The organism is Actinoplanes sp. NPDC051411 (assembly GCF_040682075.1).
GTDB lineage: Bacteria > Actinomycetota > Actinomycetes > Mycobacteriales > Micromonosporaceae > Actinoplanes.
The window spans coordinates 1-55,703 of record NZ_JBFBAD010000024.1 but is presented as its reverse complement, the minus strand read 5'-3'; the positions used below and the strand labels follow the sequence as shown (position 1 = coordinate 55,703).

Here is a 55,703-nt window from a genome sequence, read left to right as displayed (position 1 = left end):
ACCTCCCCGGTCCCCTCGACATCCAGACCCCAGCCGTACCAACCGCTCCCCTGCCGGACCGCCCGGCGGAACGCGGCCGCCGAGTGGCCGCCGACCACGATCGGCGGGTGCGGGCGCTGGACCGGCGACGGGTGCTGAACGACGCCGGAGAACGACACGAACCGGCCGGCGAACGAAGGCGCCCCGTCCCACAGCGCACGCATCGCCGCCAGGTATTCGTCGGTTCGGGCACCCCGTTCGGCGAGCGACACGCCCATCGCGTGCAACTCCGGCTCCACGTAGCCGGCCCCGACGGCGACGGTCAGCCGGCCACCGGACAGCACGTCGATCGAGGTGAGCTGTTTCGTCAGCAGCACCGGCTGGCGCTGCGGAAGCACGATCAGGCCGACCCCGAGGCGGACCCGGCTGGTCACGGCCGCGAGGTAGGTCAACGCGACCATGGCCTCCAAACGGGGCGGGTTGCCCTCCCCGGCGGGCAGAGCGATGTGGTCGCCGACCCAGAGTGACTCGAAGCCCGCCTCCTCGGCCAACCTGGCCCGCCGGACCAGGACACCGGGCTCGACGCTGCGGTCGCGGTGCAGCCCGTACAGCCCGAACTTCATCTGATCAGCCACCTCTGCGTCATGATCGAAGGCTCCGCACTCCGGCATCGTCGCACGTCACCGGGTGGATAATTCCGGTCGCCGTGTCCGCGACTCGTGCGCGATACTCTCCACCACACCGGAGTCGATGGACGGGGAGCTTGACGTTGAGCCGATTGCCCGCCAGCCGAGTAACGATGGCGACGATAGCCCGGGCAGCCGGAGTGTCCGTGCCGACGGTGTCCCGGGTGTTGAGCGGCGACGACCAGGTCGCGGCAGCGACGCGGGTGCGTGTTGAGCGCATGATCGACGAATACGGCTATCGAGCCCGGAAGACGCGACCGCCGGCATCGCCCGAATTGATCCACGTGATCTACCCTCGCCTCGACACCGCGTGGCAGGTGGAGCACATCCGCGGCATGGAGTCGGTGACACAGGAGGCCGGCGTCGGACTGATCGTTTCGGCCCTCGACCGCGGCCCGGCGGGAAAGAAAGACCTGCTGCGGCGTGCCCACACCGGGCAGGCCGCGGGCGCGATCCTCGCTGCCGCGAGTGGGGACACCTCGCTCGGCACCGTGCTGGGTCAGCTGAACGTCCCGGTGGTCACGCTCGACCCAGGTGCGAAGGCGGCCGCCAACCTACCGACGATCGGCGCCGCCAATTTTCTGGGGGCGCGCGCGGCGACCGAACATCTCGTCGCGCTCGGTCATCGGCGCATCGGGACGATCACGGGTTCTCAAGGCGGACTGCTGTGCAGCCGCGCCCGGCTCGACGGCTATCGGGCGGCCCTCGAGGCGGCGGGAATAGCCGAAGACCCCAGCCTGATCAGACACGGCGAATTCGAGTACCGGTCGGGCGTGGCCTCGGCCCGGCAACTCCTCGACCTCGTTGATCCCCCGACGGCGATCTTCGCCTTCAGCGACTACATCGCGCTGGGAGTCTATGAGGCCGCCCGGATGCGAGGGCTGTCGATACCCGGCCAGCTCAGCGTGGTCGGTTTCGATGACCTCCCCGCGGCGCGCTGGGCGTCGCCCCCTCTGACCACGGTGCGGCAGCCCTTGCAGGACATGGGCTCGCTGGCGGCCCGGACGGTCCTGAACCTGGCCCGCCGCAAGGCTCTCGAATCACCACGGATGGAACTGGACACGCGCCTGGTCGAGAGGGGAAGTTCAGCCTCTCCCCCTCGCTCGGACCGACGGGGCGGGGTCACCGCCTGAACGGCCGGGCGGTCCAGGTTTCCTTGCGGTTCTGCGGGCTGAGCGCGACGCTTGGGTTGAAGGTGTGCTCCTCGAGGAGGTGCGCATGGAAAAGACACGGATCGTCGTCGGTGCGAGCGGATCGCCCGCCTCGGTCGTCGCGGTGCGCTGGGCCGCAGCGGAGGCCCGGCTACGTGGCGCTCAGCTACGCGTGGTGGTGGCCTACCATCGCGGTCACGCCGGCCAGGCGGAGACTGCCGGTGTGCTCCACGACGCGGTGGTGCACGCCCGGGCAGGCGCGCCCGAAGTGGACATCTCCGGCATGGCGTTACCGGGCTACGCCGTGCCGGCTCTGCTGAAGGCCGCCGAGGGGGCCGCCCTGCTGGTGGTCGGTGAGAAGGGCGGCGGGGTGTTCGCGGGCGCGGTCGGCGGGCAGGTGGCGACCCGGGCCCGGTGCTCGGTCGTGGTGGTGCGGGGCCGGGCCGACCGGGGCAGCGGACCGGTCGTGGTCTGCGTCGACGACGACACGGCCACCGACGACCGGGCCACCGACTCGGTGCTCGGCCGGGCGTTCGAGGAGGCCGCCCTGCACGGCGCCGAGGTCCTGGCGGTCACCGCCGGCCGCGGCGGCACCGCCGAGGACCGCCGGCTCGATCCGTGGCGCCAGCGTTACCGGTCGGTCCCGGCCCAGCGCGAATACGTTCCCGGCAAGCCGGGCAAGGTCCTGGTCGAGACGTGCCGGCAGGCCCGCCTGGCCGTCGTGGGGCCCCGCCGGCACGGCTACGAGGGCGTGATGCTCGGCGCGGTGGGCAGCGGCCTCCTGCACGGCGCCGACTGCCCGGTGCTCATCGCCCGATAGGCCGCAAATAGGGGAAGGCCTCGTCGCGCAGGTCGGCCGCGACCGACGGGCGCAGGCCGGACGGCACCGCCATGCCCGTGACCAGCGACAACATCACTTCGGGGGCGTTGTCGGCCAGGTTGCGGCCGTTGAATCCGGCGAAGCCGTAGGTCGCGGGCGTGCCGACGACGTACGGAAGCATGTCCGGGAAGAGCCGGCGGGCGACCGCCTCGCCGTACCCCCGCGGGTCGGCGGCGGTCCCGCCGGCCGCGACCACCGCGGCGACCTGCCCGGCGAGGTGGTCGCCCTCGGCCGCGAAGTCCTCCGACGGGTGCCGGGTGTTGGCCGGATAGGTGAACCGGGTGTCGTCCGGCCAGAAGATCGGCCACATCATCGGGTGCCCGGCCCGGTTGATCGGATGCCAGCCGCCGGCGTCGGTGGCCAGCCGGGTGGCGCACCACACGCCGATCGGGGTGCCGGGCCGCAGCACCGGGTGCTCGTGCGAGATCTCGAGCACGATCGTCTCGACGGTCGTGCCGGCGAAGCTGTTGGTGGCCTCGGACGGCTGCCAGCCGGTGAGGTCGACCGCGGTGCCGTCCCGGACCGCCGAGTTGACCCTGGTCAGCAGCGACAGATCGATGTAGAACGCGTCGGTGACGCGGCCCGCCCACATCCGGGCGTGGCCGCCGGTCGCGGTCTCGCCGGTGCCGCCCTTGAGGAGCAGTTCCCCCGCCGCGGCCAGCTCGAAGGGCTGCCGCCCGTCGGGTCCGGCCTCCCCGAACGTCGCCCGGAAGGTCAGCGACTCCCGTTCCTCGCCGCCGACGTGCACGTGGAACTCGTAGCGGGCCTCCGGGTGGAAGCCGGGCTGGATGTCCGGCCCGGTGATCGTGGAGTTGACGTCCATGACGAGGACCGTGCCGCGGTCGCCCGGGAAGACGTAGAGGTCGTCGATGTAGAGGCGGCCGTTCTGGCGGGCCAGAGGCGTGTCGAGGTGGTGAGACATGGGCTCAGTCTGGGTGCCGCGAAGAGCCCGCGACGAGCGTCGGATGACGGCTTGACGGGCCTACGTCAGGTGACGTACGCACGTGTTATGTTCCCGGCGACGAGGGAGCGGGCATGCCGGACACTCTGATCGGGCGCGAGCGCGAGCTGCGGATGCTGGGCAGCCTGATCGACTGCGCGGCGGTCCGGGGGGCCGCCCTGGTGCTGGTCGGCGAGCCGGGAGCCGGCAAGTCCGTCCTGCTGGAGTGGACCGCGCGGGAGGCCGAGTCGCGGGGCACGCTCGTGCTGCGGGCGACCGGCACCGACGTCGGCGCGCCCCGGTTCTCCGGGTTGACGCGCGCGGTCGTACCCCTGATGGCGCACGCCGACCGTCTCACCGCGACCCACCGCCAGGCTCTCGAGGTGGCCCTCGGCCTGGCCGAGGGCCCGCCGCCCCAGTCGATGACGGTCGCGCAGGCCGTGCTCGCGCTGCTGCTGGCCGCGTCGGTGCGGGAGCCGGTCCTCATCGTCGTCGACGACGTCCAGCTGTTCGACCGCTACAGCGCCGAGGTGCTGGGGTTCCTGGCCACCCGGGTCGCGGGCCGGCGGATCGGGCTGCTGATCGCCTCCCGGGGTGGCCCCTGCCCGCTCGGCCGGGGCGGTCTCGCCCGGCGCGATCTCGCTCCGCTCGACGCGACGGCCTCGGAGACTCTGCTCCGGGCACGCTTTCCGGGGCTGGCGCCGGACGTACGCCGGAGGCTGCTCGACGAGGCGCACGGCAACCCGCTGGCGCTGCTCGAACTGCCGGCCGAGCTGGAGTCCGCCGGCGCGCGGCCGGAGGCCCGGGCCCCGTCGGACCAGGCGGACGCGCTGCCGGCCGTGCTGCCGCTGAGCGAACGGCTCCGGGCGGTGTTCGCGGCCGACGTCGACCGGCTGCCGGGGCCGACCCGTGAGGTGCTCCTGCTGGCCGCGCTCGACGCCACCGCCGATCTGCACGTGCTGCGGGCGGCCGCGGGCTCGCCCGTACTGGAGAAGCTTGCTCCCGCCGAGCGGGAGCGCATCGTCCTGATCGACGAGGAACGGCACCGGCTGGCCTTCCGGCACCCGCTCACCCGGTCGGCGGTGATCGAGATGTCGACCGCCGCGCACCGGCGCCTGGCCCACCGGGCGCTCGCGGCGGCCCTGACCGACCATCCCGGCGAGCGGGCCCGGCATCTCGCCGCCTCGGCCGACCAGCCGGACGAGGAGGTCAGCGCCCAGCTGCAGGAGTGCGCCGACCGTCTGATGCACCGGGGCGACGCGGCCGGCGCCGTCACCGCGCTGACCCGGGCCGGCGAGCTGAGCCCGGCGCCCGCCGACCGCGGCCGCCGGCTCGCCGAGGCGGCCCTGATCGCAGCCCGCGACACCTGGCAGCTCGAGCTGGCCAAGAGCCTGCTCGACCGGGTCCGCGACACCCCGCACGGTCCCTCGGCGGCGGTGCACGCCGCGACCGCGATCACGATGATCAACGGGGATCACGACATCGACGCCGTGCACCGGATGCTGGTGTCGGCGAGCGAGAGTGACTCCGTCATGGCCGAGTTGTGCCTGTTCGGCGGCCGGCCCGAGCTGTGGCGGCCGTTCGAGGCGGTGATGACGCGGCTCTCCCCCGGCCTGAGGCTGCAGGCCGCCACCCACTACGACCCGGCCCGGCGGGCGCTGCCGGTCCTCGGCGAGCTGGACGCGGCGATCGCGTCGCTGCACGAGTCGACCGACCCGGAAGACCTGCTGCGCATCCCGGCCGCCGCGATCTACGTCGACCGTCTGTCCGGCTGCCGGGAGATCCTGCGCCGCCAGATCGCCGGCCCGGCGGCCGGACGGGCCACGGTCGCGCGGATGACGCTGTGGCCGGACGCGTTCTGGTCCGGCCGCTGGGACGAGGCCGACGAGCTGGCCACCACGTCCCTGGCCGTCTGCACCTCGGCCGGCGCGGCGCTCTGGGCCCAGCTCGCGACCTATCAGGTCGCTCTGCTGGCGGCCGCCCGCGGCCGTCCCTGCGAGGCCGCCGCGACCGGCCTGATCGCCTGGGGCGGTTCGCGCGGCGCGCACCTGGTCGAGGTCTTCGGCCGGCACGTGCGCGCCCTGGCCGCGATCGGCCGGCAGGACTACGAGCAGGCCTATCGCGACGCGGCCGCCATCAGCCCGCCCGGCGAACTGGCGCCCTACGAGGCGACCGCGCTGCTCGTCTGCTTCGACCTCGTCAAGGCGGCCGTCCACACCGGACGCCACGAGGAGGCCCGGGCCCACGTCGCCGCCCTGCGTGGCCACGACCTGCCACTGATCTCGTCCCGGCTGGCCCTGCTCACCCACGGTGCGGCCGGCCTCGCGTTCGACGACGCCGGCCAGTTCGAGCAGGCCCTGGCCGTGCCGGGGGCCGAGCGGTGGCCCTTTGACCGGGCCCGGGTGCTGCTGGCGTACGGCACCGGGCGCTCCGTCGCCGAGGCCCTCGCTCTGTTCGAGTCGCTGGGGGCCCGCCCGTGGACGGCCCGGTTGCGCCCGGCCCCGACCGTCGAGGCGCTGACCCCGCAGGAACTTCAGATCGCCGAGCTGGCGGCCGCCGGCCTCACCAACAAGGAGATCGGCGCCAAGCTCAACCTGTCGCCGCGCACGGCCAGCACGCATCTCTACCGGCTGTTTCCCAAGCTCGGCGTGACCAGCCGGGCCGCCCTACGGGATGCGCTGACCGCACACTCGCAGAATGGTGGCGCTTGAATCGGTGACGAAGGCACGGACCTCGGCGAACCGGCCCGGGTCGGTGTCGGCACCGCGGTCGTACCACCAGTCGCGCGCCCAGGCGATGAGACCGGCCCACTCGGGGTCGGTCTCGATCGTGCGGTCGGCGGCCCGGCGCTTCGACAGCTGGCGGCCGTGAAGCAGGCGCTGCACCGCCCGGCACATGGTCAGCACCGAGTACGCCTGAGCGCCCGGCGCCGTCATCCGCTCGACCCAGGCCGGCCAGTCGCGCACGTGGTCGAGCAGCGCCGCCTCGACCAGCTCCGGGCCGACCGCCGGGAGCAACTCCCGGGCCGGCGGCCCGACCAGGGCGCGGCCGGTGTCGTGGACGCTCCCCCACGTCACCCGGCGATGCGTCGTGGCCGGCAGCAGGTGCAGGGTCTCGCCGGGGCTGATCCGGGCGATGAGGTGCCCGTCGGGGCCGTGCAGGGCGGCGGCCGGCACATATTCGACCTCGATGCGGCCGGCCCACTCCGGGTGCCGCCGGTCGAGGACGGCGTGCCGGTCGGCGAGCAGTTTCAGCAGTTCGGCGTCGGGTTCGGCGGTGAGCACGGCGAGCAGGTCGAGGTCGCTGCGCTCGGGCGCGAAGTCGCCGGCGACCAGCGAGCCGTGCACATAGAGGCCGAGCAGCCGGTCACCCAGAGCGGCCCGCCACGCGTCCCGGAGATCGTCGAGAACCTGCACGGCTGCCATCGTCGCCCGTCACGGGGGGCGAGTCGACAGGTTTCCCGAGACGGGCATCAGCATAAGTGCGGCAGCAAAGGCTGCCAGCGCGTCAATTCGGCGAGCGTGGCGGGTGACCGCGGCTCGGCGGCGCGAGCGCACCGCAGCAGAGCGCGGGTCATCTTGGACGCGCGGACGTCGGCCGGAGCGATCTTCCGCCAGTCGGAGGGCAGCCGGGCCGCCGCGTCGCGGTCCATCGGCAGCGCGGCAAGGCACTGTTCCGCGACGGTTTCCGGTTCCGGAACGCCTGGAAGATCACGGTGGCCGGCAGCGAATTCGGCGCGACGGTACGCCAATTCGTCGGCCGGCCAAGCCCTTCCGGCCGCCGCCTGGTCAAGGAGCCAGGCGTGAAAGGCGACCCCCTCGGCGGCGCGAGAAGCGTTTTCCCGCAGTACCACGTAGACCGTGCGCTCGGCGGTGCGTAACCAGCCGGGGTTCGGGCCACCCTGGTCGGTGAGCCAGTCCGCCCAGGTCGACCTGGGCCGGCCGATGGCGGCGTACACGGCACGGTGGACCGCGTTGAAGTCCGGCGTTCCGGTGGGGACCGGGGCGGCGTTGGTGGCCGAGATCTTGGCGATGTGACCCCAGCGGCGGGGCAGATCCCGGTCCCGGAAGACCACCGCGGAGGAGCCGGACTCCGCCACCTCGTAGTAGTCCGCGCGGAGCTTCGGCTCCTCCCGGCGGATCACCTCGTATCCGTGGCGGCGCAGTTCCGGACCGGGAACCGTCCACTTCAGTGGCTTGTTCATCCGCCACAGCTGGGCCGAGAAGAAGTCAGCTCGCCACGGCGCCTGCCGCGACGGGCGGGAGCAATGCACCTCGAGCAGGCCGAAGTAGCGGATGAGGGCGAGATCCGTATCGGGAGGAGCCCACTGCCCGGTAGGAGGCCCGAGAATCGCGTCCAGCTCGGCCGGATCGTGGTCGGGTTGCACGCCGCGGACGCGGCCGGTGGCCATCAGTTCCAGCGCGAGTGCGATGGCCGCCGCCCGGTCGCGCTCGCGATACGCCATCCGAGGAGCATAGAGGGCGCTCCGGTCAGGGTGCCGTTTCCGCCCAGCGCACTGCGGTGAGCTGCCAGTCGACCGTGCTGTGGTCGATGGTGTCGTGGACCGGCGAGCCGGCCATCTCGCCGGTGATGCCGGCCGCGCCGGCGCGGGCGTGCTCGAGGCTGTCGTAGGCGACGATGTCGACGATCGTGCCGTCGTCGCGGACGGCGATGCGGCGCCACCGGAAGCCCGGCCGGCGGCGGAGATAGTCGTTGATGTCGGCGTTCGCCGCGACGAAGTCGTCCGGGGTCAGCCCGGGGGCCGGCCGCAGCGTGGTGATTTCCAAGATCTCGCTCATCGAGCCGGGCGTAGTCGGCGCTGACCCCGGCCAGCGTCGCCACCTCCTCGCGGCGCAGCCCACGCACCCGCCGCGGCGTGACACCGCCGGGCAGACCCGCGTCGGCCGGCTCGACCCGGGCCCGGGCGGCCCGCAGGAACTGGCCCAACTCGTTGCTCACCCCACGGAGACCAACCGCGCGGCCGCAGCTCAACCTGGGTGCGGCGCACCCTGGTCGGCGGTACCGGCCCGCGCCCGGCAGGCCGCCGACGCCATCGCGTACGCCGTCGGGCAGCCGGCGGACGTCGACGTGAACGAGCTGATCGTGCGGCGGTGACGGGACGGCCGCTGTCCGGGGGCGGTGGTAGAAAGGCCGGATGACCGCCTTCTTCGATCTCGACGCGTACGTGCGGCTGCCCCGGGTGAGCGGGCTGTGGATGTCACCGGACGGGCGGCGGCTCGTCGTCGGGGTGGCGGCTCCCGATCCCGGCAACACGCGATACCGGACCGCCCTGTGGGAGGTCGACCCGGAGGGGGAACGGCCGGCCCGGCGGCTGACCCGCAGCGCCGAGAGCGAGGCGGCGGCCGCGTTCACGCCCGCCGGTGACCTGCTGTTCGTGTCGTCGCGGCCCCGGCCGGACGCCGACGAGGACGACGACGCGCCGGGCGCGCTGTGGCTCCAGCCGGCCGGCGGGGGCGACTCGCGGGTGATCGCCGCGCCGGCCGGCGGGATCGACGGGGTGGTCGTCGGCAAGGACGGCACCCTGGTCACCGCGTCGGGGATGCTGCCGTCGGCCGACGACCGCGACGCCGACCAGGAACTGCGCAAGCAGCGCAAGGAGGCCGGGGTCTCGGCGATGCTGCACGAGGGGTTCCCGGTGCGCTACTGGGATCACGACCTCGGGCCGGCCCGGCTCCGCCTGCTGAGCGGGCCCCTGGGCGACGACGACGAACTGGAGTTGCGGGACATCACCGGGCCGGTCGACGGCGCGCTGGGCGTCGAACCGGACTGGGACGTGGCGCCGGACGGGCGGACGGTGGTCGCCGCCTGGCGGGTCCCCGAGCGGGCCGGGTCGATGCGGACCACGCTGGTCGCGATCGACGTGGCGACCGGGACGCGGCGGGCGCTGGCCGACGACCCGGAGCACGACTACGGGTCGCCGCAGATCTCGCCCGACGGCACCCAGGTCGCGTGCGTCGCCTACCGGCGGTCCACGGCGGACGATCCGGGTGACAACCGGCTGGCCCTGGTGCCGATCGGGGGCGGACCGGTCCGGGAACTGGCCGAGGAATGGGACCGCTGGCCGGAGGGCCCGGCCCGGTGGACGCCGGACGGGTCGGCGCTGATCGTGCCGGCCGACGACCGGGGGCGCACACCACTCTGGCGGGTCGACGTCGCGACCGGCTCGGTGCGGCGGCTGACCGGCGACGACGGGGCGTACACCGACGTGTCGGTCTCGCCGGACGGGCGCTGGATCTACGCGCTGCGCGGAGCCGTCGACAGTCCACCGGCGCCGGTCCGGGTCGCGGCCGACGGGAGTGCGGAGGCCGAACGCCTGCGGGGGCCGGTGAGCTCCCCACCCGTACCCGGAAAGCTGGAGGAGATCTCGGCCGAAGCCGCCGACGGGAGCGTGATCCGCGCCTGGCTGGCGTTGCCGGCCGACGCCGACGGGCCGTCGCCGCTGCTGCTGTGGATCCACGGCGGTCCGCTGATGTCGTGGCAGTCCTGGTCGTGGCGGTGGAACCCGTGGATCGCGGTGGCGCACGGCTACGCCGTCCTGTTGCCCGATCCGGCGCTGTCGACCGGCTACGGCCGCGAGTTCGTGCGGCGGGGCTGGGGCGACTGGGGCGGCGCGCCCTACACCGACCTGATGACGATCACCGACGCGGCCGTCCGGCGACCCGACATCGACGCGTCGCGGACCGCCGCGATGGGCGGCTCGTTCGGCGGCTACATGTCGAACTGGATCGCCGGGCACACCGACCGGTTCCAGGCGATCGTGACCCACGAGTCGCTCTGGGCGCTCGACCAGTTCCTGGTGACGACCGACGCGCCGGACTACTGGACGCGCGAACTGACCGTTCAGCGGCTGGCCGACAACTCGCCGCAGCGCTCGGCCGACGCCATCACGACGCCGATGCTGGTCATCCACGGCGACAAGGACTACCGCGTGCCGATCGGCGAGGGGCTGCGGCTGTGGTGGGACCTGCTGTCCCGGTCGAAGGCGTCGAGCCCGCACAAGTTTCTCTACTTCCCGGACGAGAACCACTGGATCCTCAAGCCGGGCAACGCGCGCGTCTGGTACGAAACGGTGCTCGCGTTCCTCGCCCACCACGTGCGCGGGGAGGAGTGGCAGCGCCCACATCTGCTGGGCTGAAACGGGGAATGCGGCGGCTTCCCACACGGTTACCCGGGATGAAACTCGTTTCCATTAAGGGGTCACCGTGAAGAAGAACATTCACCCGGCGTACGGCAATGTCGTGTTCCGTGACCGCAGCGCGGGCTACCAGTTCCTGACGCGGTCGACCGCCGTGAGCTCGAAGACGATCGAGTGGGACGACGGGCAGATCTATCCGGTCGTCGACGTCGAGATCTCGGCCGGCAGCCACCCGTTCTGGACCGGCCGCAGCCGCCTCCTCGACACCGCCGGCCGGGTCGAGAAGTTCCGCGCCAAGTACGCCCGGGCCCGCGGCGAGCGCTGATTTCCGGGCCTGGTCGGGCTTTCCTCCGGGCCTGGTCGGGCTTTCCGTCCGGGCCTGGCCGGGCCTGCTCGGGCGTTGCGTCCGGGCCCGCTCGGGCCCTGCGTCCGGGCCTGCTCGGACCTCGCGTCCAGGCCTGCTTGGACCTTGCGTCCCCCGGCCGCCCCGGCCCTCCGTCCCCCGACCGTCCCGGCCTTCCGTCCCCCCGCCCGCCGCGGCTTTCCGTCCCGGGCCGCCTGGGCGGTCGGCCCGGACTTTCCCTCGGGCTTTCGGTCCGGGTATCCATTCCGGCGAACCGGCCGCGCGGGGGTTCCGCGCGGCCTACGCTCGGCGGGATCGGCCGGAGGGGGCGATGAGCGTGCGACAGATCGCACTGCTGATTCTGGGCCTGATGCTGTTGGCGATCGGGGCGCAGGGCGTGATCCGGCTGGTGATCAGCCAGGATCCCGGCGCCCTGCGACACCTGCCCGGCGGCTTCCTGGTGCAGCTGGTGGTCTATGGGGCGATCGCCCTGTTCGGGCTGTCGACGGTCCGGCGCAATCGCGTCAATCCCGATCCGGAGCACGACGCCCAGGCTCACCGTTATCGGTAACGGCTCCAGTCTTGGCCTGAGCGGACGTTATCGGTAACGTTCGCGGCGTGCCCTACGACGCCACCCCGCACTACTCGCCCGTCGACGGCTCGGTCGGGCGCGGCTGGGCCCCCGCCGTCGCCACCCTGCCGGCCACACTGCGCACGCTCGCGATCGACGGCCCAGCCGTCCTCGACTGGGACCGGGTCGCCTCCGAGCTCAGGTCACTGCTCACGAGCCGCCTCGCCTCCGACTCGGAGGCGCCGGTCACCGACCAGACCACCTCCGCGCCTCCGGCGTGGGGGCGGGTCGAGTTGATTGACATGCGCGAGGCCGCGCTCCCGTGGCCGGAGGTGCAGCGGTTGACCCGCTCCCCCGCGCTCGCCGACGACCCCGACTTCGAGACCTTGGCGGGCGGCACGCTCGCCGCGCTGCTCGACCGGAGCCGGCTACCCGCATTGCCACCGGAGCCCGGCAGCCTCCGCATCGTGTTTGGCCCTGGTGCCGCGGCGGTCGCCGGCCAGGCCGGACTGAGCCAAGACAGCTCCGCCGGCGCCGGCGACCCGGGCCGAGACGATGCCGCCGGCCCCGCCGGGCCGGGTCGAGACGCAGCCGCCGGCGATGAGCTTGGCCGAAACAGTGCGGCCGGCGTCGATGAGCCGGGCCGAGACGCCACCGCCGGCCCCGACGGGCTGGGCCGAGACGATGCCGCCGGCGTTGATGTTGATGTGCTGTGGTGGGCTGATCTGCCCAAGCGCTTCGCCGAGGCGGAAGTCGTCGCCGGGCGCGGTCGCAATCTGATGGCGCCGCCCGGGGAGACCGCCACCACCAAGCGCCTCTTCTACATCGACTGGCCCCTGCTCGACCGGCACCGCGACGAGCACGCCGCGTACATCGACCTCTGGCTGGACACCCAGGACCCGGACCGGCCCACCTGGCTGGCCGGGGAAAGCCTGCGGGCCACCTGCCGCGACCTCGCCCGCAGGCCGCACCGCACCCGCCCCACCTTCAACAGCACCACGTGGGGCGGTCAGTGGGCCCGTCACCAGCTCGGCCACCACCCCGGCGGCTCCAACACCGCGCTCGGCTATGAGCTGATCGCGCCCGAGAGCGGCGTCCTCGTCGGCGGCACCGACCGCGTCGAGGTGCCCTTTCAGCTGATTGTCGCCCTCTCCCCGGCCGAACTGCTCGGACCCGCGGTGCACCGGGATTTCGGCACGTCGTTTCCGATCCGGTTCGACTATCTCGACACCGTCGGCGGCGGGAACCTGTCCGTCCACTGTCACCCTCAGGCGGACTACATGCGGGAGGTTTTCGGCTGGCCTTACACGCAGCACGAGACCTACTACATGATGGTCGGCGGCGAGCGGAACCGGGTATTTCTCGGGCTGCGGGAGGGCGCCGACATCGAGAAGTTTCACGAGGTCGCGCACCGGGCCGACACCGAGGCGGTTCCGTTCGAGATGACCGACTTCGTGCAGACGTTTCCGGCCACCCCGCATCAGCTGTTCCTTATCCCGGCCGGCACCCCGCACGGCAGCGGCGAGGGCAACGTGGTGCTCGAGGTGAGCGCCACGCCGTACCTCTATTCGCTGCGGTTCTATGACTGGCTGCGGAAGGACCGGCGGGGCGGGCAGCGGCCGGTGCACGTCGGTCACGCGTTCCGCAATCTCGACCCGGGGCGGACCGGGGCCGCGGTCGCCGAGCGGCTCGTGCCCCGGCCGGTGGTGTTGGGCGGCGGCGAGGAGCTGATCGGCGCCCTGCCGGAGATGTTCTTCGAGGTGCGGCGCCTGACCGTGGAGCCCGGAAGGGAGCACCGGCAGGACACCGGCGGTCGTTTCCACGTGCTCACGCTGGTCGAGGGCGAGCGGGTCGACATCAGCGGGCATCCGCTCAACTACGCCGAGACCATCGCGATCCCGGCCGCCGTCGGGGCCTACACCATCACCTCCTCCGGTGGACGCGCCCGCCTGGTCAAGGCCCAGGTGACGCCGTGACCATGCGCGACATCGCGGCCCGGCTGGGTGTCAGCGCGATGACCGTCTCCCGGGCGATCCGCGGCGACGACGGCATCTCCGAGGACACCCGGCAGCGGGTGCTGGCGGCGGTCGCCGAGGCCGGCTACCGGCCCAACGACCTGGCCCGCCGGCTGCGCAGCGGCGAGCCGGACGAGCTGGCCGGCCTGATCGTGACCGGCCTGGCCAACCCCTTCTACGCCCAGCTCGCGGTCGGGGTGGAGGACGTCGCGACCGCCCGCGGCACCGGCCTGGTGGTGGCGAGCTCCAACGGCGACCCCGGGCGGGAGCGGGAGCTGGTGCGGAGCATGGCCGCCCGCCACCTGGCCGGGCTCGTGGTGGTGCCGGCCGGCAACGACCACCGGCACCTGACCGGGCTCCCGGTCGTCCTGGCCGCCACCCCGCCGCGCGGGATCGACGCCGACTGCGTGCTGGTCGACGACTTCGGCGGCACCTACGAGGCGTGCCGCACCCTGATCGGACGCGGACACGAGCGGATCGGCTTTCTCGGCCTGCCGCCCGCGCTCTGGACCGGCTCGGAGCGCTACCGGGGTTACGCCGCCGCGCTGGAGGACGCCGGGCTGACGCTCGACGAGCGCTGGGTGCGCCGGCACCGCGGCGATGTCCGGGCGGCCGAGAAGGCCGCCCGGGAGCTGCTCGCCCGGCCCGATGCGCCGACCGCGCTGATCACCGCGAACAACCGGAACACGATCGGCGCCCTGCGAGCGGCGCGCGACCATCCGGTGGCTCTGGCCGGCTTCGACGACATCGAGGTGGCCGACCTGCTCCAGCTGCCGCTCAGCGTGGTGGCCTACGACGCCGCCGAGGTCGGCCGGGCGGCGGCGAGGCTGCTCTTCGAGCGGTCCGGCACCCGGCAGCGCGTGGTCGTCCCGACCCGGATCGTGGACCACCCGTGATCCCGGTGCTGGAGATCGGCGGCTCGCACGTCACTGCCGCCCTGGCCGACGGGCCGGATCTGGTCCGCCGCGAAAGACGCCGGCTGCCGGCCGACGGGCCGGATCTGGTCCGGCGCGAAAGACGCCGGCTGCCGGCCGAGGAGACGCTGGCCGCCATCGCCGCCTGCGCCACCCGGCTGGGCGCACCCGCCGGCGCGACCTGGGGTGTCGCCCTCCCCGGCCCTTTCGACTACGCCGCGGGCATCGGCCGGTATCGCGACGTCGGCAAGTTCGACGCCCTCGACGGCGTCGACGTCGGCGCCGCCTTGCGCGCCCGCATCACGCCACCTCCGGCCGCCCTGCGGTTCCTCAACGACGCGATCGCTTTCGGACTCGGCGAGTGGGCCTTCGGCGCGGCCTCCGGCCACGACCGGGCGGCCGCGATCACCCTCGGCACCGGGGTCGGTTCCGCTTTCCTCGCGTACGGCGTACCGGTCACGTCCGGCCCCGAAGTCCCGCCGGAGGGCCGGGCCGACCTGCTCACGATCGACGGCCGTCCCCTCGAGCAGATAGCGTCGACCCGGGGCGTCCTCACCGCGTACGGAAAACCGGGAATCGACGTGGCGCAGGTCGCCGCACGGGCGGTGACCGGCGACGCGAGGGCGCGCCTGGTTCTGGATTGGGCCTTCCGCAAGCTCGGCGCGGCGCTCGCACCGTGGCTGCGGCGGTTCGGCGCGACCGTGCTGGTGGCCGGCGGCGGCATGACCGGCGCGTGGGAAGCGATCGGCGGGCCGCTGGAGGAAGGCCTCGGCGGCGGCCTGTCGCTGGTCGTGAGCGCCGACACCGAGAGGTCGGCGCTGCTCGGCGCGGCCCGGCCCGCGGTCTCGTAAGAGCCGGTGGCCGGGCCGGGCCGCGGGCTGGATCGGCGAGGCCACCGCGGTTCGGGCGGTCCGGAGGCCGCCTTCGCCAACCCCGAATACCGGTGACAGCGCTCCGGACCGGCTGTGCCAGGCTCGGCGCATGACAACAGTTCTCGTCGTCGGTGCGACCCGTGGGACGGGCCGCGAACTGGCCACCGAATACGCCCGCCGCGGCGCCGACGTCATCATCACCGGCCGGTCCAAGGACGACGCCGCGCGGGTGGCGGCCGAGATCGGCGGTTCGGTGACCGGTCTTGCGCTCGACCTGACCAAGCCGGCCGAGATCGAGGCCGCGCTGGAGGCGGTGCCGCGGGTCGACCGGGTCGCGCTGGTCGGCATGGTGCGCGACCAGAACACCGTCCACGAGTACGACATCGTCACCGCGACCGAACTGGCCACGACGAAGATCGTCGGCAACGCGGCCGTGGTGAGCGCCCTGCGCACCCGGCTGACCACGGACGCCTCGGTCCTGCTGTTCGGCGGCGCCGCCAAGGACTATCCGTACCCCGGCTCGACCACCCTGTCCGCGGTGAACGCCTCGGTCGTCGGCCTGGTCCGCACGCTGACGATCGAGCTGGCCCCGGTCCGCGTCAACTCGATCCACACGTGGGCGATCGAGGACAGCCCGTACTGGGCCGGCAACACCTCGATGCTCGACCCGGTCCGCCACGTCACCCTGGTCGGCCGGCTGGCCCGCATGCGGGACGTGGTCGACGCGTGCCTGTTCCTGCTCGAGAACCCGATGGCCAACGGCATCGACCTGCCACTCAACGGCGGCCGCGCCTGAGCGTGCCGGGCCGGCCGATCAGCAGCAGGTGCTGGTCGCGGCGACCGGTTCCGGTTCGCCGCAGCGGCACGGCCCGTCGGCGGCCTTGGCCAGCCGGTCGCCGTCGCCCTTCACGACATACACCTCCCACGGTTCCTCGCCGGGGCCGTGCACCCACACCTTGTCCTGCACCGCGTAGCAGCAGGAGGTGTCGTTCTCCTCGACGGTCAACAGGCCGGCCTGCTGCAGCCGGCCGGTTGCCGCGGCGACCTCGCCTTCGCTGAACACCTCGACGCCGAGGTGGTCCATCACGGTCGGCTGGCCGGGCTCGCCCTCGATCAGCACCAGCTTGAGCGGGGGCTGCTCGACGGCGAAGTTCGCGTATCCCGGCCGCAGTTTGGCCGGCTCGACGCCGAGCAGCTTCGAGTAGAAGACGATCGACGCTTCCAGGTCGGACACCCGGAGCGCGAGCTGAACACGGGACATCTCACACCTCGTCTCTCTGCTTAAAGAGGTCTTTAGGCAGATTGCGCTCCGCCGGAAGCCCTGTCAACCTAAAGAGGTGTTTAAACAAGAGCGGGTCCCGAGCCCGGGATGCTGCGAACCGATGGTCAATGAGGCGCTGACCTCCGAGGGCGCCGCCGATCTGGCCCGCACGTTCAAGGCGCTGGCCGACCCGGTCCGGCTGCGGGTGCTGTCGCTGATCGCCGCCCGCCGAGGCGATGACGTGTGCGTCTGCGAGATCACCGAAGCGTTCGACCTGACCGGCCCCGCGATCTCCTACCACCTGCGGCAGCTGCGCGAGGCCGACCTGGTCGGCTGCGAGCGCCGCGGCACCTGGGTCTACTACTGGACCAACCCGGAGAAACTCGCCGGGCTCTCCCAGTTCCTCGACCCCAGCGACGCTTCCGCGGCATCGACATGACTGCCCCGGTCCGGCTGCACCCGATGACCGACCGGCACGCCCGGCCGGTCCTCGACATCTACCGGCTCGGCATCGCCACCGGCAACGCGACGTTCGAGACCGAGCCACCCGACTGGGCCAGGTTCACCGCCGCCCGGCTGCCCGGGCATCGCTTCGTCGCGCTCGGCGAGGCCGGCCGGGTGCTCGGCTGGGTCGCCTGCGGCCCGGTCTCCGACCGCTGTGTCTACGCCGGGGTCGTCGAGCACTCCGTCTACGTCCACCCCGACGCGCACGGCCGGCGCATCGGCCAGATGCTGCTCGACGAGCTGATCAGATCGACCGAGGCGGCCGGGATCTGGACCATCCAATCCGGAATCTTCCCCGAGAACACGGCCAGCCTGGCTCTGCACACCGCCTGCGGCTTCCGCACCGTCGGCACCCGGCATCGCATCGGACGGCACCACGGCGTCTGGCGCGACGTGGTGCTCATCGAACGTCGCAGTCCCGCCATCACCTGAGGCACCGGATCCGTGACCGGGCCGGGCCGCGCTGAGGGGTGCGCGGCCCGGCCGCGTGGGCGGCCGGTCAGTAGGCGCCGATTTCGGCCACCGCCATCTGGCCGCCGGTCTGGCCACCGTCGTTCGGGCGGTCGGCGACCACCCGGAGATAGCGGGCGGAGACCGGCCTGTCGAGCTGGACCGGGGTCAGGCCGCCGCCCGCGTCGAGGCGGCGGGCGACCGTGGTGAAGGACGAGCCGTCCAGGGACGCGTCGATGTGGAACGCGGTGGCGAACTTGTCGTCCGGCTGAAGCAGGGTGATCAGGTTGACGGAGGCCGGGCGGCCCAGGTCGACCTGGGAGATCCAGCGGAAGCGGCCGGTCGCCTGGGCCCACGTGCCCGGGTCGCCGTCGGTCGCCGAGGCGGGCAGCGAGTTCGGCTGCATGTCGGCCTGCGTGCCGTCGATGAACAGAGCCTGCGCCGGCTTGCGCTCGGCGGCATTCTTCAGGTTCGAGGCGTACGCGGCGACGCCGCTGATCGCCATCTGATCGCCGCGCTGCCCCCAGTCGTCCGGCTTGTCGGCGACGATCCGCAGATAGCGCGCGCTGACCGGGGTCGTGAAGGAGAGCGGCACGGTCCCCCAGCCGCTGTCGTGCACGGTGCCCACGGTCGTCCACGACGTGGCGTCAAGGGAAGCGTCGACGTGGAAGTCGGTCGCGAAGTGCGGCTGCGGGAAGCTGACGGTCATCGAGCCCAGCGATTGAGCGCGCTGGAGGTCGACCACCAGCTGCCAGCGGAACTGGCCGCTCGCCTGCACCCAGGTGTCCAAAGAGGAGTCGGTGGCGGCCGACACGACCGTGCCGGGCTGCAGCTGGGCCGGCGTGCCGTCGAGGAACTGGGCCTGCGCCGGCTTGCCCGCCGCGAGGTTGACCGGCAGCGCGCAGCCGGCCGGGGCGGCGCTCAGGGCGGCGAACGCGGGGGTGAGCCCGGCGGACGCCAGCAGCGCGGCCGGTACGCCCGAACCGTCATGCCCGACCTGGGTGTTGCTGATGGTCGCGTTGTCCGGATCGCCGCAGGGCCAGTCGGGGACCGGGTTCTCGACGTAGTTGCCGGTGTAGCTGAAGTCGCCGTACGGGGTGCCGTCCGTCTCCCGGCAGCCGCCCATCGAGAACACGCCGTTGGCGAACATCGCGTTGCCGGTCATCGTGATGTGCTGGCTGCCGCCGTCGGTGTAGATGGCGTGGCCGCCGCCCGCGCTGTTGCCGTCGCGCACCACGTTGCCGCTGATCGTCAGGCCGTCGGCGAGCGACGTGCCTTCCTGGCCGAGCACGTAGATGCCGCCGCCGTCGGAGTGCTGCTGCATGTGGTCGAAGACGAGGTTGTTCAGGATCTTGTCGCCGGACGACACCGTGGGCGTGCGGCCCCAGCCCCAGTTCGAGCTGATCCCGCTGTACGGCACGTCGTTGACCTGGTTGTGGGCGATCGTGTCGTCCGTGGCGTAGCTCTGGAAGATGCCGACGCCACCGCCGTAGTCGACCGCGACGTGATGCACCCAGTTGTCGTCGATCGTGTTGCCGGAGGGCAGCGAAACCCCGGTGCCGTCACCGATCTCGATGCCGTTGCCCGACGTGTCGGTGACGACATTGCCCCGCACGACGGAGTCGCTCGCCGCGGAGAGCTGGAGGCCGGCCGCGCCGAGATGCTCGAAGGTGTTGCCCAGCAACTGCAGTCCGGAGGCACCGGAGAAGACCACGTTGCCCGGCGTCATCGTCCAGTTGCCGTACGGGCAGGTGCCGGGGGAAGTCTTGGAGAACCGGTCGCACGAGCCCTGCTTCTCCCACGCGTCCGGCCCGGTGAGCCGCATGTTCGCCTGCACCTCGGAGAACCCGTCCGGGCCGTCCGGCTCGGTCCAGCCGGCGTACTCGAAGGAGAGGCCCTGAACGGTGATGCCGGCGCCCGTACCGGAAAGCAGGGTCTGCAGGACCGGGAGTTCGACGTCGGCCGTGCGCAGATCCTGGCCCGGCCGGGGAATGTAGTAGAGCGTGTGCGCGGGCCGGTCGAGGTAGAACTCGCCCGGCCGGTCCAGCAGTTCGCGCGCGTTCTCGACCCGGTCGGGGCGGTCGGCGTTGACCCCGTACTGCTTGCGGGTCGAGTTGTCGAAGCAGGGCTGGTCCATGGTGACCGTGGTGCCCGAGACCGCGGCGACGCCGCAGCGCATCTGGGTCCAGCCGACGTTGTAGACGAACTCGATGTCGGTGGGGTTCTTCCAGCCGGCCAGCGTGGTGTCCGATGTGGTGTATCCGGTCGCGGTGCGGGTGAAGCCGGTCGGGTCCGGCCCCTCGGCGCGGTTGGCGCGCACGCCGTCGACGTACAGCTGGCGGGTCTCCGTGCCGGAAGGCACGCTCGCCGCCCAGACACCGCCGGTTGTCGCGTGCCAGCCGGTGACCGGCCGGCCGCCGTTGAGCACCGGACGGGCGCCCGGCGCGGCCTGGTAGGTGACCGGTCCGGAGACGGCCAGCGTCTTCGTGAGACGGTAGGTGCCACCGGTCAGGACGACCCGGCCTCCCGCCTGAACCGAGGAGCGGGCGGTCTCGAGGGAGCAGGGCGCGGCGGCGGAGCAGGCCGAGCCCGTGCCGTCGGGCGAGACGGTGAGAGAGGAAGACGCGGCCAGGGCCGCGGTTCCGGGGCCGAGGACGGTCGCGGTGGCTGCCAGGGCAGCCAGCAGCAGGCGTACGCGGTGCATCGTTACTCCTTGGTCGAGCCGGCGAGCATGCCGGAGACGAGGGCCCGTTGGGAGAACAGGAAGAGCACCAGTACGGGCAGGACCGCGATGAGGATCGCCAGCGCCAGTTCGGGGCTGGTGATGTCGAGGCCCTTGCCCGCCACCGGGTTGAACGACGGGGTGGAGGAGAGCAGCTGGTTGAGCCCGACCTGGATCGGGAACTGACTGCTGCTCGGCAGCACGAGGTAGGGCAGGAAGAAGTTGTTCCAGTTGCCGACGAAGCTGAAGAACGCGACCAGTCCGACGACCGGCCTGGCCAGTGGCAGCGCGACCCGGGAGAAGACCTGCCACTCCGAGCAGCCGTCGATGCGGGCGGCGGCCAGGATGTCGCGGGGCAGGCTGGTCGCGAAGTAGATGTAGACCAGGTAGACGCCGAACGGGTAGAACGAGAACGGCAGCACGATCGACCAGACCGTGCCGATCAGGTGAAACAGGTTGAGCTCGAGGAAGATCGGCAGGACCAGGGCCGCGCTCGGCATGATCATGACGACGAGCGTGACCGACAGCAGCAGCTTGCGGCCCTGGAACCGGGTCAGGGCCAGCCCGTAACCGGCCGGCACCGCGGTCGCCAGGGTCAGCACGAGCGCACCGACCGAATAGACCGCCGAGTTGCGCAGCCACTGCCAGATCACGCCGTCCTGGAAGGCCGTGAGGTGCCGCCAGGCGGTGGCCACCTGATGGAACGACCCGAAGCTGAGCGGGTTGTGGTGCTGCAGGTCGAACGCCGTCTTGGTCGGCGCCAGCAGCAGCCAGAGCACCGGCAGGACGAAGAAGACGGTGAGAATCGCGAGCACCAGGCTCTTGCCGAGACCCCGGACCATCAGTCCTCCACTTTGAACAGACCCGAGCGGGTCACCAGCAGGGCGGCGGCGATCAGGCCGAGCACGAGCAGGAACACCGAAACCGCGGCGGCCCCGTTGAAGTCGCCGTGCTGGAACGCCAGGACGTAGGCCAACTGGTTGGGCGACCAGGTCGGGCTGATCCGCTGGAGGCTCGCCGTCTGCAACAGCTGGGGTTCGACGAACAACTGGGTGCCGCCCGCGAACGCCAGGATCGCCATGTACACGATCCATTTGCGGATCATCGGCAGCTGGATGTTCCAGGCCGTACGCCAGCCGCCGGCCCCGTCGACCCGGGCCGCCTCCAGCACGTCGTCCGGGATGTTGTTGAGGGCGCCGTACATCACCACGATCCAGCCGCCGGCCCCGGTCCAGAAGGCGATCAGCACCAGGATGACCGGCAGGTGGCCGGGCGCCAGCACCTGTTCGAAGCTGCCCTGCCCGAGCGCGGACAGCAGCGACGAGGCCGGGCTGACGCTGGGGTCGAGCATGAACAGCCAGACCAGCACGCTCGCCACCCCGGCCAGCGCCCCGGGCAGATAGAACAGGAACCGCAGCAGCGCCGAGACGCTCCGGCGGGCCAGGCCGCGCAGCAGGATCGCCACCGCCACGGTCAGCACGATCACCAGCACCAGCCACATCACGAGGTAGACCGCGATGTGCGCGAACGCCGGCCCGAACCGGAAGTCGCCGGCCACCCGGGAGAACTGGCCGAGGCCGACGAACTGGCCGTGGTCGTTGGTGAAGGCGAGGTAGACGGCATATCCGGTCGGGACGACACCGAACGCCAGCAGCAGGACCGTGTAGCCGGCGACGAAGAGGTAACCGGCCCGCCCGGTTTTGACGGGCCGGACTTCCGTCGAGGTCATTTGTTGCTGACCGCATAACCGACCGACTCGGCCTGGTGGGTGATCGCGGTCTGCCAGGCCGGAAGCGTGTCGGAGAGCGACTTCCCGGCGGTCAGCGCGGGCAGCACCGTGGTCGACCACGGGGTGGCGTCGCTGAACTTCGTGTTCGACCAGCCGGTCCAGACCTCACCGGCGGCGGCCAGGAAGGCCGGCGAGACGTCGGCGGCGAAGTAGTTCCTGTTGACCGGGTTGGCCAGCCACGCCTTCGCCCCGGGAACGAACGCCGGATAGGTCGGCGCGCCGGCCAGGTTGTCGTCCGATGTGGTCAGCCAGGTCGTGAGGTCCTCGGCCGCCTTCAGGGCGGTGCTGTGCGACGAGATCATCCAGATGCCGCCGCCCACGTTGCCGGTGGCCGGAGTCGGGTCGGCGTCCCAGGTCAGCGGCGGCGCGGCGGCGATCCGGCCGGCCGGCACCTTGAACGCGGCGTTGAACAGGTACTGCCCGTACCAGGACGGCCCGACCGCCATCAGCACCTTGCCGCCGTCGAAGCCCTGGGTGAAGAAGCCCTGCCTGCTGACCGCCTTGGCGGCGAGCAGCGGGTCGAGCAGCTTCGCCATCCGGGTGCACTCGGGTGCGGTCAGGTCGACCCGGAGCTGGTTGTCGCCGACCAGCTGCTGGGCCGGGCACTTGCTCGACCAGAAGTAGGACTCCTGCGAGTTGGTGTCGCCGACCGCCCCGATCACGTAACCCGGGTGGTCCCGGGCCACCTTCAGGCCCAGCGCCTGGTACTGCTCCCAGGTCGTGGGCACCTGATAGCCCCACTTGTCCATCAAGGACTTGTCGTACCAGAGCACCACCTGGGCGATGTCGTTGCGCAGGCAGTAGGTGTGCCCGGCGGCCTGGCAGGGGCTCAGCGAGCCGGGCGCGAAGCCGTCGAGGACGGACTTGCCGACGAGTTGGTCCACGGGCGCGGCGAACGCCTTCGCCGACGGACCGGTCGGCCGCGCCGCCCAGGTCACATCGGTCGGGGAGGCGAAGACGACGTCGGGCCAGCCGTTTCCCGTACGGTCGAACAGCTGCACCTTCGTCTGCAGGTAGGTCGACCCGTCGGCGCTGCCGTCATAGGTGACGATGTTGAGCTTGGCGGCGGGGTGGGACTTCTGATATTTCTGCACCGCCGGCAGGCGCGTCGCGTCGGTCCAGACCGTGACGGTCGCGGCCGGATCCTGCTTCGCCGGCTCGAACGCGGGAGCGGACGAGGCGGACGTGGCGGCCGGGGTGGCGCTGGCACAGCCGGCCACCATGAGTGCGGCTCCGGCGGCGGCCATGAGAGACAGCTTCAGCTTCATATCTGGGCCTTCCGTTGAACATACGGCTGGAGTGCGGAGGGGTAGTCGAGGCCGGCCGGCAGGGCGATGCCCGGGTCGGACGGCGCGTGCACGAGCCCGTTCGCGTCGACCGCCGGCTCGCGCACCGCGCGGACCGAGGTGACCAGCGACTCGTAGTAGGTGGTGTTGGCAATCGCCATGCACAGGTGCTGATTCGGGAGGTCGGAGCCGTGCACCTCGGCCCGCAGGCGGTAGGCGTCGGCCAGGTGGGCGGTGCGCATCGCGCCGGTGATGCCGCCGCGCAGCGTGGTGCTCGCCCGCACGCCGAAGGTGGCGGCCCCGGCGGCGATGAAGTCGGCCGAGTTCATGTGGGCGCCGTCCGAGGTCTCGGCGACCAGGAGCGGCACGCCGACGGCGTGCGCGAGGCGGGCGTACGCGGTGACGCTGAACTCGCGCATCGGCTCCTCGTACCAGAGGTAGCCGGCGTCGGTGAGCGCGTGACCGAGATACAGCGCGTCGGGCAGGTCGAAGCCGGCCGACCCGTCGTACATCAGCGGAAGGCCGGGGCCGACGTGGTCGCGTACGGCCTGAGCGAGCGCCGCATCGCGGCGGACGTCCCCCCAGGCGTGCAGTTTGATCGCGCGGTAGCCGAGGGCGAGCACCTGGTCGGCGACGTCCAGGAACTCCTCGGTCGAGGCGAAGGTCGAGGTCGAGGCGTACGCCGGAATCTCGGTGCGGAAGCCACCGAGCACCCGCCAGGTAGGCAACTGCTGGAGCCGCCCGGCCAGATCCCAGAGCGCCACGTCGATCAGGCCGAGGGTGGGCAGCGGCAGCTCGTGGATGCGGTCGAGTTCCCACACCCGGTGCCAGAGCCATTCGCGCTGCAGCGGGTCGGCGCCGATCAGCTCGGGCCGGAACACCCTCTCGACCAGGTCGTCGAGCAGAACCGCGGCGCCGGGCCGGGAGAAGAACGCGACGCCCTCGACGCCCTCGTCGGTGCCGATCCGGAGCACGCCGCCCTCGGCCGCCGGGGCGCTGCCGGCCAGGCCGTGGCGCCACCGGAACGGCGGCTCGGCGGCGGGCACGGGGACCCGGAACGACTCGACATGCGTGATCTTCATGCGGCTCCTTTTGGGCAGGGGGCAGCTTTGGGGCACGGGGCAGCTTTGGGGCAGGGGGCAGCTTTTGGGCAGCGGCAGCTTTTGGGCAGGGAGCAGTGCGGCGGGACCCGTCGTGGGTCCGCCGTCTCGTCAGCGGAAGATCAGGGGTGGGGGTTGAACAGGCGGTTGCGGATGCGCCGCTCGAACTGCCGCTGCGTCGTGGCGACGTGCTCGGCCATCAGGTCGGTCGCCCGATCGGGGTCGCCGTCGGCGATCGCGGCCGCGATCGCCACGTGCTGCCGGCCGGCCGCCTCGAGCGAGCCCGGGGCGTCGCCGTGGAAGAGCAGCACGTCGCTCTGGGCGGCGAACCGCCGGACGGTCGCCACCGCCGACTGCAAGAAGAGGTTGTGCGCGGCGATCGCGACCGCGTGGTGGAACTGCTCGTCGGCCCGGCCGAACGCGTGGACGTCGCCGAGGGCCCCGGCCCGGGCCGATTCGTCGGCCGTCTCGCGGATCGCGCGGAGCTCGATCGGGGTCGCGGTCGTGGCGGCCTTGCACGCCGTCTCGGACTCCACGACCCGCCGGTAGTCGAGGAGCATCAGCACATGCTCCATGTCGGTGGGCTGGTAGTGCGCCAGCTCGTCGTCGGCGCGGGTGGTGCCGGCCGCGGCGACGAAGATGCCGGCGCCGCGGCGGACGGTGAGACGGCCGATCGCGGCGAGCACCTTGACCGCCTCGCGGGTGACGTTGCGGGTGGTGCCGAGGATCTCGGCCAGGCCCTGCTCGGTGGGCAGGCGGTCGCCGGGGCGCAGGTTCTGCTCGGCGATGTGCATCAACAGCTTCTCGGCGGCGAGCTCGTAGCCCGGGCGGTATCGATGGTCGTCGGGCTCAGGGACTGCCGCTTCGAGCGCCACGATCGGTCCTCCGGGGGTGAGACGCGCCGTCGTGGCACGAGTATGTCATCCCCGCAAATGAATGCAACTAATCTGTGAATTCTTTTGATCGTCTCGGGGCATATCAGCCGTAAGATCCCGATCTATGGTTCGCGGGCCGCCGATTAATCTGGTTAATCGGCGGCCGATGAGACCGGCTCATAGCCGGCAGGCGGCCGATCGGCATCGACGGCACGGTCCCCGGAGCGCGGGCAGCCACCCGGACGCAGCCACGGCCGGCTCAGGTCTCGTCCGCCTCTTCGGTGCGCGGGCGGCCGGGGCGGCGCATCTTCTTGGCCTCGGCGGGCAGCCGGCCGTCGCCCTGGAGGGCCTTGCGCAGCAGATATTCGATCTGCGCGTTGGTGCTCCGCAGTTCGTCGGCCGCCCACCGGGCCAGCGCGTCGTGCACGGCCGGGTCGAGGCGCAGCAGAATGCTTTTACGTTCCGCCATGGGCCGGTCAGTGGTAGAGGGTGCCCGTGTTGACGACGGGCTGGGTATCGCGATCGGCGCAGAGCACGACCAGCAGGTTGGAGACCATGGCCGCCTTGCGCTCCTCGTCGAGGTCCACGATGGACTGTTCGGAGAGCCGGGTCAGTGCCAGATCGACCATGCCGACCGCGCCCTCGACGATCCGCTGGCGGGCGGCCACCACGGCATTGGCCTGCTGGCGCCGCAGCATCGCCTGGGCGATCTCGGGCGCGTAGGCGAGGTGCGACAGGCGGGCCTCGACGACGGTGACGCCGGCCGGAGCGACCCGGGCGCCGATCTCCTCGGCCAGTTTCCGGGTGATCTCGTCGGTGCTGTCGCGCAGCGAGACCTGGGTGTCCTCGTGGGCGTCGTAGGGATAGCTGTTCGCGATGTGCCGCACCGCGGTCTCGGCCTGGATCGCCACGAAATATTCGAACGAGTCGACCTCGAAGACCGCCTTGGCGGTGTCGCTCACCTGCCAGACCACGACCGCGGCGATCTCGATCGGGTTGCCGTCGGAGTCGTTGACCTTGGTGACTTCGGTCTGGTGGTTGCGGATGCGGGTCGAGACCGGCCGCCGGGTGGTGAACGGGTTGACGAACCGCAGCCCGGTCTGCCGGATGCTGCCGGTGTAACGGCCGAGAAGCTGGACGACCCGCGCCTGGCCGGGGGCGACCTGGGTCAGCCCGCGCAACCCGAGAACGGCCACGATCAGCAGCAGGATGCCGAGCGCGACAGTGACCGGGTTGGCCATGATGAGCAGCACTGTGCCGACGATGATCCCGGCGATGGCGCCGAGCAGGATCGGTATGCCGGCTGCCCCGTCGGTGCGGCGCTCGCTGTACGCGGTCTCGGTGATCATCGCTGCCACTCCCCTCGTGCGGGGTTGCCCCGCTTCTATCATAGTGATATCACATTTCCAACGGAGCGAAACGGGGTGGGACACCAAATGACGACTCGCCAGTTGGAGATCGACCGGGTCAGCAAGCGGTACGGCCACACCGTGGCCCTCGACGACATCACCTTCGAGGTCCACGCCGGCGAGATCTTCGGTCTGGTCGGCAGCAACGGCGCCGGCAAGACCACCGCGATGCGGATCGTCCTCGGCGTGCTCGAGGCCGACGCGGGCTCGGTGCGGTGGGACGGCCAGGCGCTCAACCTCGACACCCGCCGCCGCATCGGCTACATGCCGGAGGAACGCGGGCTCTACCCCCGCATGCGGTGCGGCGAACAGCTGGCCTACCTGGCCCGCCTCCACGGGCTCACCGCGGCCGAGGCGCGCAAGGCCTCGGACGCGTGGACCGAGCGGCTCGGCATCGCGAGCCGCCGCAACGACGACGTGATCAAGCTGTCGCTCGGCAACCAGCAGCGGGTCCAGCTCGGGGCGGCGCTGGTGCACGAGCCCGACATCCTGGTGCTCGACGAGCCGTTCTCCGGGCTCGACCCGGTCGCGGTCGACGTGATGAGCGCGGTGCTGCGGGAACGGGCCGACGCGGGCGTGCCGGTGATGTTCTCGAGCCACCAGCTCGACCTGGTCGAGCGGCTGTGCGACCGGGTCGGCATCGTGCGGCAGGGGCGGATGGCCGCGGCGGGCACGGTCGACGAGTTGCGGGCCGGCGGGCGGGACGAGTTGGTCGTACGCGCGCCGGGTGCCCCACCGGGGTGGGCATCCTCCCTGCCCGGGGTGACCGTTCTCGGTTCCTCCGGGGATGCGACCCGGCTCGCCCTCGATCCCAGCGCCGACGACCAGGTCGTGCTCCGGGCCGCGCTGGCCACCGGGCCGGTGCACGAGTTCGCCCACGTCCGCCCGTCGCTGACCGACCTCTTCCGCCACCTCGTCGCCGCATTGGATGGTGAGACAGCATGAGTGTCATCCGCCTGATCGCCGGCCGCGAGATCGTCACGCGGCTGCGGTCGAAGGTCTTCCGCATCGCGACCCTCATCAGCGTGGTCATCCTGGTCGGCATCGCGCTGATCTCGAAGGTCGCCGGCAACGGACCGGACTATCAGGACGTCGGCGTCACCCCCGGCGCGGGTCCGCTGGCCGGCGTGGTCACCACGACCGCCGAGTCGATCCAGTTCAACGTCCGCATCCACGCGGTCGACGAGGCGGCCGGCCGCCAGCAGGTACGCGACGGCAAGCTCGACGCACTTCTCACCGGCAGCGGCGCCCCGGTGCAGGTGGTGGTCAAGAGCGAGCTCGACGAGGGCCTGCGGTCGGTGCTCCAGCTGGTGGCCCAGCGCGCCACCCTCGACCAGCAGGTCACGTCGCTCGGCGGCGACCCGGCCAAGGTCGCGGCGGCGGTCGGGACCGCGAGCGTGGCGGTCTCGGCGCTCGAACCGCCCAAGAAGGCCGACAGCCAGCAGTTGCTGATCGGCATCCTGACCAGCGTCCTGATCTACATGGCGCTCCTGCTGAACGGGCAGGCGGTCGCCCAGGGCGTGGTCGAGGAGAAGACGAGCCGCGTGGTCGAGATCCTGCTCGCCACGGTGCGGCCCTGGCAGCTGATGATCGGCAAGGTGGTCGGCCTCGGCACGGTCGGGCTGATCCAGGTCGCGATCATCGCGGCCTCCGGGGTGGTGGCCGGCACCGCGACCGGGGCGCTGCACCTGCACCTCACCGCGGCGGTCAGCACCATCGTCTGGCTGGTCGTGTGGTTCCTGCTCGGATACACGGCCTACGCGTTCGCCTTCGCCGCGGTGGCCTCGCTGGTCTCCCGGCAGGAGGAGGTGGCGTCCGCGGTCACCCCGGTGCTGATGCTGCTGATCATCGGTTACGTCATCGGCATCTCGATCCTGCCCTCGAACCCGGGGTCGGGGCTGGTGGCGATGCTGTCGCTGATACCGGTGTTCGCGCCGACGCTGATGCCGGTGCGGCTGGCCCTGGGGGTGGTGCCGGCGTGGCAGGCGGTCGTGTCGGTGGCCGGCATGGTCGTGATCATTCCGCTACTGCTGTGGCTTTCCGCGCGCATCTACCGCAACGCCGTCCTGCGCAGCGGCGCCCGGGTCAAGCTGCGGGACGCCTGGCGCGTCCGCTGACCGGTCGGGCAGCAGAAGAAGGATCGACAGCACGAGGACGCCGCCCAGGCTGATCGCATTACCGATCTTGTCGAACGTGGGGAACATCCCGAGGTGCAGCATGTGCCACAGGAAGTGCTCGGCGTTGAAGATCAGCCAGGCGGCGCCCGTCGTCCGCACCGCCTGCACGGTCGGGCGGCGCCAGGCATAGAGGCTGAGCACCAGCAGGGCGAGATAGAGGCCGCCGACGTCGCGGACCAGATGCTCGTTGTACGGCCCGAGCGTCGAGACCCAGTAGCGCCCGGGGGACGGGAAATCGGTGTAGAACGACATCGGGAACGCCGCCGCCCACACGCCGACCACGGCGGCGGAGATCGCCAGCACCAGGACGACGACACGCTTTGCTTGAAGGCTCATGCGTACCGGACGAGCCGGCCTCGCCCGGCGTGACATGTGACCCGGACCACACCGTGTCACATCGACGGCCGCCCAGGTGTCCTGTGCACATGAAGCCGCGAAGGACAGGACGCCGGCTGGCGGTCGGCGTCGACGAGCGTTACCAGGTCGCGACGCCCCTGCGGGGCATCCTCAACAAGGTCTTCCCCGACCACTGGTCGTTCCTGCTCGGCGAGCTGGCGCTGTTCTCGTTCATCGTCCTGCTGATCACCGGCGTCTTCCTGACGCTCTTCTTCGACCCGTCGATGAAAGAAGTCACCTACAACGGTGCCTACCCCGCGCTCCGCGGGGTCCCCGTCTCCCGGGCGTACGCTTCGACGCTCCAACTGTCGTTCGAGGTCCGCGGCGGCCTCTTCGTGCGGCAGATGCACCACTGGGCGGCCCTGCTGTTCATGGCGTCGATCGTCATCCACATGGCCCGCACGTTCTTCACCGGCGCCTTCCGCAAGCCCCGCGAGGCCAACTGGATCATCGGCGTGAGCCTGTTCCTGCTCGGCTTCCTCGAGGGCTTCACCGGCTATTCGCTGCCCGACGACGGCCTGTCCGGCACCGGCCTGCGCATCGCCTCCGGCATCATCCTGTCGATCCCGGTCATCGGCACGTGGGCGTCGGCGGCCCTGTTCGGCGGCGAGTTCCCCGGCCACGAGATCATCGGCCGGTTCTTCATCCTGCACGTGCTGCTGGTGCCCGCGCTCCTGCTCGCCCTGATCGTCGTCCACGTCGGCCTGGTGTTCACCCAGAAACACACCCAGTGGCCGGGCCCGGGCCGCACCGAGCGCAACGTGGTCGGCGAACGCTTCTTCCCCCGCTACGTCTTCAAGCAGGCCGGCCTGTTCATGACCGTGTTCGGGGTGGTCGCGATGATGGCCGGCCTGTTCCAGATCAACCCGATCTGGCTCTTCGGCCCCTACCGCGCATCCGAGGTCTCATCAGCCAGCCAGCCCGACTGGTATGTGATGTTTCTCGACGGCCTGGTGCGCCTCATGCCGGCCTGGCAGATCACGATCCCGATCGGCGACGGCTACTCGATACCGCCGATCTTCTGGCCGGGCGTGGTCGCACTCGGCGCCATGCTGACCGCGGCCGGGGCGTACCCGTTCATCGAGCGCCGCTGGAAACACGACTACGCCCGGCACAACCTGCTGCAAAGACCACGCGACGTGCCGCAGCGCACCGGGGTCGGCGTCATGGCGTTCACGTTCTTCCTGATCGCCACCCTCTCCGGCGGCAACGACGTCATCGCCGACAAGTTCCACCTCAGCCTCAACGCGATGACCTGGGCCGGCCGCTTCGGCCTGCTGCTCGGGCCGCCCCTCGCCTACTGGCTCACCGTCCGCCTGTGCCTCGGCCTCCAGCAGCACGACCGCGAGGTGCTGGCCCACGGCGTCGAAACCGGCATCATCCGCCGCCTCCCCTCAGGCGGCTTCGCCGAAATCCACCAGCCCCTGAACGGGGCCGACCCTCTGCCGTACGCCGGCTGGGCCGTCCCGAAGAAAATGAACCGCATCGGCGCCCTCGGCCCAGCCATCAAGGGCTTCTTCGTGCCGATCGAGCAGCCGGCGTCGCCCTCCCCAGCCCCGGCCCAACCAGTCAGCGCACCGACCGCGGAGCCGGCGACGTCGCCTGCACAGCGGCCGACGTCAGTAGCCGTGCTGACCAGGTCGGCCGCCGAACCGAGCGCGAAGACCGCCGAGCATGGGTCGGACGCGGCGGACCCGGACGCGGGGTGAGCCAGGCCAGGCACGAGACCAGCCAGACCGAGCGCGCGACCAGCCCAGTTGGGCGATCGCCCAGCTGGGCGAGCACGCGATCAGCCAAGCCGGGCGCGCGATGAGCCAGGCCGAGCACGGGACCAGCCAAGCTGGGCGCCCGATCAGGTGGGCGAGCACGCGATCAGCCGGCTAGGGCGCGCGGAATCGGCCGGCCCGAGCGCTCACGATCAGCCGGGCCGGGCACACGATCAGCCGGGCTGGGCACGCGGAATCGACCAGGCCGGCGCAGGATCAGCCGGACCGAGCACGCACGATCAGCCAAGTCGAGCAGGCGATCAGCTGGGCCAGCACGCGATCAGCCAAGCTGGGCGCACGGAACCGGCCGCCGGACCAGCGCACACGATCAGCCAAGCCGGGGCACGCAATCAGCCGGGCTGGGGCACGCGGAATCGACCAGACCGGCGCAGCAGGATCAACCGGACCCAGCGCGCGCTTTCAGCCAAGCCGTGCAGGCGATCGGCCAAGCTGGGCGCGATCAGGTGGGCCCAGCGCGCACGATCAGCCAAGCCGGGGCACGCAATCAGCCGGGCTGGGGCACGCGGAATCGACCAGACCGGCGCAGCAGGATCAACCGGGCCGAGCACGCGCGATCAGAAGTCGAGCGCGCGGGACCAGCCGGGCCGAGCACGCGGGACCAGCCGGGCCGAGTACCCGCGAGCGCCTGGGCAGGGCACACGCGATCAGGCAAGCCAGGCGCGCGGGACCAGCCCACCAGCGCGCGGGATCGGCCAAGCCGAGCACGCGAGACCAGCCAAGCCTGGCCCGCGGGACCAGCGCGCCCACGCGCGCGATCAGCCGGGACGGGGCACGCGAGACCAGCCGGGCTGGGGCACGGATCGGCCGGGGCACGGGATCGGCGGAGGCACGGGATCGGCCGGGACACGGGATCGGCCGGGGCACGCGATCGGCCACGGAAGAAGAGATTGCCGCTGGGTGGGAATGAGATTGTTGGCCGGTGGTGTCAGTCGACCTGCATTTGGAGTTCGACCGGTCGGCCGGGTTTCCGGGCCGCGCGCTGGAGGGCGCCCTGCGGGAGAGTATCCGCACCGGGCGGCTGTCCGCCGGCTCGCGCCTGCCCGGGAGCCGCAGCCTGGCCGCCGATCTCGGATTGGCGCGGGGCACGGTCGTCCAGGCTTATGCGCAACTGGTCGCCGAGGGCTGGCTGGTCGCCACGGCCGGCTCGGCCACCCGCGTGGCCGAACTGTCGCACGGCCTTGATCGCTGGGGACCCGAGGCACCTCATGCTCCGAGGCGGCAACGCGCCGCGCCACGTGGTCCTGGGCGGCCGGGGTCGGCGGCGCTCGGCGTAGGTCGGCAAGGCGCACGCGCTCCACAGAACTCCGGACAGCAAACGCCGGCACTGCCGCTCGACCCAGGGCGCCCAGCCACGCGACGGCGAGACGCACGCGAGCAGAACGCAGACGCTCCAGGCGGCCCCGGCCACCAACGGCCAGCGGCGGCACGCGACCCGGGGCCTCCGCAGGCGGATGGGCCGCATCGTCCGGGGCAGCACAGGACGGCGGCGCCACCCGATCCCGAGCCGCAAACGGCCGGACTGCGGCGTTCGGCGGGGCCGCGCGGCCCCGAGCAGCAACGCCCGGCGGTGGCGGACGGCCTGGGAGGGCGGCCGGATGCCGAAGGGGCGCACGGCTCCGGGCGGCTGGCCACAGCGGATGGTCTGCGCCGGGAGGCCGGGACGAGGACCGGGGCCGGGACCGGGACCGGGGCGGCGATCGAGTTGCGGCCGGGGATTCCGGATCTCGGCTCGTTTCCGCGTACGGTCTGGGCCACCGCCCTGCGTCGCGCGCTCGCCACGGCACCCAACAGCGCGTTCGACTACCCCGAGCCGGCCGGCCTGCCGGTGCTGCGGGAGGCCGTGGCGGGCTACGTGGCGCGTACGCGTGGGGTGCGCGCCGACGCCGAGGCCGTCGTGATCACGGCGGGGTTTACCGCCGGGCTTGCGCTGCTCGGGCGGGTGTTGCGGCGGCGCGGCGCGCGGATGGTCGCGGCCGAAGATCCGGGGCTGGTTCGGCACCGGGAGGTGCTGCGGGCGGCCGGGTTGACCGTGGCCCCGCTCGCGGTGGGGCCGCACGGGGCCGAACCGGATGGCGCCACCGGGCAGGCCGTCCTGCTCACGCCCGCTCACCAGCATCCGACCGGGGTGGTGCTGGCGCCTCAGCAGCGTTACCGGTTCATCGACTGGGCTCGCCGGAACGGCGCCTACCTGATCGAGGACGACTACGACGGCGAGTTCCGGTATGACCAGCGGCCGGTCGGCGCGATGCAGGCGCTCGCCCCGGAGCGGGTCGTCTATGCGGGGAGTACGAGCAAGTCGCTGGCCCCGGGCGTACGTCTGGGGTGGATGATCGTGCCGGCGCCGTTGCGCCGGGATCTCGCCGCGGTGATCTTTGAGGCCGGGGCGGCGGCGGTGTCCGTTCTGGATCAGCTCGCGATGGCTGATTTGATCGTGCGCGGGGATTACGACCGGCACGTGCGGCGGCAGCGGCTGGCCTACCGGCGGCGCCGGTCTCAGCTGGCGGCGGCGATCAACGAGCCGCTGCGGGGCGTCGCGGCCGGGATGCACGCGCTGCTGCCGCTGGAGTCGGCGGCCGACGAGCGGCGACTGGTTGACGAGGCCCGGCAGCGCGGGCTGGTTCTGACCGGTCTCCACCACAACGGCTACTGGCATGAGCCGGCGGGCAAGGCGGCCGCGCTGATTCTTGGCTATGCGGCGCCACCAGCGCATTTGTGGCCGGAGGCCCTGAAGTTGCTCGCCCAACTGGTCCAGTGATGCCAGGCCTGACTGGACCAAAAATCTGGTCCGGTCGGGACTACGGTCGAACTATGAAGATCGGGAACAACGAGATCGTGCTTCTGGGCACGGCCAACCCGCCCTCGTTGCCGGCGGGATCGCACGTCATGACCGCGATGATCGAGCTGCCGCCGGGTGACCCGGGCTCGCCGCCGCACCGCCATTCGGGGCCGGTGTTCGGCTACCTGCTCGAGGGCGAGATGGCCTTCGAGCTGGAGGGTGAGGCGCCGCGCGTGATCAAGGCCGGCGAGGCGTTCTGGGAGCCCGGCGGCGACGTCATCCACTACCAGGCGGCCAACAATCTGGCCGGGCACACCAGTAGGTTCGTGGTTGTCATGGTGTGCGCGCCCGGCCAGGAGATGCTCACCCTGGTCAGCGCGGCCGAGTTGGAAGAACGCAAGGACCGGAGGTGGCGGTGATGCGCATCCTGCTGGCCGGCTCGACCGGCGTGATCGGTCGCCGCCTCGGGCCGTTGCTGACCGATTCAGGTCATGAGGTGGTCGGGCTGGCCCGGTCCGGCGCCGACCGGGTGGTCGACGTGCTCGACCGGGACGCGGTGGCCGCCGCGGTCGGCGAGATCCACCCCGACGTGGTCATTCATCAGCTGACCAGCCTCAGCGGCCGCGACCTCGCCGCCAACGCGTGGCTCCGCCGCGAGGGAACACGCAATCTGGTCGATGCGGCGCTCGCTTCCGGTGTACGCCGCCTCATCGCGCAAAGCATCTCCTGGGCCTATGAGCCGGGCCGCGAACCGGCGACCGAGGACACGCCGCTCGACGTCGACGCCCCCGAGCCCCGGCACACGAGCGTGGCCGGCGTGGCCGCCCTCGAGGAGGCGGTCCGCGACGTGCCGGAGTGGGTCGTCCTGCGCTACGGCACCCTCTACGGCCCCGGCACCTGGTATGCCCGGGACGGCGCCCTGGCCGGCATGGTCGCCGCCGACGCCGACGTGAGCAGCCTCCTGCACGTCGACGACGCCGCGGCCGCGGCGGTCGCCGCCCTGTCCTGGCCGTCCGGTGCCGTCAACGTCTGCGACGACGACCCGGCCCCGGCCGCGGCGTGGGTGCCGGCCCTCCGCCGGGCCGTCGGGCTCCCCTCCCCCGCCATCGTCGAGGGCGACCGGCGCGGATGGGCCCGCGGTGCCAGCAACCAGCGCGCCCGCAAGGAGCTGGGCTGGAACCCGCGATATCCGTCCTGGCGGGAAGGCTTCGCCACCCTCTGAGCCGACCGCTCGGCCGCCCGGCCCGGGCGCGAAGCGACCTATCCTTCGCCCGTGGGACTGCGGTTCACGACGCACGGCTCGGACTCGCCGTGGGTCGACACCGCGTGGACTGCCTGAGCGAGCAGGTCACCGCCATGACGTCCGTCGCCGGGGTGCGCTGGGGCCTGGTGTTACGCGGGCGTCACCGGTCCCGAGGCCCGGACCGGCACGGCCCCGGTGCCGGAGGACGCGACCTTCACCGTCGTATCGGCGAGCGCGAGCGCCGGGTAGTCCGACGCGTGCTCGCGCAGCATCTTCCTGGCCACGGAGGGCGGCGGCCGGCTGACCGCGAACGTCCTCGACGCCACCGGCGGGTGCTATCGAGGTCCCAACGGCTAGCGCAGCAGCGGAATGACGCGGGCGAACGCCGCCATGTCGGGTTCCAACACCCCGTAGTAGGTGATGCCGAACTCGGACCGGTAGTGCCGCAACCGGTCCGCGAGGTCGCGCTCCGGGCCGCACAGCACGCTCGGCAGCCCGAGCAGCTCGTCGTCGGGCAGGCCGGTCGCGGCCCGGGCGATGGTCAGGTCGAGCTCGGCCCGGTCGCGGCCGACCGCGCCGACGATCATGTTGAGTTCCAGGTCTTCGAAACGGTCGCCGGCCGCGGCCCGGACGAGGGCGATGCGGTCGGCGAGGGCGCGCTCCGGCCGTACGCCCGGCTCGACCGCCGCATGGATGGAGAAGCCGACGATGTCGGCCTCGCGACCGGCCAGCTCGAGGAGGCGGCGTCCGGCACCGGCCAGCAGGAGCGGCGGGTCCGGCCGGTCCGGCTCGGCGGCCAGGCGCTCGCGCACCTCGCGCACCGTCTCGGCCAGGTGGCGCAGCCGCGTGGCGCCGGAGCCGAACGGCACGCCGGCCGCGGCGAACTCGTGCTGGAGGTAGCCGGTGCCCAGGCCGAGCTCGAAGCGGCCGCCGGTGAGCCGGTGCGTGTCGGCGACGTCGCGGGCCAGCACCCAGGGGTGGTAGAGCGCGGCGTTGAGCACGAACGTGCCGACCCGCATCGTGGTGCCGGCCTCGGCCGCGGCCATCAGGGCCGGGAAGGGCGCGGCCAGTCCCATGTGGTCGGGCACCTGCAGAACGTCGTAACCGAGGTCGGCCGCTGTCCGGACCTTGTCGAGCCACGCGACGCGGGACCCGACGGCACCCAGCGCCACACCGAAACGAAACGTACGGTCGGGCATGGCTCGATTATGCGGGAGCGGAAAGCTCAGATCGACCCTCACCCAGCCGATGCGTGGAGCCATGGCCGATGAACCCAAGCTGGATCCCGCCGGCCGCGAGGCCGTGCTCGCGGCGACCCTGGCGCAGCACCCCGGCACCTTCATCGCGGCGGTCGCGCCGACCGGCCTGTTCACCGACCTGCCGGACGAGCTGGCCGTGACCGGGCACCGGCCGATCGAGGGGCCGCGCTCGGCGCTCGGCCTGGTGACGCCGGACGACCAGCGGATCGTCATCGACGCGTGGCACCGGGCCCTCAACGAGGGGGTCGCCAACTGCCTCGTCCACCCGGTCGCGGCGCCGGACCGCCAGGTGCGCCTGCACATCATCGACCTCACCCACCGGCTCGGCGTCTTCGTCGCGCTGCTCACCGGCATGGAGGAGCATGAGGCGGCGCTGATCCCGCACCAGGAGGTGCGGCCGCGCCTGGTCACCATGCACAAGGATCAAACGGCGGTGATCAACGCCGCCGGGCCCGAGGTCGGGCCGCTTCTGGGGTACGCGCCGAGCGAGCTCGTCGGCACCCGGAGCCTCGATCTGGTGCACCCGGACGACCACGAGCGCGCGATCGCCAGTTGGATGGATCTGCTCTCGACCCCGGACGGCTCGGCCCGCCGGGTTCGGCTGCGGCACCTGCACCGGGACGGGCACGCGGTCTGGTTCGAGATCACCAACCACAATCACCTCGCCGACCCGTCGAATCCGGGCGTGGTGGCCGAGATGCTCGACATCTCCGACGAGATGGCGGCCCAGGAGGCGGTCCGCGCGGCCGAGCAGCTGATGCGGCGGCTCACCGAGACGCTGCCGATGGGCATCCTGCAGATCGGGGCCGACCGGCGGGTCAGCTTCGTCAACGACCGGGCCACCGGGCACGTCGGCGCCCGGGTCGGCGATCTGCTCGGCGACGCCCAGCCGGCCGAGATCGTGGCCGCGGTGGCCGAGGTGCTCGCCTCGGGGCAGGATGTCGATCTGGAGTACGGCGGTGTGCGCCGGATCCGGGCCAATCTGCGCGCGCTCACCGACGACGGCGGCGCGGTGACCGGTGCGATCATCTGCCTGGCCGACGTCACCGAGGACGTGCGCCTGCGCGAGGAACTGCGCCACCGCGCCACCTACGACCCGCTGACCGGCTGCCACAACCGCGCCGCGACGCTGGCCGTCCTGGCCGCCGGCGACCTGGACGGGCACGCCGGAACCGCGGCCGTCTTCTGCGACCTCAACGGCTTCAAGCAGGTCAACGACCGGTACGGCCACGCCGCCGGCGACCGGCTGCTCACCCACGTGGCGTCCCGCCTGAGACTGGCCGTCGGCGCGTCCGGTGTGGTCGGCCGCATCGGTGGTGACGAGTTCCTGGTGATCTGCCGCGACGTCGCCGGCACCGACCAGGCCCGGCAGATCGGCGCCGACCTGCTCGCCGCGCTCGACGGCAGCCCGGTCGAGGTCGACGGCCACGTCCTGTTGCCCCAGGTCAGCGTCGGTGTCGCCTGGTCGCCCCCGGGCGGCGCCGGCCCCGACGACCTGGTCGCCCGGGCCGATGCCGCGATGTACGAGGCGAAGAAGACCCGCACCGGGCCCCTCGCGCTGGTCCTCGCGCGCTGACCGGCCCCGATATCGTGAGGCTCCGAACGAGCCTCGGGGGCATTGATGGCGCTGGTGAACGGCCTGGTCGCGGTCCTGTTCTGGGTGGTTTCGGTGCTGGTGCTGGCCGGGCTGGCCCGGCGCGTTCTCGGCGTGCCGGTCGGCTGGTGGCGGTCGGTCGTGTTCGGACTGCTGCTGGTCGCGGTCAGCCCGTCGGTCCTGGGGTTCGTCGGCGACCGCTCGGGCCTGCTCGCCGGCGACCGCCTGGTCGGTGACTCGGCCGCCGCGGTCCTGCTCGTCGTCCTCACAATCGCCTGGATCTTCACCCTCGGCCTGGCCGCGCTGGTCGTCCTCGAGGCGATCCTGCCCACCGGCACCGTCCCCGGCCTGGTCACGCTGGTGCGCAACTGGCGCGGGCAGCGGCGGCGCACCCGGCGCTACACGGTGATCGTCGGGATCGCGGTCCGGCACGGGCTGGGCCGGTTCCTGCGCCCGGGTCGGCAGCCGGCCGACCCCGGCCTGGGGCGGACCGCGGTCGCGCTGCGCCGGGCCCTGGAGGACGGCGGGGTCGCGTTCGTCAAGCTCGGCCAGACCCTCTCCACCCGGCGCGATCTGCTGCCACCGGCGCTGGTCGGCGAGCTGAGCAAGTTGCAGAGCCAGGCCGAACCGGCGCCCTGGGCGCAGATCGAGAAGGCCATCGCCGACGGTCTCGGCCGCCCGGTCGGCGAGGTCTTCGCCTCGATCGAGCCGGTTCCGCTGGCCGCGGCGTCGGTCGGCCAGGTGCATTCGGCCCGCTTGCTGGACGGTACGGACGTGGTCGTGAAGGTGCAGCGCCCGGCCGCCCGCCGCCAGATCGCCGCCGATCTCGACATCATCGTGCGCCTGGGTTCGCGGCTCGACCGGACGACGGGGTGGGGCCGTTCGCTGGGCGTGCACCGGCTGGCCGAGGGGTTCGCGGCGTCGCTGCGCGAGGAGCTCGACTACACGGTCGAGCTGGAGAACACCCAGGCGGTGGCGGCCGGTCTCCGCCCGTCCGACCGGATCGTCGTGCCGCGCACCTTTCCCGAGCTGTCGTCGCCGACCGTTCTGGTGATGTCCCGTCTCCCGTCGGCTCCCGGCGGCTTCACCGGTCTCGCCGCCGAGGACCGGCGTCGTCTGGCGGCCGACCTGCTCGGCTCGGTGCTCCACCAGATCGTCGTCACCGGGGTGTTCCACGCCGACCTGCATCCCGGCAACGTGCTGATCGGTCCGGACGGGACGGTCGGCCTGCTCGACTTCGGCTCGGTCGGCCGCCTCGACCGGACCGCCCGCTCGGCGCTCGGCCTCCTGCTGTACGCGATCGAACGCGACGACCCGATCGCCGCCGCCTCGTCCCTGGTCGAGCTGCTGGGCCGCCCGGACGAGCTCGACCAGCGGGCCCTGGAACGCGACGTCGGCGAGCTGATGGTCCGCTACCGGGCCGGCGCGGCGGGCGCGGCGGGCGTTTTCACCGCCCTGTTCCGCCTGGTCGTGCTGCACCGGTTCGCGGTGCCGGCCCAGGTCGCGGCCGCGTTCCGGGCCATGGGCTCGTTGGAGGGCACCCTCACGCTGCTCAGCCCCGGCTTCGACATGCTCGCCGCGGCCCAGGAGGCGGGCGGCGACCTGATGCGCGACGCCTTCGAACCGGCCGCCGTCCGCCAGACCCTCGAAGGCCAGTTGGCGAGCCTGCTGCCGATCCTGCAGCGCCTGCCGCAGCGCCTCAACAAGATCGTCGAGGACGCGGAGCAGGGCCGGTTCACCGTTCAGGTGCGGGCCCTGGCCGACCGCCGCGACCGCCAGTTCATCACCGGCCTGGCCCAGCAGCTGATGCTGACCATCCTGGCCGCGGCGGCCACGCTGGGCGCCATCCTCCTGCTGACCAGCACGGCCGGCCCGCGACTGACGCCGACGCTCCCGCTGTACGCCTTCCTCGGCTACGTCCTGCTGTTCGTCGCGTTCGTGCTGGGCCTGCGCGTCCTGGTCCGCGTCTTCTTCCGCGGGACCCGCGACTAGCCCGCGCTTTCAACCGAGCGGTTGACGCCGTCCCGGACGCGGGCTACGGTGCTGTTCAACCGAGAGGTTGAAAGGGTGGGTGGCGATGGCGGCAGACGCGCTGTCCCGGGTGTTCTCGGCGCTCGCCGATCCGACCCGGCGCGACATGGTGAGCCGCCTCGCGGCCGGTGACGCGACCGTCAACCAGCTCGCCGAGCCCTACCCGATGTCGCTCCAGGCGGTCTACAAACACCTCAAGGTGCTCGAGGAGGCCGGGGTGGTCAGCCGGCCGCCGGGGCCGCAGCCCCGCCCGGTGCGGCTGGACGCCGAGATCTTCGACCTGATGGACAGCTGGATCGAGCGCTACCGGCGCCAGGCCGAGGAGCGCCACCGCCGCCTCGACGCCATCCTGGCCGAGATGAACGAGCAGCAGGAGGGAAGTGCGGCGTGAGCACCACGGCCGAAACCACGATCGAAGCCGATCCGGCGGTGCCGATCATCCGCCTGACCCGCGACTTCGCGGCCACGCCCGGGCAGCTGCTCCGGGCGCACACCGACCCGGCGCTGTTCGTGCGGTGGAACGGGCCGAACTCGCTGGAGACGCGCATCGACCAGTGGGACGCCCGCTCCGGCGGCAGCTTCCGGTACGTGTCCTCGCGCGAGGGTGCGGAGTTCGCGTTCCGCGGCTGCTTCCACGAGATCCGGCCGGACCGCATCGTGCGGACGTTCACCTACGAGGGCGACCCGGACGGCGTGGCCCTGGAGACACTGTGGTTCGAAGACCTCGGCGCCGGCCGCACCCGGCTGCGCACCCAGTCGCTGGTCGACAGCTTCGAGACCCGCGACGGGTGGCTGCGGAGCGGCATGGAGGTCGGGGTCAACGAGGGCCACGCCAAACTGGAGGAGCTGATCACCCATGGCACTGTCTGACCTTCCCGCCGAACGGCACCGGCAGATCGGCCGGGACTTCACCGACCGCGTCCAGGGCACCCGGTCGTGGGACGTGCCGTCCCCGGTCGCGGCGTGGACCGCCCGCGACGTGGTGCGCCACCTCGTGGAGTGGTTCCCGCCGTTCCTGCGGGCCGGCTCCGGCGTCGAGCTGCCGGCCGGCCCGCCGGTCGACGACGACCCGGCCGGAGCGTGGCAGGCGCACTGCGACGCCGTGCAGGCGCTGCTCGACGACCCGGCCACCGCCGGCCGGCGGCTCACCAACCCGCACATCGGCGAGCTGCCGCTGGACCGGGCGATCGACCAGTTCTATACCGCCGACGTGTTCATGCACACCTGGGACCTGGCCCGGGCCACCGGCCAGGACGACCGCCTCGACCCGGACTTCTGCGCCCGGATGCTGGCCGGGATGGAGCCGATGGAGGAGCTCATCCGGTCCTCCGGGCAGTACGGCCCGAGGGTCACGGTGAAGGACGACGCGGACGCGCAGACCCGGCTGCTGGGCTTCATCGGCCGCGATCCGGAGTGGACTCCCTAGTAGGGCTTTGTCATGGTCCTCTTCCGGCTCGTTGAAGGTGTTGCGGGAAGTGGGTGTGGCAGGTCGGGCAGATGCCGATGAGGCGGGCCAGAACGGCTTGCAGGCGTCGGAGTACGGCGTAGAGGGACATTGCGGCGCACGGGTTTTTGGGTCCAGGCGTTGCAGGGTGAGGAAGCCGTGCGCGGCCGAGACCAGGGTGGTGTGGTGGTGCCAGCCTTGCCATATCAGCCAGCGGATCGGCAGGTCACCGAACCCGGCGGCGCGGCGGTGTGTCCAACTGGCCGGGCGCACCCGCAGGAACACGAACGTGCCGTGCAACACCTGGATCCGGCCCGCGCGGCGGCGTGAACCGGGCCGCCATCGGATCCGGCGGGCCGCGCCGCGCCCGGCGGCCAGGACAGGGTTTTCAGGCTGGGTGCGGCCTGACGATAGATCAGCGCCGGCCGGCCGGCACCCTTATAAGGCGGCGCCGTGCGCTTGGTGTCGATCGTGAACGCGGTGTGGGCGCTGTTCACCCCGACCACGTAGGTCATCGTCCGATCCCCGAGTGCTTGCCGGAACTCGGCCGCGTCGCCGTATCCGGCGTCCGCGACGATCAACGGCGGGGTCAGCCCTCACGACACCGTCTCGTCGATCATGTCCAGCGCGAGTCGCCATTTCTCGTGATGCACCGCATCCTCAGGCATCGCCGCCCGGCGTCGGCGTCCAGTCACGTCCGGGCCGCCAGCCGCCGCCGCACCCCGGCGGCATCCCACGGGCTGTTCGTGACGAAATGGTTCAACGCCTGCTCGTTCGGCCCGGCAAGCCGGGCCGCCATCGGCTGGATCGACTTACGCTGCCCATCCAACATCAACCCACGCAGATGATCGGTGGCCCGACCCTGCCACCCAGACCTGGTCAAAGACGCGAACACATCTCCGACGAACTCGTCCAGGCCATCGGCCAGCTGCTGCACCTCGGCGACGTCCATCAACCCACGACACCAACATCAACCAACCCCTGTCACCATCGACCACCCGAACGTGACAAAGCCCTACTAGGACCCGCCTGCGGGGCCGGAGGAGCCGCGGCGGAGCGGGCGGCCGGGGTCAGCCGAGGTTGAGGGCGAGCAGCTGGCGGCCGGCCGCGGTGAGCCGGTGGGTCGCTCCGCCGCGGCCCCGGTCGGTGACGACCAGGCGGGCGGCGCGCAGCACCGCCAGGTGTTCGGAGGCGGTGGCCGGGCTGATCCGGATCTCGGCGGCCAGGGCCATCGTGCCGGGGGCCCGGTCGCCGGCCAGCGCGGCCATCAGGCGCGCCCGGGTCTCGCCCAGCAACCGGCCCAGCGACGACGGGCCGGCGGGCGGATGACGCGTGACCAGCGGGACCAGCGCCGGGTAGGCGAGGACCGTCGGCTGGTCGTCGGCCCACTGCACGCGCACCTCGTCGCGCAGCCACGGTGACGGGACGAAGGTCAGGCCGTGGCCGCCCGACCGGACCGTGTGGTCGAAGGGGCGGTCGAGCTCCAGCGTCATGCCGCGCAGGCGGAGGGACGGGTGCAGGCCGTTGATCGCGGCGGCGAGGCCCTGCGTGGCGCTCTGCTGGGAGCGGGACGCCACGTCGGCGTCGCGCACCAGCTCGACCTGGGGCCGGTAGGGCTCGATCGCCACCGCGTGCAGCGACCGCATGCCGGCGCTGACCTCCTCCAGGGCGGCCGGGCGGCCGTCGGCGACGCCTCGGACCTGGGCCGGCATCGGCCCGGACTCGACGAAATGCCCGGCGTACGAGGCGAGGTCGGCTCGGGGCCGGCTCAGGATCCACTCCATGGCGTCGTCGAGGGTGTGCGCGGGTGGCACCTCGAAGTCGAACGCCGGGCCGGTCGGCGGCAGGAGCGCCAGGACGATGCCGCTGGAGGCGGGCAGCCGGGGCACCACCGCCCGGTGCCAGTCGGCGAGCCAGGGAATGCGCCGGCTGCGCAGCGCCCGCCCGGCGGCCATGATGTCGTCCATCGGACCGGGCCGGGTCTCGAAGCGGGCGGTCAAAAGATCTTGCGGCTGCAGTTCGAGACGCCACATGCCCTGCTCCCCACCTCGCGTGCGCAGCCTATCGAGAGGTGTCAAGCAATTCGGCCTCAACCGAAGCGCCTTCCGGGGCCCCGCGACGCTCCCTACCGTTCAGGGCGTGTCCTGCCGGTCACGGGGAGCGAGGTCACGTCCGGGTGTGGCCGGGCGGGCCGGAACTCCCACGACCGGCAGGACGCGCCTGCGGGCGTACGGGGGATGGCCGGTCGGTTCGGAGGCCGACCGGCCATGTGGGGTCTTGCGTCTTGCGATATATCGCATATCGTATGCGGCATGCCGGTCCCCTCGCCCAGCGCTCCCCCAAACCGCACCCTGCTGCGGGAGCACGCCTTCCACGCCCTGCGCGCCGCGATCGTCGACGGCACGCTCACGCCCGGCGAGAAGCTGGTCGACACCGAGCTGTGCGCCTGGCTCGGCGTCAGCCGCACGCCGGTGCGCGAGGCCCTGGCCCACTTGGAGAAGACCGGCCTGGTGCAGATCCAGCCCGGCCTGCGCACGGTCGTCGCCCCGCTCGACGCCCGCGCGGCCGTCGAGGCGCAGGCGGTCGCGGCGAGCATGCACGAGCTGGCGGCCCGCGCGGCGGTGCCGCTGCTGACCGAGGAGCACGCGGCCGCGATGGACCGGGCCAACGCGAGCTTCCAGGACGCGCTCGGCCGCGGGGACGTCGACGCCGCGATCGCGGCCGACGACGCGTTCCACCGGGTGTTCGTCGAGCTGGCCGGCAACCGCATGGCCGCCGCGATCCTCGACGACGTGACGCCGCTGCTGCGGCGCATGGAGCGGGCCCGGTTCGGCGCGCTCGCCGGGCGGTCCTCGGTCGCCCAGCATCGTTCGATCGTGGAACTGGCCCGGGCCGGCGACACCGAAGGCGCGGCCGCCGTCGTCCGTGCCAACTGGCTCACGCTGCGACCCGTACTGGAATGAGGACCACATGTCGCTCGACGATTTCGACCGCTATCCGCTGCTGTTCGGGCCCAGCCCGGTGCACCGGCTCGACCGGCTGACCGCGCACCTCGGCGGCGCCCGGATCTGGGCCAAACGGGAGGACTGCAACTCCGGGCTGGCGTACGGCGGTAACAAGACCCGCAAGCTCGAATACATCGTGCCGGACATCCTGGCCAGCGGCGCCGACACGCTGGTGTCGATCGGCGGCTACCAGTCCAACCACACCCGGCAGGTCGCGGCCGTGGCGGCCAGGCTCGGCCTGAAGGCCCGGCTCGTGCAGGAGAAGTGGGTCGACTGGCCGGACGTGGTCAACGACAAGGTCGGCAACATCCTGCTGTCGCGGATCATGGGCGCGGACGTACGCCTCGACCCGTCCGGCTTCGACATCGGCCTGCGCGACTCGTGGGAGCAGGCGATGGAGGACGTGCGGGCGGCCGGTGGCACGCCGTACGGAATCCCGGCCGGCGCCTCCGAGCACCGCCTGGGTGGCCTGGGGTTTGCGCAGTGGGCCCGCGAGGTCGAGCAGCAGGAGCAGGAGCTCGGGGTGTTCTTCGACACGATCGTGGTCTGCACGGTGACCGGCTCGACCCACGCCGGCATGATCGCCGGTTTCGCGGGGCAGAACCGGCGCGTGATCGGCATCGACGCCTCGGCGACCATCGAGAAGACCCGCGCCCAGGTCGAGCGGATCGCCCGGCACACCAGCGCGCTGATCGGGGGGCCCGAGCCGCGGGACGACGAGATCACCGTGCTCGACGGCTGGGCCGGCGATCTCTACGGCATCCCGGTGGCGTCCACGATCGACGCGATCCGCCTGACCGGCTCGCTCGAGGGCATGATCATCGACCCGGTGTACGAGGGGAAGTCGATGGCCGGCCTGATCGATCTGGTCACCAACCGGGACATCCCCACCGATTCCACCGTGCTCTATGCCCATCTCGGCGGCCAACCGGCGCTCAACGCCTATGCCGGAGCCTTCTGATCGTCCAAGATCGACCATGTGGACGGATGGACGATCTTCTTCCTCGTGGTCAACGCGGCCTGGGTGATCACGTGCCTGGTGCTGGCGGTGCGGGCCGGGCGCCGGTGGCGGGGCATGTGGCTGGCCGAGGCGGTCGCCTTCACGGGCCTGTTCGGCCTGGTCTGGCTGGCGAACCCGGCGATGTCGCTCGGCGTCGTCTCGATCTTCATCCCGGACGCCGGGTTCGCGGCGTTCGCGCTCTGGTTCGCGGTCGGGGTGGGCCGGGACGGGGCCTGGTTCGGGTGGGCCGTCGCCGCCGTCGTGCTCACCTGGGGCATCCTCGTCGTCGGGGTGGCGCTCGGCCACTCCGACCGGCAGCAGGGCATCACCGACCGGGACCGCGACACGAAGGTGCTCGGCGGCCAGCAGGTCGACCTGGCCCAGAACCACGTTCCGATCCTCTGGGTCGACCATCCGCCGGCCGTGGCCGACGCCGGCGTCCCGGCAAGCGCCGGGCCGACCGCCGAGAAGATCGAGCGGTCGGTGTTCGGCCCGGGCACGCTGACGATGGTCGTCAACGCGGCTGCCGGCTGCGAGGCGGCGGCCGTGGTGGCCGAGGAGCGGGCCACCACGCTGGACGTGATGGTCGTGTTCGAGCGCAGCCCCTTCCTCAGCCCCCTGCCCTCCCCGCCGGCCGATGACTTCTGCAAGGCGACCACTCCGGGCATCTTCACGTCCTCCACGGTGGCCGTCCAGATCGACCTGCCCGGCACGACGACGGCGACGACCGTCGTGGACGCCTCCTAGATGGGCTGACTGGCCAGTATCGATGCGGGCCTATTGACAGGCGGATCGGCGCCCCCAAAGCTGAACGACGCTACGTGTCGGGTGTGTTACGCGATCCGAGGGGGCGTCGTGTCTCTCCGCAGGCTCTCCGTGCTTGCCACCGTTCTGCTGGGGCTGGCCACCACCCCGGGTGCGGCGCTCGCCGCGCCCAAACCGGCCGACGTCAAGGGACAGACCGTCCAGGCCGGCCACCTGCGGGTGCAGGTGCTCAGCCCGACGATGCTGCGGCTGGAATACGCCGCCGACGACCACTTCGAGGATCGGGCGACGTTCAACGCGGTCGACCGGAAGCCGGGCCGGACCTGGTTCCGGGCCAGCACGCGCGGCGGCGAGCTGGAAGTCCGCACCCAGAAGGTCACCCTGCACTACCAACTGGACAGCGGCCCGGTCACCACGGCCAACACGACACTCGATCTCGGCGCCACGAAGATCCACCCCGGCTTCGGCGTGCAGCCCGGCAACACGCTCGGCGGGTGGTACCGCGGGCTCGACTACTACGCCGGCCAGGCCGGGCCGGTCGACCAGCTCAATCTGCACCCGGGGCTGCTCGACAAGGACGGCTGGTACCTGCTCGACGACACCGCCACCGCCGTGCGGACCGGCGACGACTGGGTCACCCCGCGACCCGCGCGGACGGGCGCCTATCAGGACGGTTACCTGTTCGGTTACGGCCACGACTACGCGCAGGCGCTCAAGGATCTGCGGACGCTGACCGGGCCGAGCGTGCTGCCGCCGGAGTGGGCGTTCGGCACGTGGTTCTCGAAGTACAACGCGTACAGCACCAACGACTACGAGACGTCGCTGCTGCCCGCCTTCGAGCAGCACCGGGTGCCGCTCGACTCGCTGGTCGCCGACACCGACTGGAAGGCGCCCAACCAGTGGGCGGGCTGGAACTGGAACAGCTCGCTCTTCCCCGATCCGGCCGCCTTCATCAAGGACCTCCGGAAGCGCGGGATCAACCTCACGCTCAACATCCACGCGGCGATCAGTGGCGATGACCCTCGCTTCGCCGCCGCGCAGGTCACGGCCAAGGGCAAGCTGCAGCCGTCGACCAACAGCTTCGCGCCCAACCCGTACAAGTTCGACTGGAGCGACCCCGACCAGGCGGCCGCGTACGAGCAGCTGCACCAGCCGTTCGAGCAGGACGGCGTACGCCAGTGGTGGCTCGACTACTGCTGCGACGACAGCGGCGTGAGCATGCCCGGCCTGACCGCGGACAGCTGGGCCAACGAGCTCTACCGGCGCGACGGCGAGGCCCGCGGCCTGCGCGGCTTCTCGCTCGCCCGGATCGGCTCGTCGTTCCCGGCCTACACCACGGTCGGCGCGAGCGGGCCGTGGGCCGAGCACCGCAGCACCGTCCAGTTCACCGGCGACACCGAGGCCACGTTCGCCACGCTCGCCTTCGCCGCCGCGATGACCCCGGCCGAGGGCGCGAGCATCGGACAGGGCTACGTCAGCCACGACATCGGCAGCTTCGCCGGCAAGCACCTCAGCGACGACCTCTACCTGCGGTGGGTGCAGCTGGGCGCGTTCCAGCCGATCCTGCGCCTGCACTCCGACCACGGCGACCGGCTGCCCTGGGAGTATTCCGGCGCGGTCAGCGGCCCGGCGGCCGACTTCCTGCGGCTGCGCGAGTCGCTGGTGCCCTATCTCTACACGGCCGCCCGCCAGAACTACGACACCGGCCTGCCGATGACCCGGGCGCTCTATCTGACCTGGCCGTCGCAGGATCAGGCGTACCAGCACGACACCGAGTACACGCTCGGGGATTCGCTGCTGGTCGCGCCGGTCACCACGCCCGGGCTCTCGACCACCGAATCGGTCTGGTTCCCGCCCGGCACCTGGACCGACTTCTTCACCGGCGAGACCTTCCGCGGCCCGGCGACCCGGACGGTGTCAGCCACGCCGACACACATGCCGGTCTATGTGCGGGCGGGCGGGATCCTCGCCCAGCGCGGCGACGGTTCGGCGAACGTCGCCAACCAGGACCCCGCGCGGCTCACGCTGACCGCGTTCCCGCACGCTCCGGGGGTTTCCGAGGTGTACGAGGACGCCGGTGACGGCCTCGGCTACCGCACCGGCCAGTCCGCGCGGATTCCGGTGCGCTACAACGAAGGCCGCCTCTCGTCGATGACCGTGGGGCCGGTCTCCGGCAGCTACCCGGGCGCGCCGCGGACCCGCGACTACACGGTCGCCTTCGCCGACGTGTCGAAACCCCATGTGGTCACGGCCGCCGGGCGGCCGGCGCATTGGACGTACGACGGGGCCCGGCACCTGCTGACGGTGACCGTTCCGGCGACCGCGTCCAACCGGGCGGTGACCGTGGTGCACGACGGCGCGCCGTTGACGCTCGGGCAGCAACCGGCAGTCGACGTCAACTTCACGGCGCCGGACGGGCTTCAGTCGGGCGCGAAGAGCACGCTGGTGACGACCGCGCACAACAACGGGCCGGGCACCATCACCAACGTGGCGGCCACGGTCGACGCGCCCGACGGCTGGGTCGTGACGCCGCGCGGGGCGACCACCGCGGCGGCCCTCGCCCCGGGAGCCACCTTCACCGCGAGCTACGACGTGGTCCCGACGGGCCCGTCGCCCCGTAGTGCGAGTGTGGTGGCCCACGTCGCGTACAGAAATCCCGATGGCACCGCGGCGAGCCTGCCCGCCGCACTCACCGTGCCCATTGTCCCGGTCGCGGTGACCTTCCGGGTTCTGGCGCCGCCCGGCACACCGCCCGACGCGACGCTCTATGTGCCCGGCAGCATCGCCCAGCTCGGCCCGTGGGACCCGGCCAAGCAGCCGATGACCTATCAGGGCAACGGCGTCTGGGAAGCCACGGTGTCCATCTTGGACGGCACCGATCTGCAGTACAAATACACCCGGGGCACCTGGGAGACGGTCGAGGAGTGGGGCTCGATCACCGGCACCAACAACCGCAGTGTCACCGTCGACGGCGGCATCACGCACACGATGCTGGTCGACGACACCTCGACCGACTGGGGCAACGCCACCATCCCGGACAGCCACAAGGCGATCCAGTACTGGCGTGACCCGCTCGTGGTGTCGACCACCGCCACGGCGAACGCGGTGACCGCGAAGTTCGAACGCGACATCCAGCCGACGGGCGCGGACTACACCGGTGCGATCACGGTGACCGGCGCGTCGGGAGCGGTGGCGGGCACGGTCGCCGAGACCGACCCGGGCACGCTGGTCTGGACCCCGGCCGCTCCGCTGCCGGCCGGCGACTATTCCGGCACCGTGTCTCAGGTCACCAGCGCCGTCTCCGACGGGGTGCCGATCGCGAAGCCCTACACGTTCAGTTTCACCGTCGGTTAGCCCGCTCTAAGGGATGTCTCGTAACCCGGTGATCGTCTGGTTCGGACGGTCGTTGATCATGTCTGGGTGCAGGTGTTCTCGGCTGCTCGTACAGAGTTGATCCACCCGTTCACCGGGTTGCACCCGGCCCAGTTCCACCGCCTCGTACGGCTGGTCGCTCGTCGCGGTGGTGACACGATCGCCGACGGGCGGCCAGGACGGCAGTGGGCGCTCACCCTGCCGGATCGGGTCTTGTTGGTGGCCGTGTACTGGCGTACGAACCTGACCATGCGCCAGATCGGCCCGCTGTTCGGTATCTCGCACTCCGCCGCCCACCGGGTGATCGACACCCTCGGACCGCTGCTTGCCCTCGCGCCGGTCCGGCGCCGCCCGAAAGACCAGATCGCGATCGTCGACGGCACCTTGATCCCGACCCGCGACCACCGCCTGGCCGCGCAGAGCAAGAACTACCGCTACTCGGCGAACCTGCAAGTCGCCATCGACGCCACCACCCAACTGGTCATCGCCCTGGGCGACCCACAGCCCGGCAACCGCAACGACACGATCGTCTACCGCACCAGCGGCATCGATCAGAAACTCGCGGGGCGGGAGGTGATGGCCGACGGCGGCTACCGCGGCAACCCGCAAGTGATCATCCCGTACCGCAAACCCCGCGACGGCAGTGAACTGCCGGCTTGGAAACAGGACTACAACGCCGGACACCGCAAAATCCGCGCCCGTGTCGAGCACGCCCTGGCCCGGCTGAAGACCTACAAGATCTTGCGCGACTACCGCCGCGCCGGGCGCACCCTCGCGGTTACCGCAGCCGGAATCGCCCACCTTCACAACATCGCCCTGGCCGGCTGAACCCCGACAAACCAGCACGCGGTCACGCCACCATCGAGTTACGAGACATCCCTTAGCGGGACTCATTTTTGAAACAAATGACAATCGAGAAAACGCCGAACGGCGGCCCGCTGAACCAGTCGGGCCGCCGTGGCAGAGCGTGGATCAGAGCGGGCGAATATCCGACGCCTGCGGGCCCTTCGGGCCCTGCGTGATGTCGAACTCCACCCGCTGGTTTTCCTCAAGACTGCGGAAACCGCTCGTCGAGATCGCCGAGAAGTGGGCAAAGACGTCGGCGCCGCCGCCATCCGGGCTGATGAAGCCGAAGCCCTTGTCGCCGTTGAACCACTTCACAGTGCCCTCAACCATGTCTGCTCCTCTGTGAGCTCTTCGAGACCACCCTGTGCGGACTCTTGTGCCACCGCGTTGATCACCCGCGTCGGAACCGACACGAAAAACGAAAAGCGCCCGATGGGTTCAGATAACCCGTCAGGCGCCAAAAACGTCTGTGGAAACCAAAACTGCAACGCGGTCACCGTATCACGGAATCATCCACCCGCCGCCGAACCCCGCCGTTTCGCCGCCACAAATACGCGTAGGGTGGGTGACGGACCGGTTCGCCACCACCGGCGCATGGCCGGCGTCCAGTGGCGCCCGCCTTCGGCTCGGCGCCATGTGGCCCTTGCGGCGCGACTGGCTGACCGACTGCACAGGAGACGAGATGACCTTGACGTCCACCCCGACCACGCTGCGCAAGACCCCGCGGGAGAAAGAGGCGGACAGCTTCCACGCCGCGCTCGCCGCGGTCCTGACCGCCGGGCTCGACGACGCCCTCGAGGCGGGCGACCACACGAAAGCGGTCAGCTTCATCAATCGCGGCTTCGCCGAGGGCGACCCCCAGCTCGGCTGCGACCTGCTCTGCCGGGCCATCGAGGTCGTCGGCCCGGCCCGCACCTGGACCGTGCAGATCGCACCGCTGAACCACCTGCGGCAGCGCTTCACCCAGCAGCCTCCCCTGGACTGATCCGGCGCGTCTCGATCCAGGCCGGGCCAGCGACGTCGATGTCTGTTCGGTACATCGATATCGTCGTCGCATGGAGTCGACGGAGTCGGATGACGTAGCCGTTGATCGGCTGGTGGCGGCGCTCGGCGCTCTCGGGGAGGACGCCGCCCGCCGCGGGAACGGAATCGACGAGCTCGGCGGCCCGGCCGCCCATCGGGCCTGGTTGGCGAGCGCGCTGCTGGGTGCCGTGCAAGCCGAGGCTATGGCGGCGGACCGCGCGCCGCTCAACAGAGACGCCCGTTACGCGATCTGGCAGCGACAGCTCGACGCTGCCGGCGTCGCGCAGGTCGAACTCATTCGGTGGCAGGTGCGGCGTGCCTGTGCTCCGCTACCGGCGATGGCCGCGGAGCAGGCCACCGATCCGATCCCGCTGGCCGCCGGCCAGGCCGCGGAAGGCTTACAGGCGCTGTTGTCCGTCATGGTGGCGACCCAGGGAGCGATCGCCGCCGGCGACGTCCCGAGACTGGCCGGTCAAGCGGCCAAGCTCCGCGAAGCCCGCAAGGTGCTACGGGCGGCGGTCGACAATACCGAACTCCTACTGGAACTTCTGGGATCAGTCGACATATAGCGCGACGGACGTGCGAATGAGGCAGCAGCTCGAACGGATCGTGGCCGCCGGGGCGCCCGGAGTCATCGCCGCGGCGAGACGTGGCCCGGAGTTCGAGCGCTGTGCGGCCGGCGTCGCCGACACGACGACGGGGCGCCCGCGCAGTGTGGACGAGCATTTCCGGATCGGCAGCGTCACCAAGCTGTTCACCGCCACGGTGCTGCTGCAGTTGGTTGCCGAGGGACAAGTCGAGCTTGACGAGAGCTGCCGCCGGATGCTCAACCACACCAGCGGCATCTTCGACTACGGCGACGACCCTGGCTTCGTCGAAGCTTTCACCGGCACCACGTTCCTTACCGCCCGGTTTCGCGGCTACCAGCCGGACGAGCTCGTCGCGCTCGCCCTCGCTCACCCGCCGACCTCCGCGCCCGGCACCACGTGGCAGTACTCCAACACCAACTACATCCTCGCCGGGCAGATGATCGAGCGGGTCACCGGAAACACGTACGCCGAGGAGCTGCACCGCAGGATCGTCCGGCCTCTCGGCTTGACCGGCACGCACATGCCAGGATCGCAGACCGCGCTGCCCGAGCCGCATGCCCGGCATTACTCCCCGCTGATGCTGCCCGGCGCGACGCAACATGACGTGACCGAGTTGAACGCCGGCTACGCGTGGGCGGCCGGCGGGGTGGTATCGACGCTTGCCGACCTCACCTGTTACCTCGCCGCGCTGCTGCGCGGTCATCTCCTGCCGCCGGATCTGCAGGAGCAGTTGCTCACTGAGGCGCCGGGCAGCAGCTACGGCCTGGGCATCGTGCGCTGGCCGCTGTCCAACGGCCTGACCGTCTGGGGCCACAACGGCATGATCCACGGGTCGTTCACCGTCGCCGCCGGAACCCGCGACGGCGAGCGGGTAGTCGCCGTCAACGTCAACAGCGACGACCGCGACTACTCGATCGAGGCATTCAGCGACCTGTTCGACGACGCGCGCTCCTGAACCCGGCGCGATGCGCCGGCAGCCGGACATCTGCGGCTCGATCGAGGAGGGTCAGCCAGCCAGGTCACCGTCCGCGCGAACCACCATGCGGCGCCGCCCGGCCGGGCCCGGGCTGGTCGCGTGCAGCGAGGCGGTTACGTGATCTCGGACAGCTCGGGGTTGGTGGTCACGTCGGTGAAGCGAAGGCGGTAGATCGCTGGCATCGGCATGCGCTGCCAGGCAGCCTGGTCGATCGGCCGGCCGAAGCCGGACAGCGCCTGCGCGATGAACGTGCCGTGACCGGCGACGAGAAGGAGCCGGCCGCGATTGCGGTTCGCGAGCAACCGCACGGCGTCGACCGCGCGGGTGCGGAGCTGGTCGAGGCTTTCCCCTCCGGGCCGTGCGGAGGAGGGGTCTGCCCAGCTTGAGCACGGCCACCAACCCGTCCGCCTGCCGCAGCCCGTCCGGCGTCAGCGGGCGGGTGAATTCGTCCGGACCGCCGGCGGTCGGCGGGACGGACCGGGCGTGACGGACCAGCACGATCTCGGTCGGCCCCAGGTTGATGGTCAATGGGCACGGCTCCACAGTCACAGCAGTTCCGGCCGGCGCGGGCGGCGGCCTCGCGCGAGCAGTCGGCATGGTCATCGCTCGGGCAGAACCCGACCGACAGCCGGGCGAACCCAACCAGCAGTCCTGAGCATGAGAAAGGCCGGCCGCTGAACAGCGGCCGGCCTTCTCACAGCACAATCAGGCCAGGTCGAACCGGTCGAGGGTCATGACCTTGTCCCACGCCGCCACGAAGTCGCGGACGAAGCGGGCCTGCGCGTTCTGCGCGGCGTAGACCTCGGACAGGGCGCGCAGCTGGGAGTGCGATCCGAAGACCAGGTCGACCGCGGTGGCGGTGAACTTGGCCTCGCCGGTGGCGCGGTCGGTGCCGACGTATTCGTTCTCGTTGTCGGTCGCCGTCTTCCACTCGGTGCCCATGTCGAGCAGGTTGACGAAGAAGTCGTTCGTCAGCGCGCCCGGGCGGGAGGTGAAGACGCCGTGCTTGGAGCGGCCGAAGTCGGAGCCGAGGGCCCGCAGGCCGCCGATCAGCACCGTCATCTCGGGGGCGCTCAGCGTGAGCATGTATGCCCGGTCGAGCAGCAGCGTCTCGGGCGACAGCTTCTCGCCCGCCCGCAGGTAGTTGCGGAAGCCGTCGGCCCGCGGCTCGAGGAACGCGAACGAGTCGACCTCGGTCTGCTCCTGGGTCGCGTCGGTGCGGCCCGGCGCGAACGGCACCGTGATCTCGACACCCGCGTCGCGGGCGGCCTTCTCGACCGCGGCGCCGCCGGCCAGCACGATCAGGTCGGCCAGCGAGATCTTCTTGCTGGTCTGGGCGGCGTTGAACTCCTGCTGCACCTGCTCGAGCTTGCCCAGCACGACGGCCAGCTCGGCCGGGTTGTTGGCCTCCCAGTCCTTCTGCGGCGTGAGCCGGATGCGGGCGCCGTTGGCGCCGCCCCGCTTGTCGGTGCCGCGGAAGCTGGCCGCCGACGCCCAGGCGGTCGAGACCAGCTGGGAGACGGTCAGGCCGGCCTCGAGGACCTTGGCCTTGAGGGCGGCCACGTCGTCGGCGTCGACCAGCTCGTGGTCGACGGCGGGAACCGGGTCCTGCCAGATCTGGACCTCGGACGGGACCCACGGGCCCAGGTAGCGCGAGACCGGGCCCATGTCGCGGTGGAGCAGCTTGAACCAGGCCTTGGCGAACGCCGCCTCGAGCTCCTCCGGGTGCTCCCAGAAGCGCCGCGCGATGGGCTCGTAGATCGGGTCCACCTTGAGCGCGAGGTCGGAGGTCAGCATCATCGGGGCGACCCGCTTGCCGGGGACGTGGGCGTCCGGCACCGCGTCGGCCGCCGCGCCGTCCTTCGGCTTCCACTGCTTGGCGCCGGCCGGGCTCTCGGTGAGCTCCCACTCGTAGCCGAACAGGTTGTCGAGGAAGCCGTTGTCCCACGTGGTCGGCGCGCTGGTCCACGCGCCCTCGAGGCCGCTGGTGACCGCGTCGGCACCGACGCCGGCGCCGGTCGGGTTCTTCCAGCCCAGGCCCTGCTGCTCGATCGGCGCGCCCTCGGGCTCGGCACCCAGGAAGTCGGCCTTGTGGGCGCCGTGCGCCTTGCCGACGGTGTGGCCGCCGACGATCAGCGCGACGGTCTCCTCGTCGTTCATCGCCATGCGGCCGAACGTCTCGCGGATGTCGCGGGCCGAAGCGAGCGCCTCCGGGTGACCGTTGGGGCCCTCCGGGTTGACGTAGATGAGGCCCATCTGGACCGCGCCGAGCGACTCGCCGAGCTCACGGTCGCCGCTGTAGCGCTCGTCGCCCAGCCAGGTGTCCTCGGGACCCCAGAAGATCTCCTCCGGCTCCCAGACGTCTTCGCGGCCGAACGCGAAGCCGAAGGTCTTGAAGCCCATCGACTCGTAGGCCACGTTGCCGGCCAGGACCAGCAGGTCGGCCCAGGAGATCTGGTCGCCGTACTTCTGCTTGACCGGCCAGAGCAGCCGGCGGGCCTTGTCGAGGCTGGCGT

52 protein-coding genes and 5 pseudogenes (1 of these 57 running past the window's edge) are annotated in these 55,703 nt (G+C 71.8%); 33 read left to right on the top strand and 24 right to left on the bottom strand.

Annotated elements, in window-relative coordinates; genetic code table 11:
* Positions 1-602: the 5' portion of a TIGR03619 family F420-dependent LLM class oxidoreductase gene (locus tag AB0M88_RS15750; RefSeq protein WP_364101492.1), read on the bottom strand. It extends 223 nt beyond the left edge of the window; 602 of the gene's 825 nt are visible here — the first part of the coding sequence; its start codon is at positions 600-602; its stop codon lies beyond the left edge, outside the window.
* A gap of 176 nt (positions 603-778) precedes the next feature.
* Here AB0M88_RS15750 and AB0M88_RS15745 point away from each other — a divergent pair, with 176 nt between their 5' ends.
* Positions 779-1,798: a substrate-binding domain-containing protein gene (locus tag AB0M88_RS15745; RefSeq protein ID WP_364101611.1), complete on the top strand. Its 1,020-nt coding sequence runs from the start codon at positions 779-781 to the stop codon at positions 1,796-1,798.
* An 85-nt stretch (positions 1,799-1,883) separates the two neighbouring features.
* On the top strand, positions 1,884-2,636 hold the full coding sequence (locus tag AB0M88_RS15740; protein ID WP_364101489.1) for a universal stress protein: 753 nt from the start codon (positions 1,884-1,886) through the stop codon (positions 2,634-2,636).
* Here the strand turns inward: AB0M88_RS15740 and AB0M88_RS15735 are convergent.
* Positions 2,623-3,618 carry a DUF4331 family protein gene (locus AB0M88_RS15735; RefSeq protein ID WP_364101486.1) on the bottom strand — a complete coding sequence of 332 codons (996 nt, stop codon included), beginning with the start codon at positions 3,616-3,618 and terminating at the stop codon, positions 2,623-2,625. The genes AB0M88_RS15740 and AB0M88_RS15735 overlap by 14 nt on opposite strands.
* A 113-nt stretch (positions 3,619-3,731) precedes the next feature.
* Here AB0M88_RS15735 and AB0M88_RS15730 point away from each other — a divergent pair, with 113 nt between their 5' ends.
* A complete protein-coding gene (locus AB0M88_RS15730) occupies positions 3,732-6,347 on the top strand; it encodes an AAA family ATPase (protein WP_364101483.1) in 2,616 nt (871 codons plus the stop codon).
* Here the strand turns inward: AB0M88_RS15730 and AB0M88_RS15725 are convergent.
* The 4 genes and pseudogenes from AB0M88_RS15725 to AB0M88_RS15710 all read right to left on the bottom strand — a co-directional run.
* The gene (locus tag AB0M88_RS15725; protein WP_364101480.1) at positions 6,303-7,052 is read right to left on the bottom strand and encodes an aminoglycoside adenylyltransferase domain-containing protein; all 750 of its coding nucleotides are present in this window, start codon (positions 7,050-7,052) and stop codon (positions 6,303-6,305) included. The genes AB0M88_RS15730 and AB0M88_RS15725 overlap by 45 nt on opposite strands.
* A 56-nt stretch (positions 7,053-7,108) precedes the next feature.
* Positions 7,109-8,101 (bottom strand): hypothetical protein, encoded by a 993-nt coding sequence (locus AB0M88_RS15720; protein ID WP_364101477.1) that lies wholly within the window; start codon positions 8,099-8,101, stop codon positions 7,109-7,111.
* Between the two features lie 25 nt (positions 8,102-8,126).
* Positions 8,127-8,435, bottom strand: a complete 309-nt coding sequence (locus AB0M88_RS15715) for a hypothetical protein (protein ID WP_364101623.1) — start codon at positions 8,433-8,435, stop codon at positions 8,127-8,129.
* A gap of 10 nt (positions 8,436-8,445) precedes the next feature.
* Positions 8,446-8,595 (bottom strand): annotated as a pseudogene (locus AB0M88_RS15710) (transcriptional regulator); the annotation flags it as partial.
* 196 nt (positions 8,596-8,791) lie between these two features.
* Between AB0M88_RS15710 and AB0M88_RS15705 the strand changes: the two are divergent.
* From AB0M88_RS15705 to AB0M88_RS15675, 7 genes are all read left to right on the top strand, one after another.
* Entirely contained in the window at positions 8,792-10,792 is a 2,001-nt protein-coding gene (locus AB0M88_RS15705; protein ID WP_364101474.1) for a prolyl oligopeptidase family serine peptidase, read from the top strand.
* Positions 10,793-10,859: 67 nt separating this feature from the next.
* Positions 10,860-11,117 (top strand): type B 50S ribosomal protein L31, encoded by a 258-nt coding sequence (locus AB0M88_RS15700; RefSeq protein WP_364101471.1) that lies wholly within the window; start codon positions 10,860-10,862, stop codon positions 11,115-11,117.
* A gap of 349 nt (positions 11,118-11,466) precedes the next feature.
* On the top strand, positions 11,467-11,706 hold the full coding sequence (locus AB0M88_RS15695) for a hypothetical protein (protein ID WP_364101468.1): 240 nt from the start codon (positions 11,467-11,469) through the stop codon (positions 11,704-11,706).
* A gap of 47 nt (positions 11,707-11,753) precedes the next feature.
* Positions 11,754-13,682 carry a hypothetical protein gene (locus AB0M88_RS15690; RefSeq protein WP_364101465.1) on the top strand — a complete coding sequence of 643 codons (1,929 nt, stop codon included), beginning with the start codon at positions 11,754-11,756 and terminating at the stop codon, positions 13,680-13,682.
* Between the two features lie 2 nt (positions 13,683-13,684).
* A complete protein-coding gene (locus tag AB0M88_RS15685) occupies positions 13,685-14,617 on the top strand; it encodes a LacI family DNA-binding transcriptional regulator (protein ID WP_364101608.1) in 933 nt (310 codons plus the stop codon).
* On the top strand, positions 14,614-15,486 hold the full coding sequence (locus AB0M88_RS15680) for an ROK family protein (protein ID WP_364101462.1): 873 nt from the start codon (positions 14,614-14,616) through the stop codon (positions 15,484-15,486). Before AB0M88_RS15685 ends, AB0M88_RS15680 begins: the two co-directional genes overlap by 4 nt.
* 130 nt (positions 15,487-15,616) lie before the next feature.
* Positions 15,617-16,303, top strand: coding sequence for an SDR family oxidoreductase (locus AB0M88_RS15675; RefSeq protein ID WP_364101459.1), 687 nt, complete (start codon positions 15,617-15,619; stop codon positions 16,301-16,303).
* Between the two features lie 18 nt (positions 16,304-16,321).
* Here AB0M88_RS15675 and AB0M88_RS15670 read toward each other — a convergent pair whose 3' ends face one another.
* Complete coding sequence (locus AB0M88_RS15670; protein WP_364101456.1) at positions 16,322-16,768, bottom strand: ArsI/CadI family heavy metal resistance metalloenzyme; 447 nt, start codon at positions 16,766-16,768, stop codon at positions 16,322-16,324.
* Between the two features lie 121 nt (positions 16,769-16,889).
* Between AB0M88_RS15670 and AB0M88_RS15665 the strand changes: the two genes are divergently transcribed.
* Both AB0M88_RS15665 and AB0M88_RS15660 read left to right on the top strand, forming a co-directional pair.
* Positions 16,890-17,207: a metalloregulator ArsR/SmtB family transcription factor gene (locus AB0M88_RS15665; RefSeq protein WP_364101453.1), complete on the top strand. Its 318-nt coding sequence runs from the start codon at positions 16,890-16,892 to the stop codon at positions 17,205-17,207.
* The gene (locus tag AB0M88_RS15660) at positions 17,204-17,704 is read left to right on the top strand and encodes an N-acetyltransferase family protein (protein ID WP_364101450.1); all 501 of its coding nucleotides are present in this window, start codon (positions 17,204-17,206) and stop codon (positions 17,702-17,704) included. Before AB0M88_RS15665 ends, AB0M88_RS15660 begins: the two co-directional genes overlap by 4 nt.
* A gap of 67 nt (positions 17,705-17,771) precedes the next feature.
* On the opposite strand, the gene AB0M88_RS15655 is transcribed toward AB0M88_RS15660, so the two are convergent.
* From AB0M88_RS15655 to AB0M88_RS15620, 8 genes are all read right to left on the bottom strand, one after another.
* Positions 17,772-20,426, bottom strand: a complete 2,655-nt coding sequence (locus AB0M88_RS15655; RefSeq protein WP_364101447.1) for a discoidin domain-containing protein — start codon at positions 20,424-20,426, stop codon at positions 17,772-17,774.
* A 2-nt stretch (positions 20,427-20,428) separates the two neighbouring features.
* Positions 20,429-21,286 (bottom strand): carbohydrate ABC transporter permease, encoded by an 858-nt coding sequence (locus AB0M88_RS15650; RefSeq protein ID WP_364101444.1) that lies wholly within the window; start codon positions 21,284-21,286, stop codon positions 20,429-20,431.
* Complete coding sequence (locus AB0M88_RS15645) at positions 21,286-22,173, bottom strand: sugar ABC transporter permease (protein WP_364101441.1); 888 nt, start codon at positions 22,171-22,173, stop codon at positions 21,286-21,288. Before AB0M88_RS15645 ends, AB0M88_RS15650 begins: the two co-directional genes overlap by 1 nt.
* Positions 22,170-23,480: an extracellular solute-binding protein gene (locus AB0M88_RS15640; protein ID WP_364101438.1), complete on the bottom strand. Its 1,311-nt coding sequence runs from the start codon at positions 23,478-23,480 to the stop codon at positions 22,170-22,172. The genes AB0M88_RS15645 and AB0M88_RS15640 overlap by 4 nt, the downstream gene beginning before the upstream one ends.
* Positions 23,481-23,497: 17 nt before the next feature.
* Positions 23,498-24,601 (bottom strand): enolase C-terminal domain-like protein, encoded by a 1,104-nt coding sequence (locus AB0M88_RS15635; protein ID WP_364101435.1) that lies wholly within the window; start codon positions 24,599-24,601, stop codon positions 23,498-23,500.
* 140 nt (positions 24,602-24,741) lie between these two features.
* Positions 24,742-25,494 (bottom strand): FCD domain-containing protein, encoded by a 753-nt coding sequence (locus AB0M88_RS15630; protein WP_364101432.1) that lies wholly within the window; start codon positions 25,492-25,494, stop codon positions 24,742-24,744.
* A gap of 259 nt (positions 25,495-25,753) precedes the next feature.
* Positions 25,754-25,963 (bottom strand): hypothetical protein, encoded by a 210-nt coding sequence (locus AB0M88_RS15625; RefSeq protein WP_364101429.1) that lies wholly within the window; start codon positions 25,961-25,963, stop codon positions 25,754-25,756.
* Positions 25,964-25,970: 7 nt separating this feature from the next.
* Complete coding sequence (locus AB0M88_RS15620) at positions 25,971-26,843, bottom strand: SPFH domain-containing protein (RefSeq protein ID WP_364101426.1); 873 nt, start codon at positions 26,841-26,843, stop codon at positions 25,971-25,973.
* Positions 26,844-26,930: 87 nt separating this feature from the next.
* Here AB0M88_RS15620 and AB0M88_RS15615 point away from each other — a divergent pair, with 87 nt between their 5' ends.
* Positions 26,931-27,848: an ATP-binding cassette domain-containing protein gene (locus AB0M88_RS15615; protein ID WP_364101423.1), complete on the top strand. Its 918-nt coding sequence runs from the start codon at positions 26,931-26,933 to the stop codon at positions 27,846-27,848.
* A complete protein-coding gene (locus tag AB0M88_RS15610) occupies positions 27,845-29,020 on the top strand; it encodes an ABC transporter permease (RefSeq protein ID WP_364101420.1) in 1,176 nt (391 codons plus the stop codon). Before AB0M88_RS15615 ends, AB0M88_RS15610 begins: the two co-directional genes overlap by 4 nt.
* Here AB0M88_RS15610 and AB0M88_RS15605 read toward each other — a convergent pair.
* The gene (locus AB0M88_RS15605; protein WP_364101417.1) at positions 28,928-29,416 is read right to left on the bottom strand and encodes a hypothetical protein; all 489 of its coding nucleotides are present in this window, start codon (positions 29,414-29,416) and stop codon (positions 28,928-28,930) included. The genes AB0M88_RS15610 and AB0M88_RS15605 overlap by 93 nt on opposite strands.
* Before the next feature lie 89 nt (positions 29,417-29,505).
* Here AB0M88_RS15605 and AB0M88_RS15600 point away from each other — a divergent pair.
* The 6 genes and pseudogenes from AB0M88_RS15600 to AB0M88_RS15575 all read left to right on the top strand — a co-directional run.
* Positions 29,506-31,017: pseudogene (locus AB0M88_RS15600) on the top strand (ubiquinol-cytochrome c reductase cytochrome b subunit); the annotation flags it as partial.
* A 1,165-nt stretch (positions 31,018-32,182) separates the two neighbouring features.
* A pseudogene (locus AB0M88_RS15595) lies at positions 32,183-32,425 on the top strand (winged helix-turn-helix domain-containing protein); the annotation flags it as partial.
* 405 nt (positions 32,426-32,830) lie between these two features.
* Positions 32,831-34,018 (top strand): PLP-dependent aminotransferase family protein, encoded by a 1,188-nt coding sequence (locus AB0M88_RS15590; protein WP_364101605.1) that lies wholly within the window; start codon positions 32,831-32,833, stop codon positions 34,016-34,018.
* 53 nt (positions 34,019-34,071) lie between these two features.
* A complete protein-coding gene (locus tag AB0M88_RS15585) occupies positions 34,072-34,458 on the top strand; it encodes a cupin domain-containing protein (RefSeq protein WP_364101414.1) in 387 nt (128 codons plus the stop codon).
* On the top strand, positions 34,458-35,261 hold the full coding sequence (locus AB0M88_RS15580; RefSeq protein WP_364101602.1) for an NAD(P)-dependent oxidoreductase: 804 nt from the start codon (positions 34,458-34,460) through the stop codon (positions 35,259-35,261). The genes AB0M88_RS15585 and AB0M88_RS15580 overlap by 1 nt, the downstream gene beginning before the upstream one ends.
* A gap of 51 nt (positions 35,262-35,312) precedes the next feature.
* Positions 35,313-35,498, top strand: a pseudogene (locus AB0M88_RS15575) (AraC family transcriptional regulator); the annotation flags it as partial.
* On the opposite strand, the gene AB0M88_RS15570 reads toward AB0M88_RS15575, so the two are convergent.
* Both AB0M88_RS15570 and AB0M88_RS15565 read right to left on the bottom strand, forming a co-directional pair.
* A complete protein-coding gene (locus tag AB0M88_RS15570; RefSeq protein WP_364101620.1) occupies positions 35,432-35,608 on the bottom strand; it encodes a hypothetical protein in 177 nt (58 codons plus the stop codon). The pseudogene AB0M88_RS15575 and the gene AB0M88_RS15570 sit on opposite strands and share 67 nt — an antisense overlap.
* A gap of 27 nt (positions 35,609-35,635) precedes the next feature.
* Complete coding sequence (locus AB0M88_RS15565; protein ID WP_364101412.1) at positions 35,636-36,481, bottom strand: TIGR03621 family F420-dependent LLM class oxidoreductase; 846 nt, start codon at positions 36,479-36,481, stop codon at positions 35,636-35,638.
* A 61-nt stretch (positions 36,482-36,542) separates the two neighbouring features.
* Here AB0M88_RS15565 and AB0M88_RS15560 point away from each other — a divergent pair, with 61 nt between their 5' ends.
* The 5 genes from AB0M88_RS15560 (at position 36,543) to AB0M88_RS15540 (ending at position 41,592) form a co-directional block, all read left to right on the top strand.
* Positions 36,543-38,117, top strand: a complete 1,575-nt coding sequence (locus tag AB0M88_RS15560; protein WP_364101409.1) for a sensor domain-containing diguanylate cyclase — start codon at positions 36,543-36,545, stop codon at positions 38,115-38,117.
* Positions 38,118-38,162: 45 nt separating this feature from the next.
* Entirely contained in the window at positions 38,163-40,127 is a 1,965-nt protein-coding gene (locus tag AB0M88_RS15555; protein WP_364101406.1) for an AarF/UbiB family protein, read from the top strand.
* 85 nt (positions 40,128-40,212) lie between these two features.
* Entirely contained in the window at positions 40,213-40,557 is a 345-nt protein-coding gene (locus AB0M88_RS15550; protein ID WP_364101403.1) for a metalloregulator ArsR/SmtB family transcription factor, read from the top strand.
* Positions 40,554-41,036 (top strand): SRPBCC domain-containing protein, encoded by a 483-nt coding sequence (locus AB0M88_RS15545; RefSeq protein ID WP_364101400.1) that lies wholly within the window; start codon positions 40,554-40,556, stop codon positions 41,034-41,036. Before AB0M88_RS15550 ends, AB0M88_RS15545 begins: the two co-directional genes overlap by 4 nt.
* Entirely contained in the window at positions 41,023-41,592 is a 570-nt protein-coding gene (locus AB0M88_RS15540) for a TIGR03086 family metal-binding protein (protein WP_364101397.1), read from the top strand. Before AB0M88_RS15545 ends, AB0M88_RS15540 begins: the two co-directional genes overlap by 14 nt.
* A gap of 224 nt (positions 41,593-41,816) precedes the next feature.
* Here the strand turns inward: AB0M88_RS15540 and AB0M88_RS15535 are convergent, their stop codons facing one another.
* From AB0M88_RS15535 to AB0M88_RS15525, 3 genes are all read right to left on the bottom strand, one after another.
* Positions 41,817-42,191, bottom strand: a complete 375-nt coding sequence (locus tag AB0M88_RS15535) for a transposase (RefSeq protein WP_364101394.1) — start codon at positions 42,189-42,191, stop codon at positions 41,817-41,819.
* 110 nt (positions 42,192-42,301) lie between these two features.
* Positions 42,302-42,562 (bottom strand): transposase, encoded by a 261-nt coding sequence (locus tag AB0M88_RS15530; RefSeq protein WP_364101391.1) that lies wholly within the window; start codon positions 42,560-42,562, stop codon positions 42,302-42,304.
* A 118-nt stretch (positions 42,563-42,680) separates the two neighbouring features.
* A complete protein-coding gene (locus tag AB0M88_RS15525; protein ID WP_364101388.1) occupies positions 42,681-43,643 on the bottom strand; it encodes a winged helix-turn-helix domain-containing protein in 963 nt (320 codons plus the stop codon).
* Positions 43,644-43,922: 279 nt separating this feature from the next.
* Here AB0M88_RS15525 and AB0M88_RS15520 point away from each other — a divergent pair, with 279 nt between their 5' ends.
* The 5 genes from AB0M88_RS15520 (at position 43,923) to AB0M88_RS15500 (ending at position 50,580) form a co-directional block, all read left to right on the top strand.
* Positions 43,923-44,573 carry a GntR family transcriptional regulator gene (locus AB0M88_RS15520; protein ID WP_364101385.1) on the top strand — a complete coding sequence of 217 codons (651 nt, stop codon included), beginning with the start codon at positions 43,923-43,925 and terminating at the stop codon, positions 44,571-44,573.
* Between the two features lie 7 nt (positions 44,574-44,580).
* Complete coding sequence (locus AB0M88_RS15515) at positions 44,581-45,576, top strand: 1-aminocyclopropane-1-carboxylate deaminase (RefSeq protein ID WP_364101382.1); 996 nt, start codon at positions 44,581-44,583, stop codon at positions 45,574-45,576.
* A gap of 18 nt (positions 45,577-45,594) precedes the next feature.
* A complete protein-coding gene (locus AB0M88_RS15510; RefSeq protein WP_364101379.1) occupies positions 45,595-46,362 on the top strand; it encodes a hypothetical protein in 768 nt (255 codons plus the stop codon).
* Between the two features lie 108 nt (positions 46,363-46,470).
* Positions 46,471-49,734 (top strand): TIM-barrel domain-containing protein, encoded by a 3,264-nt coding sequence (locus AB0M88_RS15505; RefSeq protein WP_364101376.1) that lies wholly within the window; start codon positions 46,471-46,473, stop codon positions 49,732-49,734.
* A 66-nt stretch (positions 49,735-49,800) separates the two neighbouring features.
* Positions 49,801-50,580, top strand: a complete 780-nt coding sequence (locus AB0M88_RS15500; RefSeq protein WP_364101373.1) for a transposase family protein — start codon at positions 49,801-49,803, stop codon at positions 50,578-50,580.
* A gap of 144 nt (positions 50,581-50,724) precedes the next feature.
* Here the strand turns inward: AB0M88_RS15500 and AB0M88_RS15495 are convergent, their stop codons facing one another.
* Entirely contained in the window at positions 50,725-50,928 is a 204-nt protein-coding gene (locus AB0M88_RS15495; RefSeq protein WP_364101370.1) for a cold-shock protein, read from the bottom strand.
* A 352-nt stretch (positions 50,929-51,280) separates the two neighbouring features.
* On the opposite strand from AB0M88_RS15495, the gene AB0M88_RS15490 reads away from it, so the two are divergent.
* From AB0M88_RS15490 to AB0M88_RS15480, 3 genes are all read left to right on the top strand, one after another.
* The gene (locus AB0M88_RS15490) at positions 51,281-51,583 is read left to right on the top strand and encodes a hypothetical protein (protein ID WP_364101367.1); all 303 of its coding nucleotides are present in this window, start codon (positions 51,281-51,283) and stop codon (positions 51,581-51,583) included.
* A 70-nt stretch (positions 51,584-51,653) separates the two neighbouring features.
* Entirely contained in the window at positions 51,654-52,190 is a 537-nt protein-coding gene (locus tag AB0M88_RS15485; protein ID WP_364101364.1) for a DUF6245 family protein, read from the top strand.
* A gap of 16 nt (positions 52,191-52,206) precedes the next feature.
* Positions 52,207-53,166: a serine hydrolase domain-containing protein gene (locus AB0M88_RS15480; protein ID WP_364101361.1), complete on the top strand. Its 960-nt coding sequence runs from the start codon at positions 52,207-52,209 to the stop codon at positions 53,164-53,166.
* 134 nt (positions 53,167-53,300) lie between these two features.
* On the opposite strand, the pseudogene AB0M88_RS15475 reads toward AB0M88_RS15480, so the two are convergent.
* Positions 53,301-53,567, bottom strand: a pseudogene (locus AB0M88_RS15475) (histidine phosphatase family protein); the annotation flags it as partial.
* Positions 53,568-53,892: 325 nt separating this feature from the next.
* A partial coding sequence (gene katG / locus AB0M88_RS15470) for a catalase/peroxidase HPI (protein WP_364101358.1) occupies positions 53,893-55,703 on the bottom strand: 1,811 nt, incomplete at its 5' end.

Excerpts from the sequence above, each read along its gene's own strand:
- AB0M88_RS15745 (WP_364101611.1), top strand. The coding sequence starts at position 779 with ATGGCGACGATAGCCCGGGCAGCCGGAGTGTCCGTGCCGACGGTGTCC.
- AB0M88_RS15740 (WP_364101489.1), top strand. The coding sequence starts at position 1,884 with ATGGAAAAGACACGGATCGTCGTCGGTGCGAGCGGATCGCCCGCCTCG.
- AB0M88_RS15735 (WP_364101486.1), bottom strand. The coding sequence starts at position 3,618 with ATGTCTCACCACCTCGACACGCCTCTGGCCCGCCAGAACGGCCGCCTC.
- AB0M88_RS15730 (WP_364101483.1), top strand. The coding sequence starts at position 3,732 with ATGCCGGACACTCTGATCGGGCGCGAGCGCGAGCTGCGGATGCTGGGC.
- AB0M88_RS15720 (WP_364101477.1), bottom strand. The coding sequence starts at position 8,101 with ATGGCGTATCGCGAGCGCGACCGGGCGGCGGCCATCGCACTCGCGCTG.
- AB0M88_RS15715 (WP_364101623.1), bottom strand. The coding sequence starts at position 8,435 with ATGAGCGAGATCTTGGAAATCACCACGCTGCGGCCGGCCCCCGGGCTG.
- AB0M88_RS15705 (WP_364101474.1), top strand. The coding sequence starts at position 8,792 with ATGACCGCCTTCTTCGATCTCGACGCGTACGTGCGGCTGCCCCGGGTG.
- AB0M88_RS15695 (WP_364101468.1), top strand. The coding sequence starts at position 11,467 with ATGAGCGTGCGACAGATCGCACTGCTGATTCTGGGCCTGATGCTGTTG.
- AB0M88_RS15685 (WP_364101608.1), top strand. The coding sequence starts at position 13,685 with ATGCGCGACATCGCGGCCCGGCTGGGTGTCAGCGCGATGACCGTCTCC.
- AB0M88_RS15675 (WP_364101459.1), top strand. The coding sequence starts at position 15,617 with ATGACAACAGTTCTCGTCGTCGGTGCGACCCGTGGGACGGGCCGCGAA.
- AB0M88_RS15670 (WP_364101456.1), bottom strand. The coding sequence starts at position 16,768 with ATGTCCCGTGTTCAGCTCGCGCTCCGGGTGTCCGACCTGGAAGCGTCG.
- AB0M88_RS15665 (WP_364101453.1), top strand. The coding sequence starts at position 16,890 with ATGGTCAATGAGGCGCTGACCTCCGAGGGCGCCGCCGATCTGGCCCGC.
- AB0M88_RS15660 (WP_364101450.1), top strand. The coding sequence starts at position 17,204 with ATGACTGCCCCGGTCCGGCTGCACCCGATGACCGACCGGCACGCCCGG.
- AB0M88_RS15655 (WP_364101447.1), bottom strand. The coding sequence starts at position 20,426 with ATGCACCGCGTACGCCTGCTGCTGGCTGCCCTGGCAGCCACCGCGACC.
- AB0M88_RS15650 (WP_364101444.1), bottom strand. The coding sequence starts at position 21,286 with ATGGTCCGGGGTCTCGGCAAGAGCCTGGTGCTCGCGATTCTCACCGTC.
- AB0M88_RS15645 (WP_364101441.1), bottom strand. The coding sequence starts at position 22,173 with ATGACCTCGACGGAAGTCCGGCCCGTCAAAACCGGGCGGGCCGGTTAC.
- AB0M88_RS15640 (WP_364101438.1), bottom strand. The coding sequence starts at position 23,480 with ATGGCCGCCGCCGGAGCCGCACTCATGGTGGCCGGCTGTGCCAGCGCC.
- AB0M88_RS15635 (WP_364101435.1), bottom strand. The coding sequence starts at position 24,601 with ATGAAGATCACGCATGTCGAGTCGTTCCGGGTCCCCGTGCCCGCCGCC.
- AB0M88_RS15625 (WP_364101429.1), bottom strand. The coding sequence starts at position 25,963 with ATGGCGGAACGTAAAAGCATTCTGCTGCGCCTCGACCCGGCCGTGCAC.
- AB0M88_RS15620 (WP_364101426.1), bottom strand. The coding sequence starts at position 26,843 with ATGATCACCGAGACCGCGTACAGCGAGCGCCGCACCGACGGGGCAGCC.
- AB0M88_RS15615 (WP_364101423.1), top strand. The coding sequence starts at position 26,931 with ATGACGACTCGCCAGTTGGAGATCGACCGGGTCAGCAAGCGGTACGGC.
- AB0M88_RS15610 (WP_364101420.1), top strand. The coding sequence starts at position 27,845 with ATGAGTGTCATCCGCCTGATCGCCGGCCGCGAGATCGTCACGCGGCTG.
- AB0M88_RS15605 (WP_364101417.1), bottom strand. The coding sequence starts at position 29,416 with ATGAGCCTTCAAGCAAAGCGTGTCGTCGTCCTGGTGCTGGCGATCTCC.
- AB0M88_RS15585 (WP_364101414.1), top strand. The coding sequence starts at position 34,072 with ATGAAGATCGGGAACAACGAGATCGTGCTTCTGGGCACGGCCAACCCG.
- AB0M88_RS15580 (WP_364101602.1), top strand. The coding sequence starts at position 34,458 with ATGCGCATCCTGCTGGCCGGCTCGACCGGCGTGATCGGTCGCCGCCTC.
- AB0M88_RS15565 (WP_364101412.1), bottom strand. The coding sequence starts at position 36,481 with ATGCCCGACCGTACGTTTCGTTTCGGTGTGGCGCTGGGTGCCGTCGGG.
- AB0M88_RS15560 (WP_364101409.1), top strand. The coding sequence starts at position 36,543 with ATGGCCGATGAACCCAAGCTGGATCCCGCCGGCCGCGAGGCCGTGCTC.
- AB0M88_RS15555 (WP_364101406.1), top strand. The coding sequence starts at position 38,163 with ATGGCGCTGGTGAACGGCCTGGTCGCGGTCCTGTTCTGGGTGGTTTCG.
- AB0M88_RS15550 (WP_364101403.1), top strand. The coding sequence starts at position 40,213 with ATGGCGGCAGACGCGCTGTCCCGGGTGTTCTCGGCGCTCGCCGATCCG.
- AB0M88_RS15540 (WP_364101397.1), top strand. The coding sequence starts at position 41,023 with ATGGCACTGTCTGACCTTCCCGCCGAACGGCACCGGCAGATCGGCCGG.
- AB0M88_RS15530 (WP_364101391.1), bottom strand. The coding sequence starts at position 42,562 with ATGGACGTCGCCGAGGTGCAGCAGCTGGCCGATGGCCTGGACGAGTTC.
- AB0M88_RS15525 (WP_364101388.1), bottom strand. The coding sequence starts at position 43,643 with ATGTGGCGTCTCGAACTGCAGCCGCAAGATCTTTTGACCGCCCGCTTC.
- AB0M88_RS15520 (WP_364101385.1), top strand. The coding sequence starts at position 43,923 with ATGCCGGTCCCCTCGCCCAGCGCTCCCCCAAACCGCACCCTGCTGCGG.
- AB0M88_RS15515 (WP_364101382.1), top strand. The coding sequence starts at position 44,581 with ATGTCGCTCGACGATTTCGACCGCTATCCGCTGCTGTTCGGGCCCAGC.
- AB0M88_RS15495 (WP_364101370.1), bottom strand. The coding sequence starts at position 50,928 with ATGGTTGAGGGCACTGTGAAGTGGTTCAACGGCGACAAGGGCTTCGGC.
- AB0M88_RS15490 (WP_364101367.1), top strand. The coding sequence starts at position 51,281 with ATGACCTTGACGTCCACCCCGACCACGCTGCGCAAGACCCCGCGGGAG.
- AB0M88_RS15485 (WP_364101364.1), top strand. The coding sequence starts at position 51,654 with ATGGAGTCGACGGAGTCGGATGACGTAGCCGTTGATCGGCTGGTGGCG.
- AB0M88_RS15480 (WP_364101361.1), top strand. The coding sequence starts at position 52,207 with ATGAGGCAGCAGCTCGAACGGATCGTGGCCGCCGGGGCGCCCGGAGTC.